Genomic DNA, 55678 nt, shown 5'->3' on the forward strand with positions numbered 1-55678 from the left:
ATGATCGGCTTCGGTCTGGTGATGGCGACGCGGGTTCACCGCTACGCCGAACTGCCCAAGGGCCACGGCCTGATCTAACGCTACGTAAGCCAAGTGATCGGCATTCAGGTTTCGCTTTCTAAGGCGGAGATTTCCTGGATAAGGTCATTCCCAACGATGTCTCGCATCGGTTTCGGCCGGTCAGCGACGCACGCCATGGGAGACGAGGAATGACCGATCTGGAGCAATTCCGCGCCGAGACGCGCGCCTGGCTGGAGGCGAACTGCCCGGCCGAATGTCGCGGGCCGATGGCCGACGACGAGATGATCTGGGGCGGGCGAAACCCCACCTTCAAGACCCCGGCGCACAAGCTGTGGCTGGAGCGGATGGGCGCGCGGGGCTGGACGGCGCCGGAATGGCCCAGGGAATACGGCGGAGGCGGCCTCAGCCGGGAGGAGGCCAAGGTGCTGGCCTCCGAACTGCGACGCATCAAGGCGCAGCCGGCCCTGGCCAGTTTTGGCGTCTGGATGCTGGGCCCGGCGCTGCTGGCCTTTGGGACCGAAGAGCAGAAGAAGCGCTTTCTGCCCGAGATCGTGCGCGGCGAGATCCGCTGGTGCCAGGGCTATTCCGAGCCGGGCGCTGGGTCCGATCTGGCGTCCATCCAGACGCGGGCCGAGGATCGGGGCGACCACTGGATCGTCAACGGCCAGAAGATCTGGACCTCCTACGCCGACAAGGCCGACTGGATCTTCTGCCTGGTGCGCACGGACCCCGAGGCGCCCAAACATCTGGGCATCAGCTTCGTGCTGTTCGACATGAAGACGCCCGGCGTGACGACGCGGCCGATCACCCTGATTTCAGGCAAGTCGCCCTTCTGCGAGACCTTCTTCGACGATGTGCGGGTGGAGAAGGAAGACCTGGTCGGGACGCTGAACCGGGGCTGGGACGTGGCCAAATATCTGTTGGCGCACGAGCGGACCATGATCGGCGCGATGGGCGAGGTCGGCGGCGGGCGGCCTGTAGGGCAGGTGGCGATAGACGCCATCGGCGCCGACGAGGCCGGACGACTGGATGAGCCGATGCTGCGCGCCCGGATCGCGGACCTGGAGATCGACGCCGCCGCCTTCCGCCTGGCGATGGAGCGGGTGGGCGATCAGGTGAAGGCCAAACAGGCGCATCCGGCCATCGCCTCCATGCTGAAATACTATGGCTCCGAGCTGAACAAGCGGCGCCATGAGCTGCTGATGGCGGCGGGCGGGGCCGATGCGCTGGAATGGGAGGGCGAGCGGTCGCACGACGGCAAGACGGCGCGCGACTGGCTGCGGACCAAGGCCAACTCCATCGAAGGCGGCACCAGCGAGGTTCAGCTGAACATCATCGCCAAACACCTGCTTCAACTGCCGGGAGCGTGAGACGATGCCGCTGATCCTGACCGAAGAACAGACAATGTTGCAGGACGCCGCCGACGGCTTCCTGAACGAACAGGCGCCGATCGCCCATCTGAGAAAGCTGCGGGACGAGCGGGACGCCGACGGGGTGTCGCGCGACCTGTGGCGGGCCTTTGGCGAGATGGGTTTCGCCGGCGTCATCATCCCCGAGGCGCTGGGCGGCATGGGGCTGGGCGCGGTCGAGGCCGGGGTGATCGCCGAGAGCCTGGGGCGCACCCTGACGCCGTCGCCCTATCTGGGATCGTCGATCCTGTCTGCCAAGGTGCTGATCGACGGCGGATCGCAGGCGCAGCAGGCCTGGTTGCCCAGGATCGCGGCAGGCGAGTCGATCCTGTCGCTGGCGGTGGACGAAGGCGCGAAACACGCGCCGTCGCGGATCACCACGCGGGCCGAGCGGGCGGGTAACGGTTTCAATCTGAACGGCGCCAAGGCCTTTGTGCTGGACGGCCATGTGGCGGACGCCCTGATCGTGGTCGCCACGGCGGACGAGGGGACGACGCTGTTCCTGGTCGATCCGGCGACGGCGGGCGTCGAAATCGAGCGCACAGTGATGGTGGACGCGCACAATGCGGCGCGGATCACGCTGAGCGATGTGGCGGTCGACGCCGATGCAGTGATCGGCACGGTCGGGGGCGGGGAGGCGCTGCTGGACGGCGCGCTGAACCTGGGGCGGGCCTGCGCGGCCTCCAGCCTGACCGGCGCCGGGGATCAGGCGTTCAAGACGACGATGGACTATCTGCGGACGCGCAAACAGTTCGGAAAGCTGATCGGCGAGTTCCAGGCGCTGCAACACCGCGCTGCGCATCTGTTCTCGGAGCTGGAGCTGGCGCGCGCAGCGACGATCGGCGCCCAGATCGCCCTCGACGAGGGGCGCGAGGACGCGCCTCTGGCGGCCTCCGTCGCCAAGGCCAAGGCGGGGCGGGTCGCCGAACTGGCGGTGCAGGAGGCGGTTCAGATGCACGGCGGCGTCGGCATGACCGACGAATTCGACGTCGGCCTGTTCATGAAGCGGGTGCGGGTCCTGAACGAACTGCTGGGCGATGCTGGCTTCCACGCCGAACGGGTGGCGCGGGCGCAAGGATTCTAGGGTCGGCGTCTAATCGAAGTCGCTGTCATTCCGGGGCTGAGCGTCGCGAAGAACCCGGAAGCCAGGAGTGCGCATCACGGCTCGTGCCGCGTCAGGCGGCGGCGGTGTCCCCCTGGGTTCCGGGTTCGTCCTGCGGACGCCCCGGAATGACGATGGAAGGGGGCTTCCGACCTAGACCGCCTTTTCGCTCCACAGGTCCAGATCCGCCTCGCGCCCGATCAGCGCCAGGCCGGCCGCGATGGATTCGAACTCGCCGCCCGTCTCGATCCGCTCTGCGCCGAAGCGGTTCTGGAAAAGCGCCCGCACGGCCGGCACGAAGGAGGTGCCTCCGGTCAGGAAGACGCGGTCGATGGCGTCGGGCACCAGGCCGCTGCGGGCCATCGCCTGATCCACCGCGCCCTCGATGGCGGCCAGTTCCGGCGCGATCCAGCGTTCGAAATCGGCGCGGGCGACCGGCTTTTCGATATGGACGCCGCCGGCCTGGAACAGGAAGGTGGCGGTTTCCTCGGCCGACAAGGCCATCTTCAGCGTTGAGACGGCGCGGTACAGGTCATGGCCATGGTTGTCGTCCAGCACCTCAATCAGGCGCTCGATCTTCTCGGGCTCCAGCGCGGTGCGGGCCAGGGCGCGGATGTCGCGCATGTCGCGCGAGGCGCGCAGCAGGGCCAGCTGATCCCAGCGGGCGAAGGCGGAATAATACCGCTGGGGAATAGGCAGTTGTTTGCCGACGGAGCTGTACAGACCGCCCTTGCCCAGTTCGGGCGAGACCAGCTGGTCGATGATCCGATAGTCGAAGGCGTCCCCCGCCACGCCCACGCCCGAGCGCGCCAGCGGCGTCGAACGCAGGCCGTCGGGCGTATGTTCGAACCGGATGATGGAGAAGTCGCTGGTGCCGCCGCCGAAGTCGGCGACCAGGACCGTGGCGTCCGCCTTCAGCTGGCGCGCGAAATAGAAGGCGGCGCCGACCGGCTCGTGCGCATAGCGGATGTCGGTGAAGCCCAGCCGCTGGAACGCCGTCTGATAGCGCGACAGGGCCAGGGTCTCGTCCGGATTGCCGCCCGCAAAGGTGACGGGACGGCCGACAATGACGGCGGGCGGGGCATCAATCAGTGCGTCGCCGGCGTGGTGGCGCAGGCGCAGCAGGAAGGCGGCCAGCAGATCCTCAAAGGCGTAGCGCTTGTTGTCGATCCGGGTTTCGGTGAAGGCGGCGCTGGCGGCGAAAGTCTTGAACGACTGGATGAAGCGGGTCTCCAGCGGATCCTCGACATAGGCGGCGATGGCCCAGGGCCCGGCCTCGACAACGCGCTCGGGCGGCTGGCCGTCCACGCCCGGATGGGTCTGGAAGCTGAGCGCCGAGCGGAAGGTCGTCGTCTGAGCCTCGACCGCGTCGAAGGTCACGAGATGGGCGAGGCCGTCCGCATCGGTCAGGGCCACGACAGTGTTGGTCGTGCCGAAATCGATCCCGATCGTCATCGGTTTCGTCGCCGTCATGGCAGGGCTCCAGGCAGGGGAGCCGGGTTCCTAGCGTCAGGCGGGGCAATAGCAAGGGCTAAAGCGGAAGTGCGCCGTTGTCAGGCAACGGCGTATATAAATTTGGACTATATCGTTACGTGGCCTTCTGGCCCACAGGACTGAGCATGACTTCAACAGCTTCAACGGCGCGGCCCGTTGCATCGACCTTCATTCCACCTCGATGCTCTGCGCTATAGGTGAACTCGCTCGTTCGTTTGTGACCATGAATGTCCAGATAGGAAGTCTGGACATTGATATAGACGATGGTTTGGCCGGCTCGAAACGACCTTGTCTCCATGTCGTCCAAGACGACCATTTTGGTGCTAAAGTCCTGATGGGGTGGCATCAGCCCGCCAAGTTCTTCGGGACGAACCGGAAAGGCTGGCGGTTTCATCCCCCTCTGGCGTATTTCAAAATGGCGGCTTGCTGACACCTCGAGAGCGGGTGAGCTACCAAAGTTCTTGAACTTCGGGACAAAAGCAAAGCCGTTACCGACAACCTTTTCGTCAAGCGTGCCGTTTTGAAAAGGTCCGTAATCTAAGCCTGTAGGTAAAATCCATGCTCTGTCCCCTTGAGCTGCAGATACAGCGGCCAAAGTGGATTTTCGCGCCTCCTGAGCCATATCGTCGCTGGAGTCTGCGGCTCGTTTAGCTTGGTAGGATGCATCTTTCGCGAACAGAGCAGCCGCGATAGCGGCAAACATGGTAATCGCGCCAACGATCAATCCGCCCAGCTGGATCCAGAAGCCATTTGCGGTCCAGTTTGCGCCGCGCTCAGCCGCGTCGGCCGCCTTCCATTGAGCGCAGAGATCAGAGCGTCGATCCTCTTCATCGCCGAGGCATGGCTTACCGAGTTGTCTGTCCAGAGTCTGTGGCGAATTCTCGCTTTCTGCCGTGGGCTTAGGTTCTTCAGCGTCCGTCTGGTTCGCGGCCTCCTTTCGTTCCTCTGGTGGTGCCGCTAGGGCCGCCGGAGAGAAAACGGCAAGAAAACCAACAACGATAACGGGTAGAATTTTCATTCCCCGGTTATTTCGCCGAAACGCAAAGCAAGCAATACGCTAGGTGGGTGCCCATCTCGGCAAAACTAAGCAAGCGGCTCAGTGGGGAACCGGGAGCGCGAAAAAGCCGGGGTTACAAAGTGGCTGGCGGAAGCGGTGGGATTCGAACCCACGGACGGCTTTCACCGTCGCTGGTTTTCAAGACCAGTGCCTTAAACCACTCGGCCACACTTCCTTGCCGCCGCGGCGGAGGCGGACGCCATAGCAGGCGAAAGGGTCATTAACCAAAGCGGAAATGTCTTCGGTCATCCTGTTTTCGTATTTTTTGCGAGGCGGGTCGATGACGTTTGGACAGGGAGTGCGCGGCGCGCTGATCCTGGGGCTGTTTTCGCTGCTGGCCGCCTGTTCCACCGTCGGCGGCGCGGGCGTGCGCGGGACGGTCGCCGGGCGCGGTGAGGACCGTCCGCCCATCGTTAAGGACCCTGCGCCGATCGTGTCGGGGACGATGCGGCCCTATCAGGTGCGCGGGCGCTGGTACACGCCCAAGGAACAGCCGGATTACGAAGAGGTCGGGATGGCGTCCTGGTACGGCGACGCATTCAACGGGCGGCCGACCTCCACCGGCGAGCGGTTCGACATGCATGCCCTGACGGCGGCGCACAAGACCCTGCCTTTGCCCGGTCTGGTCGAGGTGACGAACCTGGAGAACGGGCGGCGACTGGTGGTGCGGATCAATGACCGCGGGCCGTTCGTGGACAGCCGGATCATCGACCTGTCGCGCGAGGCGGCGAGCGAACTGGGAATGCTGTCGCAGGGCGTGGGGCGGGTGCGGGTGCGCTACCTCGGGCGGGCGCCGCAGCAGGGCGGGGGCACGCTGTTAAGGGCGTCGGCGCCCGCGCCGCGCGGCGCGGTTCCGGCCAGCCCGCCCGTCAGCCCGCCGGTTATCGCTCCCGCGCCGGTCGCGGTGGCGGAGGTGACGACCTTCTGGGTTCAGGCAGGCAGTTTCTCGGATCAGGTCGAGGCGGGACGAATCGCCGACAGCCTGAGCGGCTGGGTGCGCGCCGATCGGGGCGCGGGGCGGTTCAACGTGGTTGTAGGCCCCTGGGACAGCGCCAATGCGGCCGAGGCGGCGCGTCAGTCGGTCGTGGCGCGAGGTTATGCGGGCGCCCTGTTGATATCCGGCAGCTGATCGCGCGCGCGGGCTTGCGCCGGGCGGCGTCGGCGCGCCATGAAGGCGCGTGACCCGTGGACAATTCATAAGCTTCGAAGGCGGCGAGGGCGCCGGCAAATCGACCCAGGTCGGGCGGCTGGTCGCGCGGCTGCAGACGGTGCTGGGCGAGCGCAAGGTCGTGCGTACGCGTGAACCGGGCGGGTCCAAGGGCGCGGAGGTGATCCGCAATCTGGTGGTGGCCACGGACGCCGAGCCGTGGTCGGCCATGACCGAGACCCTGCTGATGTACGCCTCGCGCTCGGACCATCTGGAGCGGACCATCCGCCCGGCGCTGGCGGCCGGCGACTGGGTGGTGTGCGACCGGTTCGCCGATTCCAGCCGGGCCTATCAGGGGGCAGGCGGCGGCGTAGCGCAAAGCTTCATCGAACAGATCGACGCCGGCGTGGTCGGGGACGACCAGCCGGACCTGACCCTGGTGTTCGACCTGCCGGTCGAGGTCGGCCTGGAGCGGGCGTTCGGGCGCGGCCTGTTCGAGACGCGGTTCGAATCCAAGGGTCTGGAGTTCCATCAGCGGCTGCGCGAGGGCTTCCTGCGCATCGTCGAGGCCAATCCGCAGCGTTGCGTGCTGATCGACGCGGTCGGATCGCTGGACGAGGTCGAGGCGCGGGTCTGGCAGGCGGTTCAGGACCGGCTGCTGTGAGCGATCATCCGCGTGACCGGTTCGACCTGATTCCCGATGCCGCGGCGGAGACGGCGTTTCTGGATGCCTGGGAGCGGGGGCGGTTGCACCACGCCTGGCTGCTGTGCGGGGTCGAGGGGACGGGCAAGGCGACGTTCGCCTATCGCGCGGCGCGACGGCTGCTGGGCGCGGCGGCCGATCCGGCGTCCGGGCCGTTGGGCGCCCGGCGCGACGATCCGGTCAGCCGGTTGATCTCGGCCCAGTCGCACCCGGACCTGCTAGTGCTGGAACGCTTGGTCGAGGGGGGCAAGACCAAGAAGTCGATCTCGGTCGATCAGTCGCGCGAACTGCCGGAGTTCTTTTCCAAGAGCCCGTCGCAGGCCCAGCATCGGGTGGCGATCATCGACGCGGCCGATGACCTGAATCTCAACGCCGCCAACGCCTTGCTGAAGGTTCTTGAGGAGCCGCCCGAACGTGGCGTACTGTTTCTGGTGACCCATGCGCCGGGGAGGCTTCTGGCGACGATTCGGTCGCGCTGTCGGCGGCTGAGCTTTCCGATCTGGACGCCGGATCGGCTGGAGACTCTGGTGCGCAACCGGACAGGCGCGGAGCGTAAGGACGCCGAATACGCGGCGATCATGGCGGGCGGATCGCCGGGCGCTGCCCTGGCCCTGGCGTCCGGCGCGACGTTCGAGATGGACCAACTGGCGCGGCGCTGGGTCGAGGGCGATGTGGACCGGGCCGAAGCCCTGGCCATCGCCGACCGGTTCCGCGGCGCCGACGGACAGGAGCGTTTCGAGATCCTGATGGATCGGTTGATCGCGGCGGTGCGGATGCGCGCCTTGCAGAGCGCGCCGACCGCAGGCAATCGATGGGCCGAACTATGGGAGCGGCTGCAGCCGTTGCCGGAACGGGCGGCGGGACTGAACCTGGATAAGGCCGATGTGCTGGCCGGCGCGCTGGCGGACCTGAAGCGGGTTCAGGCCCAGCAGGAGCGGATGGGCTGATGCTGATCGACAGTCATGTGAATCTGCACGCGCCGCAGTTCGACGAGGACCGGGACGCCGTGATCGCGCGGGCGCGCGCGGCTGGCGTCGGCCTGATGGTCGAGATTTCGGACAGGCTAACGACCTTCGAGGCGACGCACGGCATCGCCATGGCCAATGACGACATCTGGTGCACGGTCGGGGTCCATCCGCACGAGGCCAAGGATGCGGCGGACCTGACGGCGGCGACCCTGATCAACTTGGCCCAGCGGCCCAAGGTGGTCGGGATCGGCGAATGCGGTCTGGATTTCCACTACGACTTCAGCCCGCGCGAGGTGCAGGCGGCGGTGTTCCGGCAGCATGTGGCGGCGGCCCGCGAAACCGGTCTGCCGCTGGTGATCCATACGCGTGAGGCGGACGACGTGATGGCGTCGATCCTGCGCGAGGAATATGCCGCCGGGCCTTTCAAGATGTTGATGCACTGCTATACAAGTGGCGCGGAACTGGCGAAAATCGCTGCCGAAATGGGTGCTTGGTTTTCCGTGTCCGGCATTGCGACCTTCAAGGCGGCTGAGGACGTGCGGGCCGTGATCCGCGATATGCCGGGCGACCGGATCATCGTCGAGACCGACTGCCCCTATCTGGCGCCCATTCCGCATCGTGGACGGCGCAATGAGCCGGCCTACATTGGCCATGTGCTGGGCAAGCTGGCCGAGATCAGGGGTTGGGACGCCGAGGAAGCGGATCGCATTACGACCGAGGCCTTCTTCGGCCTCTTTGACCGGATACCTAGGCCCGCATGAGTTTCGAAGTCGTCATTCTGGGCAGCGGGTCGTCGGGCGGGGTGCCGCGCGGGGACGGCGACTGGGGCGCCTGCGACCCGGCCGAGCCGAAGAACCGGCGCACGCGCTGTTCGATGCTGGCGAGGAAGACCGGGCCGGAGGGGGTGACCAATGTGCTGATCGACACCTCGCCGGACCTGCGCGAACAGATGCTGGCCAGCGGCACGAAGCATGTGGACGCGGTTCTCTACACCCACGATCATGCGGATCAGGCCCACGGCATCGACGATCTGCGCACCTTTGCCGCGCGGGCGAGAAAGCGCATTCCGGCGTGGATGGATGCGGCGACGCATGGCTCGCTGACGCATCGGTTCGACTACATCTTCGAGAGCAAGTTCGGTTATCCGCCTCTTCTGGACGGACGGATCATTCCGCCGCATGGCACGGCCTGGTCGGTCGAGGGCGCGGGTGGGGCGATCCCGGTCACGACCTTTGATCAGGCGCACGGGCCGATCCGCTCGGTCGGCTATCGATTGAGCGACGTCGCCTATTCCAGCGATGTGTCCGACCTGGACGAGGCGGCGTTGGCGGCGGTGGCCGGGTGCAAGCTCTGGATCGTCGATGCTCTGCGTTATGCGCCGCATCCGACCCATGCCCATCTGGACCAGGCCCTAGCGTGGATCGCCGCCGCAGACGTGGAGCATGCGGTGCTGACGAACCTGCACATCGACATGGATTACCAAGCGTTGTCCGCGCTTGTTCCCAAAAACGTCGAGGTCGGATTCGATGGCTGGAGCCGAGTGATCGGCTAGCTTGCGCCGGCCTTGTGGTTTTTCCAGTCGAATAGCTCTTCCAGCACCCGCACCGCCTGGCCGCGTTCCGATGTCAGATCTGGGTCGCGGTTCATGATCAGCCGGGCATCATCGGCGGCGGCCAGCATCAGGCTGCGGTGGCGGATCGGATCGGCAACGCGGTAGGCGGGAAAACCGCTCTGTTTCAGGCCCAGGGGATCGCCGCCGCCGCGCAGGCGGAAGTCTTCCTCTGCGATCTCGAATCCGTCCTCGGTGCGACGCAGGGTTTCGAGCCGCTCTTTCGCCGTCTCGCCCAAGGCGCCGTCCTGACCGCCGTACAGCAGGATGCAGGAACTGGCCTTGGCGCCGCGACCGACGCGGCCGCGCAACTGGTGCAACTGGGCCAGACCGAAGCGGTCGGCGTGTTCGATCACCATGATCGAGGCGTTGGGCACGTCCACGCCGACTTCGACCACCGTGGTGGCGACGAGGACCGGCAGGCGGCCGTCGGCGAAGTCGGCCATGACGGCCTCGCGCTCGGCGCCCGGCATCTGGCCGTGGGCCAGGCCGACCTCCACGCCCAGCAGGCGTCGCAGATCGTCGGCGCGATCGACGGCGGCCGCCAGGTCGATGGCCTCGGATTCCTCAACCAGAGGGCAGATCCAATAGGCCTGGGCGCCGCTTTCGACGGCGGTCTTCAGACGGGCGGCGACCTCGCCGATGCGGGCCAAGGGCAGGACGGCGGTCGTGACGGGGGTGCGGCCGGGCGGCTTTTCCAGCAGGCGACTGACCTCCAGCTCGCCATATTGCGTCAGCTCCAGCGTGCGTGGGATGGGGGTGGCCGACATGGTCAGCAGATGCACGGCGCCCAGGCGCGGGTCGCCCTTGGCTTGCAGCCGCTGACGTTCGTTCACGCCGAACCGGTGTTGTTCGTCTATGACCGCCAAGGCCAGGCGGTCGAAGCGGACGGCGTCCTGGAACAGGGCATGGGTGCCGATGGCGACCTGGGCCTGACCCGAGGCCAGGGCTGCCAGTTTCTCGCGCCGTTGCGCCGGGGTGTCGCGGCCGGTGAGCAGGATGGCGGCGACGCCGGCTGCGTCCAGCATGGGGCCGAGCTTCTCGTAATGCTGGCGCGCCAGGATTTCGGTCGGGGCCATGAGCGCGGACTGGAAACCGCTGGCAGCGGCGTCCGCTAGCGCCAGGGCGGCGACGGCGGTCTTGCCCGAGCCGACATCGCCTTGCAGCAATCGGCCCATCTGCTGGCCCGACGCCAGATCACGACGAATTTCGGTGACGGCCTGGGCCTGGGCGTTGGTCAGCTGGAAGGGCAGGGCCTGGAACAGGTGTTCGGACGCTGCGCCGGGAGCGATGACGGGGGCGGGCCGGATCTCGCGGGCGCGGCGACGACGGGCCAGAGCCAACTGGTGGGCCAGGAACTCGTCATAGGCCAGGCGCTGGCGGGCGGGGGCGTCGGGCGACAGGTCCATCTCGGCTGTAGGGGCGTGTAGAGCGTCCAGAGCGGCGCGCCAACCCAGCCAGTTCTGCTTCTTGAGCCAGGCGGGATCCTGCCATTCCGGCAGGTCGGGCGCGGCGGAGAGGGCGACCTGAACCAGTTTACGCAACTGGCGCGAACTGAGGCCCTGGGTCGCCGGATAGACGGGCTCGGACGCCGGAATGTCGGCCGCCTTGTCCAGTGTCACGATGTCCGGATGGACGATCTGGACCTCGCCGTTGAACCTTTCGACCTTGCCCGCGACCAACCGCGTTTCGCCGCGCGGCAACAGCCGGTCGATGTGCTGGGGCGAACCGCCGAACCAGACCAGATGCACGAAGCCGGTGGGATCGCTGGCCCAACCCTTCAGCGGCGCGCCAGGACGGCTGGGGGTGAAGAGGCGGTCGATGGTCACGGTGAAGACGCCCACCTCGCCATCGACGGCGGTGGCGGCCTCGGCAGGGCGGCGGACGATGACGCCGGACGGGCTGAGGAACAGCAGATCGCGGACAAGAGGGCCCGCCACCTTTTGCACTAGAGGCAGGACGCGAGGGCCCACGCCCTTCAGGGTCGAGACCTCGGCGAACAGGGGAAAGAGAATCTGCGGACGCATCGCCGTGAACATAGCGTGACCATGCCGGGTGGCGAAGTCCGTTCAGGAACGCTATCTGCGCTTCTCACATTCCTGATGCGCTATCGCTCTCCGCGCGGCGGATCGCTGCATGAGCGCATCGGCATTTCTAACGGGCAAGGATTCTTGTGGCCGAAATCGACGCGCGTCCCGACAGCGAAATGACCTCTGAGCAGATGACGCCTGAGCGCAGGCAGCGGCTGGGCCGCATTCAGTTCCGCGCCTGGCGGCGGGGCTTTCGCGAGGCTGATATGGTGCTGGGTCCGTTTTCCGATCAGGTCGCGCCGACCCTGACCGATGCGGAACTGGACCAGTTCGAACGGCTGATCGACGAGGAAGATCAGTGGCTTTACGGCTGGATCATCGAGCGTGACCCGACGCCGCCCGAGTTCGAGACCCCGGTGATGGCCAAGGTGCGCGCCTTCATGCGCGCCCACGTCGCGGCCGAAGTCGGCAAGGGGATCGGCTGATGGACGCCAAGGTCGAATACCGAACCGACGCCGATCTGGGCGGCGCGCCCGAGGGGTTGGACGCGCTGATCGTCGCCGAACGACTCAAGGCCGGCGGCGGTGTCGGCCTGTTCGTCGCACGCGACTTTCAGAGGTCCGGCAGCTTTGTTCAGGCGTTTCAGTTCTTCTCGAAAGATATTGAAGTCCTGGATTATCCGGCGTGGGACTGTCTGCCCTATGACCGTCTGAGCCCCACGGCGGGTATCGCGGCGCAGCGCATGGCGACGCTGACGCGGCTGGCGATGCGCAAGCCCGGCGATGCGCCGGTTCTGGTCGTGACGACGGTGTCGGCGGCCATGCAACGCACCCCGCCCAAGTCGGTCACGACACAGGCAGGGTTCGAGACGAAGGTCGGCCGCGATCTCGATATCCAGGCGCTGGAGCGGTATTTCGCCGCCAACGGCTATGTCCGTGCCTCGACCGTGTCGGAGCGCGGCGAGTTCGCGGTGCGCGGCGGGGTCGTCGATGTCTATCCGCCCGGCTTCGAGGAGCCGGTCCGGCTGGACATGTTCGGCTCCGAGCTGGAATCCATCCGCACTTTCGATCCCGAAACGCAGCGGTCGACCGGCCAGATGACGTCCGTGTCCCTCGCGCCGGTGTCGGAGGCGTTGCTGGATGCGGCGGCCATCTCGAGGTTTCGCACCGGCTATCTGAACCTTTTCGGCGCGCCGGGCGACGATCCGCTGTATGCGACGATCAGCGAGGGCGCGCGGCGTCAGGGCATGGAGCAGTGGCTGCCGCTGTTCTATGAGACGCTGGACAGCCTGTTTGACTATCTGCCGGACGACGCGGCGATCTTCCTCGATAACCAAGTCGAGACGGCCCGCGCCGAGCGATGGGATCTGGTCGCGGACGCCTATGATGCGCGCGCCGAGGCGGCCAAGGCCAAGGGTCAGGCCAGCGCCAATCGCGCCTTGCCGCCAAAGCGGCTCTATCTGGACGCCGGCGACTGGAATCAGGCGCTGGCGGGTCGCACCGTGCGGCGCTTCACGCCCTTTTCCACGGGTGGCGAGGATGCCGGCGGACGTCTGGGCCGGACCTTCGGGGCCGAGCGGGCGCAGGACAGCGTCAATCTGTTCGAGGCGGTGGCGGCCCACGCGGCGGGCCTGAAGGCCGAGGGCAAGCGGGTGCTGTTCGCCTCCTGGACCGAAGGGTCGTCGGAGCGGCTGGCGACCATGCTGGCCGACCACGGGCTGGATCACATCGTCGCCGTGCGCGACTGGGCCGACGTTCAGGCAGCGCCGAAAGACCTCTATCTGCGCGGCGTTCTGCCGGTCGAGCATGGCTTTGTCACCGACGAGGTGGCGGTCATTTCCGAGACCGACATCCTGGGTGACCGTTTGGCGCGCCCGCGCAAGAAGCGCCGCGCCTCGAACTTCCTGGCGGAGGCGTCGGCCCTGACGACGGGCGATCTGGTGGTTCACCTGGATCACGGGATCGGTCGCTATGAAGGGCTTAAAACGCTGGAGATCCAGCAGGCCCCGCACGACTGCCTGGAACTTTTCTACGCCGGCGAGAGCAAACTCTATCTGCCGGTTGAAAACATTGACCTTCTGACTCGATACGGGTCGGATTCCGAGGGCGTTCAGCTGGACAAGCTGGGCGGCGCAGGCTGGCAGGCCAGAAAGGCCAAGGCCAAGGAACGTCTGCGCGCCATGGCCGAGGGGCTGATCGCCCTGGCCGCCAAACGGGCGCTGCGCGAGACCGATGCGGTCACGCCGCCGCCGGGTCTGTTCGCCGAGTTCTGCGCGCGCTTCCCCTACGAGGAAACCGACGATCAGCTGAACGCCATCGGCGATGTGCTGGAGGATCTGGGCAAGGGCACGCCGATGGATCGTCTGATCTGCGGCGACGTCGGCTTCGGCAAGACCGAGGTGGCGCTGAGGGCCGCCTTCGTCGTCGCCATGACGGGGCAGCAGGTGGCGATCGTCGCGCCGACGACCCTGCTGGCGCGCCAGCACTTCAAGACCTTCAGCGAACGCTTTGCGGGCTGGCCGGTGAAGGTGCGTCAGTTGTCGCGGATGGTGGGCGCCAAGGAGGCGTCGGAGACGCGCGCCGGGCTGAAAGACGGCTCGGTCGAGATCGTTGTCGGCACCCACGCGGTGCTCAGCGAACAGGTCGGCTTCCGCGATCTTGGCCTGGTCATCGTCGATGAGGAGCAGCACTTCGGCGTCAAGCACAAGGAGAAGCTGAAGACGCTGCGGGCCGACGTGCACCTGCTGACCCTGACGGCCACGCCGATCCCGCGCACGCTGCAGATGGCCCTGTCGGGCATCCGCGAGATGTCGATCATCGCCACCCCGCCGGTCGATCGCCTGGCGGTGCGGACCTATGTCACGCCGTGGGATCCGGTCCTGGTGCGCGAGGCCTTGCTGCGTGAGAAGTATCGCGGCGGTCAGGCCTACTACGTCGCGCCGCGCCTGAAGGACCTGCCCGCCATCGAGAAATTCCTGCGCGAACAGGTGCCGGAGGTGAAGTTCGTGGTCGGCCACGGCCAGATGAGCGCGACTCAGCTGGAAGAGGTGATGAGCGCCTTCTACGACGGGGAATATGACGTTCTGGTCTCCACCACCATCGTCGAGAGCGGGCTGGATATCCCGACGGCGAATACGCTGATCGTGCACCGCGCCGACATGTTCGGCCTGGCGCAACTGTATCAGATCCGGGGTCGGGTCGGGCGGTCCAAGGCCCGCGCCTTCGCCTATCTGAGCACCGATGCGGTCAAGCCGATGACCCTGTCGGCCGAGCGGCGGTTGCAGGTTCTGCAATCGCTGGACAATCTGGGCGCCGGCTTCCAACTGGCCAGCCACGATCTGGACCAGCGCGGCGGCGGCAATCTGCTGGGCGACGAACAGTCGGGCCACATCCGCGAGGTCGGCGTCGAACTGTACCAGCAGATGCTGGAAGACGCCGTGGCGGAGTTGCGCGAAAAGGGCGAGGGACAGGCGGTGGATCGCGGTTGGTCGCCATCGATCAATGTCGGCGCTTCGGTCCTAATTCCAGAAGATTACGTGCCGGACCTGAACGTGCGTCTGAGCCTCTATCGTCGTCTTTCCGACGCCGAGCAGGCCGAGGATCGCAGAGCCCTGGCCGCCGAACTGATCGACCGTTTCGGCCCATTGCCGGATGAGGCGCAGCAGTTGCTGAAGATCGTTGGCATCAAGTCGAACTGCCGCAAGGCCTGCATCGAGAAGATCGACATCGGGCCGCGCGGCGCGGTGCTGACTTTACGCGACAGCAGCTTCCCCAATCCGGCGGGACTGGTCGGGCTGATCCAGAAGAACCACGCCTTCTGGAAGATTCGTCCGGATCAGAAGATCGTCGTTTCAGGCGATTGGCCGACGGCGGAAGAGCGCCTGAAGGTGGCCGAGCGGATCACCGCCGATCTGGCGCGGGTGGCGGGGGCGTAAAGCCCTCAGCGCGTCTTTTCGAATAGGTCGGCCGAGGCGCGTTCGAGCAGGGCGGCGGCGCTTTCGTCGGGGCGCATCTCGGCGGCGCCGACGTCGAACTCAGCGACGAATGGCGACCGGTCCGGACCGGCGTCGAAGGCGGTGCAGCCGATCACGGCGGCGATTCGCTCTGCGGCCAGCCGCGCCGGTTCAGCTTGGGTTGCGGGCAGGGCCAGAGCGAAGACCTCCTTGACCAGGCGGGCAGGGGTGTCCTCGACGCGGACCAGGCGTGAAACCATGGCCCCGATCTGCGGCATGGCGCGATCCAGCCAACCGCCCTGACGCGCCCAGGTCACGGACTCGGTTTCGCGCACTCTCAGGACGCAGACGGAAAGCGGGCGCTTGCGCGCGCGCGAGGCCTCGGCGACGCGGCCCAGGTGGCTGGCGAACAGTTCGGGCGTGAACAGGCCTGTTTCCGGATCCATCACGTCCAGGCTGCGCACCGAGTCCAGAGTCTTGCGAATGCCCAGATGGGTGCGGTGCGCGCCGGCCAGGGACAGGATCCGCTCGGCCGTTTCGCCCTCGGGCGTATCGGCGGAGGCGACATCGGCGAAGCCGCGATTGAACAGTTCAGCCAGGCTGATCTCGTTCCGGCCGCGCAGGTAAAGCATCAGCGGGATGTGATAGAGGCGGGTGTTGCGCTTCATGCCCGCCGCGATCGACAGGGCCGGCGCATGGTCTTCGGCGCCCCACAGAACGGCGGCGTCGAACAGGCTTTCGTGCAGGTAGTCGAAGGCGGTGTAGGGCGTCGGCGCCGCGACCACCTCGACCCCGGCGGCGGTCAGGGCGTTCGACAGGGCGAGAAAGCGCCGGTCGGCGACGCCGGCGGCCAGAACGCGCAAGGGCCCATCGTCGTCGGTCCTTTTGTCCAAGCCGACCCCGCGCGTGGCGAAGGTGGTGACGCGCAGCCGATATTCTTCCTCGGCGATGGCGGCCCGGCCCAGCTGCTCCAGACGCAAGGCGGCCTGGGCCGGATGCGGCGGCGTGGACATGGTCAGATCCGCGCCCTTCACCGAATCAGGGCGGGCGCCGATGACCACAATGGGCAGGCGGCGCGGCTCGGCGGCGGCGCGAAGGCGAGACGCCACGTCGGCGTCGAAGGTGTTGATGTCGATGACGGCGGCTTCGAGCGGAAAGTCCTGAAGCGTCATCTCGGCCGAGACGACGTCGCGGGCGGTCACCGTCGTCCAGCCCAGCGCATCCAGACCCGCAGCGAGCGGCCCGATCCGGCCATCGTCAGCCGCCAGGATCAATACGCGCGCGTCGAAAGCCAAGCCGATCGTCTCCAAAGGTCGCCGCGCCAATAGCCGGCCGGAAACGCGCGGACCATAGCGACGAGGGTGTTAAGGATGCAATGTCGTCGGGCCAAAGGGATGCGGCCGGATCGCGAATGATCGTCCTCACGCGGATGAGACTTTCGCCACAGACGAATTCCGCTAGGTTCCGCCGCTTGTGCAACGGTTGTGGGGACCGATTTGAGTGAGCAACTGACGCGGTCGGTCCTGAAAGCGCCCGGGTTCTGGGGTGGGCTGGCCGTGCGAGCGTTTACCCGCAGCTGGGGGCGCGACGTCATGCTCTATACGGGCGGCGTGTCCTTCTTCGCCCTGCTGGCCGTGTTTCCGGCGATCGCCATCCTGATCGGCTTCTACAAGTTGGGTCTGTCGATCAGCGAAGTCAGCGCCCAGGCGACCGCCTTGTCGGACCTGCTGCCCAAGGCGGCGCAGACCATTTTTCAGGGCGAAATCACGCGTTTGAGCAATGCATCGGCGCGGACGGTTTCCGCTCAGAGCGCCTTCGCCCTGTTCGTCGGCGCCTATGCCGCGCACCGGGGTTTCAAGGCCTTGTTGGCGGGATTGAACCTGATTCATGACGAGACCGAGCCGCACGGCTTCTTCAAGTTCAATCTGCTGGCCTTCTTCGTAGCCATCTTCGCCTTTGCGCTGTTCACTGTCGTGTCGGGCGCGGTCGTGACCGTGCGGATCATGGCGCATGCGTCGTCGTCGGCCGCCGGCCTGTCCGGGCGAAGCGGCATGGCGCCGCTGGATGCCTTCCTGCCCGCGATTGGCTTGGTGATCGGGCTGACGCTGCTTTACCGCTACGCCATGAGCCACAGGGCGCCGGTCGCCTGGCTGCCGGCGACGGCGGGGGGTTTGGTGGCGACCTTGATGTCGGTCGTCTCGTCGTGGCTGTGCGCCATCTATGTCGAGCAGATCGCGCCGCTGGGGGCCACCTATGGATCGGTCGGCGCCGTGGTGGTGCTGCTGATCTGGCTGTCGTGGAACGTCAACGCCATCTTCTACGGCGGAGCGTTCGCCACCGAAATGGAGCTGGCGGCCAAGGCGCGCGTGATCGCCGATGCGCCTCCAGCCGATGTCGTCAATCTGTCGGAGCGTCGAGCCGGGCGCCGGTCTCGATCGTAACGCGAAGAAGGCCCTCGGCGTTCTCGATCTCGAGCACGCGCCCGCCTTTCTGAGACATCAGAAACGGCACGTCGATCCGGGCCATCGGATCGGTGGCCAGCAGAACGATCCGCGCGCCGGGCGGAGCGGTTTCCATCGCCTTCATCAGCTTCAGGCTTGGAACGGGGCAGCGGTGACCCCTGGCGTCGATGACGACGGGGGCGCTCACGCAAGCCGATCCGCCAGCATTTCCAACGCCACGCGAACGCTGGCTTGGCGGATCCCATCGCGGCCGAGGTCGCCGAACCGCTCGACGCGGTGAATGACACCCTTTGGCCCGGACGCCGCGAAGTGCACCAGACCCACGGGTTTATCCACCGACCCGCCGCCCGGTCCCGCCACGCCCGTTACGGATACCGACAGAGAAGCGCGCGAGTGCGCCACGGCGCCCTCGGCCATGGCCACGGCGACGGCTTGCGACACGGCCCCTTGGATGGACAGGCTTTCCAGCGACACGCCCAGCATCTCGGCCTTGGCCTCGTTGCTGTAGGTGACGAAGCCGCGATCCAGAACCGCTGACGAACCGGGGATGGCTGTGATCGCAGCGGACACCAAACCGCCGGTGCAGCTTTCGGCCGTCGCCAGCATCAGGCCGCGTTCGCTGGCCGTTGCGACAATCTGTTGCGCCAGCTGCGCGATATCTTGGGAAAACATGGTCTTTTCATAGGCCGCGAACCCCGCTCTAACCAGAGGCATGACCGAGGCTATCGATCCGTTACGCCCCGCAGCCCCGACGTCGGATCGCATCGCGCCGATTTTGTTCGCCGTCGCCATCTTCACATCGGCCTGTCTGGTCTTCGTCGTTCAACCGATGGCGGCCAAGCTGCTGCTGCCGACGCTGGGCGGATCGCCTTCGGTGTGGAACGCGTCGATGGTGTTCTTCCAGACCGCGCTGCTCGCCGGATATGGCTACGCGCACCTGCTGCAACGTCTGGCGACGATGCGCGCGCAGGTCGGGGTTCACCTGGGCCTGCTGATCGTGGCGGCGTTTTTCCTGCCCTTGCAGATCAGCGGCCTGTTGGGGGATCCCGATCCATCTCAACCGGCGATTTGGCTGCTGGCGACGCTGGCGGTGTCGATCGGCGCGCCGTTTGCGGTTCTGTCGGCGACCGCGCCGCTGCTTCAGGCCTGGTATGCGCGTGTGCGGGCCGAGCACGCAGACGGCCAGAACCCCTATGTTCTCTATGCCGCCTCGAACCTGGGCAGCTTCCTAGCCCTGCTGGCCTATCCGGTCGTGATCGAGCCGCTGGCCAGCCTGTCGGATCAGCGCCTGGGTTGGAGCGTCGGCTATGGGCTGTTCGTGGTGATGGTTGTGGGGTTGAGCGTTCAGGTCTGGCGACGACGCGAGATCGGGACGGCGGAGCCCGCTACGCTTGAAACCAGCCCGCCGATCGCCTGGCGCGAAGAGGGGATGTTGGTTCTGCTGGCCGCCGCGCCGTCCAGTCTGATGCTGGGCGTGACGGCGCACCTGACGACGGATGTGGCCTCAGCGCCCTTTTTGTGGGTCATACCGCTTGCGCTTTATCTGCTGACGTTTGTCATCGCGTTCCAGACCCGGCCGGCTGTTTCGCCAGCCATCGGCCTTGGTTTGCAGGCGGCGGCGGCAGCGGCCTGCGCCGCCCTGATTGCGTTCCGGACAGGCGAATGGCTGCTGGTGTTCACCGTCAATCTGGCGGCCTTCTTCTTTACCGCGCTGATGTGTCACCAGCGGTTGGCGGCGCGGCGGCCGGCGCCGGATCGGCTGACCGAATTCTATCTTTTGCTGTCGCTGGGCGGCGTGGTCGGCGGGCTTTTCAACGGCCTGATCGCGCCGGCCGTTTTCGACATGGTGTGGGAATATCCGCTGGTGCTGGTGGCGGCCGGATTGCTGCGGCCGTGGAGCCGTCGCGAGATCAGGCCGTGGGAAATCATCTGCTGCGTCGCCGGCGTGGTCATCGCCCTTATGGGGCCGCTGTCGATGGAGGCGGTCCGTTATGCGCCGGACATTCGCGCGGCCATACCCGACGCCGAACTGGTGCGTATCGCGCAAGCCATCCTGGGGATCGCGACTCTGTTCGCCTTCCTGGTGCGCGATCGGGCGGTGATGTTCACGATCATTTTAACCGCCATCGTCTGGTCCGGCTATCATCTGGCGCGCGGATATGACTGGGCCCTGTCGGAACGCAGCTTCTTTGGCGTGATGCGGGTGGCCAAGATCGACGATCCGCTGATGGGCGGGCCGGTCCACGTACTGATGCACGGCACGACCCTGCATGGCGCCCAGGCCCTGGCGCAGTCAGACCGCTGTCAGCCGACGCTCTATTATGCGACCTCGACGCCGCTGGGGCAGGCGATGCTGCAGATGCAGGCCCGTCGGCTGGACGGCGCCCGCGTCGGCGTGGTGGGACAGGGCTCGGGCGCCATGGCCGCCTACAAGCGAGCCCAGGACCAACTGACCTTCTTCGAGATCGATCCGATGGTGGATCGGCTGTCGCGCGACCCGCAATGGTTCAGCTTCATCAGCGGCTGCGCCGATGGGGCGGTGCGGACGGTTCTGGGGGACGCGCGCCTGACGATGGATCGCGAGCCGGCGGGATCCTACGACCTGCTGGTCATCGACGCCTTCTCGTCCGACGCCGTGCCGACGCATCTGCTGACGGTGGAGGCGATCCGCGGCTATCTGCGGCTGTTGGCGCCCGACGGCGTCGTCGTGCTGCATCTGTCGAACCGGAACCTGGAGATCACCCTGCCGGCCGAGGCGGCGGCGCAGGCGCTGAAGGTTCCGCATCTGCACCAAGTCTATATCGAGCAGTCGGGCCAAGGCGACATGGCCGAGGCCTCGACCGAGGCCCTGCTGATCGGCAAGAGCCCGGCGGCGATGGAAGGGTTCAGGGACGATGCGCGTTGGCGCAAGCTGTCGCCGACGACGGTGCGTCCGTGGACGGACGACTACGTCAACTTGTTCGGATCGCTGGTGCGTCAGATGAAGATGGCGGCGCGCTAGGCCGCCGGCGTTTCAACGGTCGCCACGGCCTGGGCGGCCAGACCTTCGCCGCGTCCGGTGAAGCCAAGACCTTCGGTCGTGGTGGCCTTGACGCTGACGGCGTCGAGCGGAAGGCCCAGCAGCCCGGCGATCCTGTCGCGCATGGCCTGGCGATGCGGCTTCACCTTGGGGCGTTCGCAGATCAGGGTGACGTCGACATTGACGATGCGGCCGCCGCGCGCCGCGACCAGTTCGGCGGCATGGATCAGGAACTGGTCCGAGGAAGCGCCTTTCCATTTCGGATCCGTCGGCGGGAAATGGTCGCCGATGTCGCCCGCCGCGATGGCGCCCAGGATGGCGTCGGTCAGGGCGTGGAGACCGGCGTCGGCGTCGGAGTGGCCGATCAGCGTCTGGTCGTGCGGCACCTCGATCCCGCAAAGCCAGACGGACCCGCCGGGCCCCCAGCGATGCACGTCATAGCCGGAGCCGATGCGGGTCTGATAACGCTGCGCTTGAGGCAGCAGAGCTTCGGCCATGGCGAAATCCTCGGGATAGGTCAGTTTCATCAGACGCGCATCGCCCTGAACCAGGGCCACCGCACCGCCGCTGCGCTGCACGACCACGGCTTCGTCGGTCGGGACCTCGGCGTCCGACCAGGCGGCATAGGCGGTCTCGATCACGCCCCGGCGAAAGGCTTGAGGCGTCTGGGCACGCCACAGACCGTCGCGATCAACCACGTCGGTCATGATGTCCGCCTCTCCACGTCGCAGGCTGTCGGCGACGGGCAGGACGGGCAGGGCGCCGTGCAAAGTTTCAAGGGCCGACAGCAGACGATCGACGACCGCGCGATTCAGCAGCGGGCGGGCGGCGTCATGGATCAGCACCGGCTGATCCGCTGGACAGGCCAGTGCCGCGAGACCAGCGCGGACCGAATCGGCACGGGCGGCGCCACCGACGACGGCTCTCCAACGCGGCAAACCGGACAGCGCCTCCGCCACACGCTCAACGGCGTCGGGCGCGATCACGACGATCAGTTCGTCGGCCCCGGCGTTCAGCAGGGCCTCGGCCGACCAGCGCAGCACGGGCTTTCCACCCAGGTGTCGCCACTGTTTGTCGCCGCCGGCGCGCGAGCCTGAACCGGCTGCGACGATGATGCCCGAGAATGTCATGGCGGTCTTGATAGTGCGCGCGGCGACGGGGCGAAACCATCAAAGCGCCGCGGTCGTGCTTGACGAGGGCGGCTGCTATGCGGCGAAAGACGGAAATGCCCAAGACCTTGCAAATCGGCGATGTGACCGTGCCCGGTCAAGTGCTGATGGCGCCGATGACCGGCGTGACCGACCTGCCGTTCCGCGTGCTGGCCTCCAAACTGGGCGCCGTCTATGTCGCGACAGAGATGGTGGCGGCCAAGGAACTGGCGCGGGCGCGGCCGGACGTCGTGCGGCGCGCCGCCGTGGGAGCCGGTCTGCCGCTGACTGTCATCCAGCTAGTCGGGCGCGATCCCGAACAGATTGGCGAGGGGGCGCGCATGGCGCAAAAGGCCGGGGCGGACATCGTCGATCTGAACTTCGGCTGTCCGGCCAAGGAGGTCACGGGCTCGGCCGCCGGTTCGGCCCTGATGCGAACGCCCGATCTGGCGTGTCGGATCATGGAGGCGGCGGTCAAGGCGACCGATCGGCCGGTCACGGTCAAGATGCGGCTGGGCTGGGACGACGAGAGCCGCAACGCCGCCGAACTGGCCCGCCGTGCGGAAGCGATCGGCGTCAAGGCCGTCACGGTGCATGGCCGGACACGAAAGCAGTTCTACACCGGGCAGGCGGATTGGGACGCGGTCGGGACGGTGAAGGCGGCGGTCGACATCCCCGTCATCGTCAATGGCGACATCGTCACCGCCGAGGAAGCGCGCCAGGCCTTGGCGCAGTCCGGCGCGGACGGATTGATGCTGGGACGCGGCGTTTACGGCCGGCCATGGCTAGCGGCGCACCTTGAACGGGCGCTGATCGACGGTGTGGCGCTGGAGGAGCCTGGACCGGAAGAGCGTCTGGCGATCGTGATCGAGCACCTGCGGGCGTCGGCAGAGTTCTACGGCCTGCCGCTGGGTTTGAAGATGTTCCGCAAACATCTGGGCTGGTACATCGAACAGGCACCATGGCCGGCCGATCCGCAACACCGTCGCGAGGCCAAGGCAAGAATTTGCCGCCTGGACGATCCGATGGCCGTCGAAGACGCCATGCGCGAACTGTGGCGGCCGGATTTGCCTCAGTTAGGTAAGTCTGCTGTTGAAAATGGGCCACAGGTGTTGGAGACTGCTGTGGCATGACGGATACGCCTTCAGTACGCACCGCTTCGCCCGACCTTGCGTCGGACGACGGGTCGTTCTGGGGGTGGGTCGATAGCGAACGCGCGCGGACCGGCTTCGGACTGGCCTTCTTTCTGGCTGTCGCGATCACGGCGGCGGCCATCTGGCTGGTGGCGGTCGCGCCGGGCGCCACATCGGGGTCGGCGCGCGGATCGAGCAGCCAGATCGCCCTGATCGTGCTGGCCGCCAATCTGCTTTTGATTTCCGGCCTGGCCATCATCGTCGGTCGGCGCGTGATGACCCTGGTGCGTAGCACCGATGAAGCGGGATCGCGCCTTCATCTGAAGTTTGTCGCCTTGTTCTCGATGGTGGCCCTGGTCCCGTCGGTGCTGATCGCGCTGGTGTTCGGCGTTCTGGTCAATCGGGGCGTGGATCAGTGGTTCAGCCAAAACGTCCAGGCCTCGGTCGAGAACGGGGCGATCGTGGGACGCGCCTATATCCAGGACGTGTCGGCTGCGATGGATGCTGACTTGGTTACGATTTCGGATCAGTTGGGAAGTGCGCGAAGCCTGTTTGCTGATCGCATTCAGTTCAACGAAGCCCTAGGCCAAGTTGGAGACATCTTCGGCTACCCCGCCATCTACATTCTGGATGGCAAGGGCGAGGTGCTGGCTCGTGCTGAAAAGACAGGCGCGCCTCCCTATCTTGCGCCGCCCCGCGATGAACTCGCGGCCGCAGCTGAAGGCGGGCAGCCTCCGCAAACCGTCACGCAGCATCCAGACGCCGTCAGGTCGATCATCGCCCTGCCAGCCTATGGCGACGCCTATCTTTATCTGGTGCGCCCGCTGCAGGACGGCCTTGTGGCGCGAATGAACACGTCGGTTCAGTCGATCCAGGCTTACCGAGAGGCTCAGGAGAGCCGCGCTCGGATCCAGTCGGCCTTTGTTCTCAGCTATCTGGAGACGGCGCTGCTGGTGCTGGTGGGGGCGGTGTGGCTCGGGATGTCGGCGGCCAGCAGCATCTCCGCGCCCATTGGTCGTCTGGTGAAGGCGGCGGGACAGGTCGCGGGCGGCGACTTCACCGCACGCGTCGACAGCGACGGCGCCCCGGCCGAGATCGCCACCCTGTCGGACGCCTTCAACCGCATGACCGGCGACTTGCAGGCTCAGCAGGCCGCGCTGAAGGCCGCGAGCGACGAGGCGCACGATCGCAGCCGTTTCATCGAGACCGTGCTGTCGGGCGTCAGCGCCGGGGTCATCGGTCTGGACAGGCGTGGGCGGGTTTCGGCGATCAACGACAGCGCCCTGCAACTGCTTCACATCGACGACGCCGAGGTTCTGGGTCATGAACTCGCGGCCCTGTCGCCGGAGTTGAGTGATCTGGTGCGGCGCGCCGAGGCCCATATCGAGGAAGACATCGACGTCAGCCGGGGCGGGGACACGCGACGTCTCCGCGTTCGGATCGAGGGTGGTCTGGGCGGCGAGATGGTCCTGACCTTCGACGATATCACCCGCCTGGTGACAGCCCAGCGGAACGCCGCTTGGCGCGACGTGGCCCGTCGCATCGCCCATGAGATCAAGAATCCGCTGACGCCGATCCAGCTGTCGGCCGAGCGGTTGAAGCGGAAATATCGCGCGCGGATCGGCGAGGATGTCGAGATCTTCGACCGGTGCACCGACACCATCATCCGCCAGGTCGGAGACATCGGCCGCATGGTCGATGAGTTCTCGTCCTTCGCCCGCATGCCGGCGCCGCGTTTCGCGCCCGAGAACCCGGCCGAGATGCTGCGCGAGGCGGTGTTCGCTCAGCGGGTCGCCGCGCCGGACATCGTCGTCGACATCATCGAGCCCCTGCCCAAGGCGACGATGCAGGCCGACGGCCGCATGGTGGGGCAGGCGCTGATCAACATCCTCAAGAACGCGGGCGAGTCGGTTGCGGCGCAACGGCTTGCGGCGGGTGAGGCGGCGGCGTCGGATCGTGCGGGCGTGATCGCGTCGCTGACAGTCGAAGATGGCGTCGCGACCTTCGTGATAGAGGACGACGGCGTGGGTCTGCCGGCGCGCGACCGCGATCGCCTGACCGAACCCTATGTAACCACGCGCGAGAAGGGCACGGGCCTGGGCTTGGCGATCGTCAAACGTATTTGCGAGGACCACGGCGGCGAGCTGAAGCTGGCCGACGCCCAGACCCTGCGCGGCGCACGCGTGTGCATGGTCTTCCCACTGAAACCCCACGGTAAAGGCGGCGAGGGCGTGGAGCGCAAGCTCCAGACCCTGGCCGCCGAATAGCGAGGCAAGATGCGACCAACCGGTTCCGACATTCTCGTCGTCGACGACGAGGCCGACATCCGCGACCTGGTGTCCGGCCTGCTGGAGGACGAAGGCCATGCCGTGCGCGTCGCCGCCAATTCCGACGAGGCCTTGGCCGCGATCCGGGCCAGGAAACCCTCGCTGGCGATCTTGGATATCTGGATGCAGGGCGGGGGACTGGACGGGCTGGAGCTGCTGGAGGTCGTCAAGGAACTGGACCCTGACCTGCCGGTCGTGATGATCTCCGGTCACGGCAATATCGAGACGGCGGTGACGGCGCTGAAGCGCGGCGCCTATGACTTCATCGAAAAGCCGTTCAAGTCGGATCGGCTGGTCGTCGTGGTCGAACGCGCCATCGAGGCGGCGACGCTGAAGCGCGAGAACCGCCGGCTGCGCGCGGCCACCATGACGCCGTCGGGTCTGATTGGCCGATCACAGGCCGCGCAGGCCTTGCGCAGCACCATCGCCAAGGTGGCCCAGGCCAACAGCCGGGTCCTGATCGCCGGACCGGCCGGCTCGGGCAAGGAGCTGGTGGCGCGCCAGATCCACGAAGCCAGCCCGCGCGCCCGCGCCGAGTTCGTCGCGATTTCGGCCGCAGGCATGACGCCCGAGCGTCTGGACGTCGAACTGTTCGGCGAAGAGGGTCAGGACGGCCGACCGCGCAAGATCGGCGTGTTCGAACGCGCCCACAACGGCACACTATATCTGGACGAAATCAGCGACATGCCGCGCGAGAGCCAGAGCCGTCTTCTGCGCGTCTTGGTCGATCAGCGTTTCCGTCGGGTCGGTGGAGAGCAGGATGTTCAGGTCGATGTGCGTGTCGTGACCTCGACATCGCGCGATCTGAAGGCCGAGATCGCAGAGGGACGTTTCCGCGAAGACCTGTTCCACCGTCTGAACGTGGTGCCGATCCGTGTCCCGCCGCTGTCGGAACGGCGCGAGGACATCGCCGAACTGGTCGAATATTTCGTCGACACGATCAGCGCCTCTCAAGGTCTGCCCAAACGCATCGTCGGCGACGACGCGGTGGCGGTGCTGCAGGTTCATCCGTGGCCCGGAAACATCCGCCAGCTGCGAAACAATATCGAGCGGTTGCTGATCCTGGCGACCGGCGATCCGGCCGAGACGATCACCGCCGACATGCTGCCGCAGGAGGTGGCGACATCTAACGGCGGGACGGCGAACCTGGGCGGCGAGCGCACCATCGCCCTCCCGCTGCGCGAGGCGCGCGAGGTCTTCGAGCGGGAGTATCTGGCGGCGCAGATCATGCGGTTCGGCGGCAATATCTCGCGCACCGCCGCCTTCATCGGCATGGAGCGATCGGCCCTGCACAGGAAGCTGAAGTCGCTGGGCGTGTCGCCCGCGCGCGGCGGCGACGAGGACGAGCCGGCCTGATGTCGCGCGTCGCCTATGTGAATGGCGCCTACAGCGCGCATGGCGAGGCCGTGGTCCATATTGAGGATCGCGGTTTCCAGTTCGCAGACGGCGTCTATGAGGTCTGGTCCGTCTTCGACGGGCGGCTGGCCGATTTCGAAGGTCACATGAGCCGCCTTCACCGCAGTTTGAGCGAACTGAAGATCGACATTCCGATGAGCGCCGGCGCCTTGGGCGTCGTTCTGCGCGAGACCGTGCGGCGAAATCGCGTACGTCACGGCATGGTCTATCTGCAGGTCACACGCGGCACGGCGCCGCGCGATCATGGCTTTCCCGTCGATGTCGCGCCCAGCGTGGTCGTGACCGCCAAGTCGATCGATCCGGCGCGAAACCAGCGTCTGGCGCAAAAAGGAGCCGCCGGCGTCACCCAGCCCGATATTCGCTGGGGACGTTGCGACATCAAGACCGTCGGCCTTCTGCCGAATGTGCTGGCCAAACAGGCGGCGCGCGAGCGCGGCGCCTATGAGTGCCTGATGTACGACGACATGGGGCTGATCACCGAAGGCGCATCGACCAATGCGTGGATCGTGGATGAGTACGGCAAGCTGAGAACACGGGACATCCAGGCCAATATCCTGCGGGGCGTGACCCGCGCCGCGATCCTCGACCTCGCCGCCGCCGAGGGTGTCGAACTGGAAGAACGCGCCTTCTCGGTCGATGAAGCGAAACGGGCGCGGGAGGTGTTCGTCACCGCCGCCAGCGCCTTCGTGATGCCGCTGGTTTCGCTGGACGGCGTGAAGATCGGCGACGGCCAGCCCGGCCCCGTCGCGACCCGCCTGCGGGAACTCTATCTTGAACAGGCGCGTCAAGGGGCCATTTAGGGCGTTGCCCGAGCGGCCGGGCGGCGGTTAAGGTCACCCTTGGCTGCATCGGCCCCGCCGCTCCCACGGCGACAAACAACGAAGAACAGGAACAACCTGCCATGTCGCAAGACAAACGTCAGAACCTTCAGGACACCTTCCTCAACTCGGTTCGCAAGACCAAGACGCCGCTGACCATCTTCCTAGTCAACGGAGTCAAGTTGCAGGGCATCGTGACCTGGTTCGACAACTTCTGTGTCCTGCTGCGCCGCGATGGCCAGTCCCAGCTGGTGTACAAACACGCCATCTCAACCATCATGCCGTCCGCGCCCGTGCAGCTGTACGAGCCCGACGCCGAAGAAGACTGATTGACCCAAAAACTGATCGACCACACCGTCCCGCTGATCCGGGCGGTCGTCATTCACCCCGACCGACGCTCGGACAGTCCCCGGCTGGCGAGCGAACGGCTTGAGGAGGCGGCGGGCCTAGCCCGCGCGCTGGACCTCGACGTGCGCGCCGAAGAGATTGTGCGGCTGCGCAGCACCACGCCTGCGACCCTGTTCGGCACGGGCAAGGTCGAGGAACTGGCCGCGCTTGTGCGCGCCGCGGACGCCGAAGCCGTCATCATCGACGACGCCCTGACGCCGGTGCAGCAGCGCAATCTGGAAAAGGCGTGGGAGGTTAAGGTCATCGACCGCACCGGCCTGATCCTGGAAATCTTCGGGCGTCGCGCGCGGACCAAGGAGGGGCGGCTTCAGGTCGAGCTGGCGCGGCTGGATTATGAGCGGTCGCGTCTGGTGCGCACCTGGACTCACCTTGAGCGGCAACGTGGCGGCACCGGCTCGACCGGCGGGCCCGGCGAAACCCAGATCGAGCTGGACCGGCGTCTGATCGCCGACCGGATCGTGAGGCTGAAGTCCGAGTTGGAAGAGGTGCGACGCACGCGCGGCCTGCACCGCAAGCAGCGTCAGAAGGCGCCGTTCCCGACCATCGCCCTGGTGGGCTACACCAACGCCGGCAAGTCGACGCTGTTCAACCGGCTGACGGGGTCGGAGGTCTTCGCCAAAGACCTGCTGTTCGCCACCCTGGACACCACCCAACGCACAATCCGGCTGCCGCAAGGGCGACCGGCCATCGTAGCGGACACCGTCGGCTTCATCTCTGACCTGCCTCACGAACTGGTCGAGAGCTTCCGCGCCACGCTGGAGGAGGTCGGCGAGGCCGATCTGATCCTGCACGTCCGCGACATCGCCTCGCCCGACAGCGCCGCCCAGGCCAAGGACGTCGAGGCCGTGCTGAAACAGATCGAGACGCCAGAGGGCAAGACGCGGCGGGTGCTGGAAGTCTGGAACAAGATCGACCTGCTAGACGACGAAGCGCGCGAGACCGTGCTGGGTCAGGCCGAACGTCTGGCGAAGGACGGTGAGGCGGTCGCCGTCTCAGCCTGGACGGGCGAGGGGATCGAGCCTCTGCGCCAGATCATCGCCGGCCTGATCGACGATGATCCCGAGACCCAGCTGACGCTGGAGCCGCATCAGGGCGACGCCCTGGCGTGGCTGTACGAGCATGGGCGGGTCACGGCGCGCGATGCGGACGAGCTTGGCCGTACTCACGTCACGGTGCGGCTGCATCCTGCGGCGCTCGGGCGATTCGAGCGCCTGTATCCCGACCTGACCGACTGAGTTTTCATGCATCTGATCGAAACCGTCCTGCTTCTGCTGTTGGCCGTGGTGGTGTCGGGTTCGATCGCGCGGATCACGCGCATCGCCTTGCCTCTGGTTCAGATCGGGCTGGGCGCGGCCATCGTGCTGATCACGGGCAAGACGGTCGATCTTGAGCCGGACATCTTCTTTCTGCTGTTCCTGCCGCCGCTGCTGTTTCTGGACGGCTGGCGAATTCCCAAGGAAGACCTGTTTCGCGACCGCGCGGTCATCCTCGAGCTGGCGCTGGGGTTGGTGCTGTTCACCGTCGTCGGTCTGGGTTTCCTGATCTGGTGGATGATCCCGGAGATGCCGCTGCCGGTGGCCTTCGCCCTGGCCGCCATCCTGTCGCCGACCGATCCCATCGCGGTTCAGGCGATTGCGGCGCGGGCGCCCATCCCAAAGCGCCTGATGCACATTCTGGAAGGCGAGTCGCTATTGAACGATGCGACGGGCCTGACCTGCATGCGGATCGCGGTCGCCGCCGCGACGACGGGAGCGTTTTCGATCGGCCATGCGGTTGGGACGTTCGCCTGGCTGGCCCTGGTCGGGGTCGCCGTCGGCGTTCTGGTCACCATGGCCATCAGCTACGCCAAGAGCTTCGTCAGCCGACGCTGGGGCGAGGACGTGGGCGCGCAGATTCTTATCAGCCTGCTGATCCCGTTTGCGGCCTATCTGGTGGCGGAAGAACTGCATGCGTCCGGCATCCTGGCGGCAGTGGCGGCCGGGGTGACGATCAGTTTCACCGAACGCGGCGGCATCGCCGGCCAGTCGATGGCGATGACGCGAGTCCGGCGCAGCGTCGTGTGGGACACGGTTCAGTTCGTGGCCAACGGCATCATCTTCGTGATCCTGGGCGAACAGATGCCCTCGATCATGTCGCGGGCGGCCGAGGTGGTGGCGGGCACCAGCCGGCCCGAGGTCTGGTGGCTGGCGGTCTATGTGTTCGGCATCGTCGCCACGCTGGCGGCGCTGCGGTTCGTCTGGGTGTGGACATCGCTGAAGCTGACCCTGTTTCGCCGCCGCCATCGCGGGCCGCCGGCCAAGGTCGGTTTGCGGCTGACCATGGTAATGTCTCTGGCAGGTGTCCGCGGCGCGATCACTCTGGCGGGTATCCTGACCCTGCCGTTCGCTTTGGGAGACGGGTCGCCGATGCCGTCGCGGAACCTGGCGATCTTCTTGGCGGCGGGCGTGATCGTGGTGTCGCTGGTGCTGGCGACCTTCGCCTTGCCCCGGTTGCTGAAGAACGTCGAACTGCCGCCGGAGCCGTCGCATGAGCAGGAAGAGGATCGCGGCCGGGTCGCCGCCGCCTCGGCCGCCATCCGCGCCATCGAGGACGCCTCGCACGCCATGGCGGAGGGCAAGTCCAACCCCGACCTCTATTCCGACATCGCCGGGCGGATCATGGAAACTTATCGCCAGCGGATCGAGACCCACACCCGCACCGACGAGGAAGACGCCGCCCTGACACGCAAGATGGACGACATCGAGCGTCGTCTCTGGCTTGCCGGGCTGGCCGCAGAACGCGAGGAACTGCGCCGATTGATGAGGGCGCGTCAGCTGGACGAGGTGACGGCCAAGAAGCTGTTCCGTGACGTCGATCTACAGGAACTGCGCTACCTCTGATGCTCAGCGATCCATGAAGGCGGAGACGGCCGCATAGCTGTCGGCGATAAAGTGGGCGCCGCGCGCCGTCAGGCGTTCGGCATGGCCGTCGCGAACATGGCCGCCCGCCGTCAGCCCCACGACCGTCATCCCGGCCGCGACGCCTGCGGTGACGCCCGCCTCGCTGTCTTCGATCACCAGGACGCGCGCCGGATCGACGCCCATCGTCTGGGCGGCGTGCAGGAAGATGTCCGGGTGGGGCTTGCCGCGCTCGACCACCAGGCCGGTGAAGACTGCGCCGTCGAAATGATCCGTCAGGCCGAACAGGTTCAGGCCGACGCCGATCCAGTCGGGGCCGCTGGACGAGGCGATGCAGCGGGGCTCGCGGCGGGCGGCGACGAAGTCCAGCAGACCGGGCACGGGTTCAAGTTGCTGCGGCGCGCGCTGGCGACAGGTCGCAAACCATGTCGTGTGGAAGTCGTCAGGGCAGGCACGACCTAAGGCTGCCTCGACGACCGGCCGATTGTCGCGCCAGCGCTTGCCGGTATAGGCGGCCAAGACGTCGTCGAGCGAGGTCGGCAGGCCGATGGCGGTCAGTTGCTCGGCCATGACAGTGCTGTTCAGCACCTCGCTGTCGGCGACCACGCCGTCGTAGTCGAATATGATCAGGTCGTAGGTCACGCGGGATCGCTCAGGCTTGAGGCGCGGCCTTTTCCGCGACCTTTGCGGCGTCCCAGAGGCGATCCATCTCGGCCAGGTCCGATTGGTCGGGTGTGCGGCCGTCCTTGGCCAGCGCCGCCTCGATGAAGCCGAAGCGACGCACGAACTTGGCGTTGGCGGCGCGCAGGGCGTCTTCGGGCTCGACGTCCAGCTTGCGCGCCAGGTTGGCGACGACGAACAGGAGGTCGCCCAGCTCTTCGCGCGCCTTGGCCTTGTCGCCGGCGGCGATCTCGACGCGCAATTCCTCGACCTCTTCGGCCAGCTTGTCGAAGACCTCGTCGGTGGAGGGCCAGTCGAAGCCCACGCGGCCGGCCCGCTTGGTCAGTTTGGCGGCGCGGGTCAGGGCGGGCAGGCCGACCGGCACATCATCCAGGACGCCGGGCTTTTTGCGGTCCTTGCGCTCGGCGGCCTTTATGGCTTCCCAGGCGATGGTCTGTTCCTTCGAGGAGCGCTGGGCCTCGTCACCGAAGACGTGGGGGTGGCGGCGCTCCAGCTTGTCGGCGATGGCCGTGACCACGTCGTCGAAGGCGAACAGCCCTTGTTCCTCGGCCATGCGGGCATGGAAGACCACCTGAAACAGCAGGTCGCCCAGTTCGCCCTTCAGCTCGACCAGATCGTTGCGCTCGATGGCGTCGGCGACCTCGTAGGCCTCCTCGATCGTGTAGGGGGCGATGGTGGCGAAGGTCTGCTCCACGTCCCAGGGGCAGCCGCCGTCGGGATCGCGCAACCGCTCCATAACGCCGAGCAAGCGGTCGATCGGTCTCAACGGCGGGCTCCGTCGCGAGCTTCCAGGGCGAGGCGGATTTCATCGTGCCGCTTCGGCGTCAGGGGATAGCCCTTCAGCACCCAGGCGGCGGCGGCCAGCAACAGGCCGGGGACCAGAATGAACAGGATCTGGAGCGTCAGCAGGGAAAAATCGCTGTTGCCCGTCGGTCCTGGCACCGCCTTGAAGCCCACGCCCTGCAGGATCAGATAGGGGATCAGCGCGACCACATGGCCGATCTTGGTCGTCGCGGACAGGATGGAGAACATCAGTCCGGTGCGATCCACGCCCGTCTCCAGCCGCACCTCGTCACCGGCGTCCGCCATCATGGCGCGCAGCAGGAACAGGCCGGCCGCATAGGGCAGGCCGGCGATGAACATGGCGCCCGCCGTCAGCATGAAGTTGCCGCCGGGAACCAGGGTGGCGGCGATATACAGGGCCGCGAAGATCAGGCTGGCGACGGCCAGGGCCTTGTCCTTGCCGATTCGTGTGGCCAGCCAGGCCCAGATCGGCGCGCCGCACAGACCGGCGACGAAATAGAACAGCATGAACAGGCCGGCCTGGCTGTGGTCGTAGCCCTTGATCTGTCCGAAGAAGAAGAACAGCAGCGAACCCGTGATGCCCGGCGCGACGCCCAGCAGCAGGTCGGCGATCAAGAGCTTCCGGACCGTCGGCATCTTCAGCAGGGCCAGATAGGCGCCGGCGCCGCCGTGCGGCTGGTCGCCCGCGTTCACGGGCTCCGGCACGGCGACCATGGCCAGGCCGATGGTGACGGGCAGGGCGATCAGAATGGCCCAGCCCATGATGCGCACGCCGTCGGCATAGTTCCCGATGCCGGTCTGAACCACCACGGTCGGCAGCACCAGGATCAGGATCACGCCGATGATGTTGAACACCTGCCACCAGCCATAGACGCGGCTGCGCTGGTCATACTGCGGGGCAAGCACGGCGGCCCAGCCGAGTTGGCCCAGGGTGCCGATCGAAAAGCCGAGATAGAGGACCAGCAGCCAGCCAAACAGATAGGCCGGTCCCGCGCCCGGCTGGACCACGACGAACATCATGAAGGCTGACAGCATCAGAATCGGCGTCGAAATGGCCATCCACGGACGGTAGCGACCGAACCGCGTCTTGGTCTTGTCCATGCCCCAGCCGATGAAGGGGTCGAAGACGATGTCGATCAGGCGCACGGCCATGAAGACGGCCGCCACGACTCCCAGCTCCAAACCCACATGGGTGGCGTAGAATTCCGGCAGGGTGACGGGCAGGGCGACGCCGAAGGCCGCCAGAGGCAGGCACGGCCCGGAAAAGGCCGCAAGCACGGCGTTGGAACGGCGGGGCGCGGTCGGCGCGGCGGTGGACATGCGTCGGTCCGGAAGGCGCGGCGCGAGTCGGCCGCGCGTCACCATGCCAGCGATCGGTGACGCATGCACTTGTGAGATCGACCGGCTTGGGGCTTCCTGTGGGACATGTGGCGAAGCCTTTTTGCGTTCCTGTCCGTTTGCTGCGTTCTGACGTTCGCCGGCGGCGCGCGGGCGGCCGGGCCCTGCCACACCAACGCCGACGGTTGGCGGGCGCAGGGACTGGCGAACGCTGAATCGGCCTACGGCATGGAATGGGCGCCGTTCGGAGCGGCGGAGTGGGGGTGGCAGGCCTATCTGCCGCTGATCCAGCACGAACTGCATACGACGTGCGGACCCGGCACGCCGATCTTCGCGTCGCAACTGGCGGGTTTCCAGCAGACGCACGGCCTGGCGCCGACCGGCCTGTTCGATGCGGCGACATTCCAGGTGTTTCGCGGCCTTTGGCAGGAGCGGCGGCCGTTCGTGATGGCGCGCGTCGGCGGAGCCTGTCCCGAGCCGCCGCCGATCAATCAGCTCGGCTATCTGGTCGCGTCCGAGGAACATGCCGACCGTCTGACACGCTTGCTGCGCCGGGACGTGCTGGACGCCTATCGCCGGCTGGTCGCGGCCGCGCGGGCCGAGGTTCCTGAGGTAAGCGCCGATCCTGAACTGCTGCAGATCTTCTCCGGCTTCCGCGATCCCGAGGCGGACGCGGCGCGCTGTGCGCAGCAGGGCAACTGCGACGGCCTGCGCCGCGCCGTCTGTTCGCCGCATCGGACGGGCACGGCGGTCGATCTGTATGTCGGCCAGGCGCCCGGTCTGGGCGTCGATTCCACCACTCCGGCCAGCCGCGAATATATGGCGCGGTCGGCGACGTATCGATGGCTGGTGACGAACGCTGGGCGTTTCGGCTTTGTGCCCTATGTCTATGAGCCTTGGCACTGGGAGTATGTGAAGCCTTGGGATCCTTCGTTCGCGCCCTGACCGAAGTTGAGAAATCGCTCGCGCGAGAGGCGTTCGGCGCAGCGATCAATCTGGCGTCTGTCCGACTGATCGGCTGGCCGTTCCGCCGCGCCTTTGTCGGCGGGCGCTGGTTCGGGCGAGACTGGATCGTGTGGCCGCAAGCGCAGCTCGTCGCAGACTTCACTTTGGCGTCCGAGCGAATGCAGGGCGTGCTGATTCACGAACTGACGCACGTCTGGCAGGCCCAGCAGGGCGTCAATCTGCTGTTCGCAAAGCTGAAGGCTGGCGACACCCCCGCATCCTATGCCTATCGTGTGGAACCGACCTGCCGGTGGGCCGCGTTGAACATCGAACAGCAGGCGATGGTGATGGAGCATCGTTTCCACTGTCGTCGCGGTCGCCCCACGCCGGGCGACAAGACATTTTACGACACCGTCTGCCCGTTTGAGACGTGATTTGATGTCTGGGACTTGCGAAAGCGCCACCTGCGCGCCAAGTTAGCAACGGTCGTTGTTGCGAATGACGACCTTTGTCATTCAATGGAGCCTCCCCGATGCCGAAAGTCCTTGTCCTCTATCATTCGACCTACGGTCACCTGGAAACCATGGCCGAGGCGGTCGCTGAAGGCGCGCGCGAGGTCGAAGGCGCCGTTGTGGACATCAAGCGCGTGCCGGAAACCGTGCCGGAAGAGCTGGCCAAGGCCTCGCACTACAAGCTGGATCAGAAGGCGCCGATCGCCAAGATCGACGATCTGAAGGACTACGACGCCATCATCATCGGCGCCGGCACACGCTTCGGTTCGGCCGCGTCGCAGATGCGTGCCTTCCTGGATCAGGCCGGCGGCCTGTGGTTCTCGGGCGCCCTGATCGGCAAGGTGGGCGGGGCCTTTACCGCGACGGCGACACAGCACGGCGGTCAGGAGACGACCTTCCAGGGCCTGCACAACTTCTTCATGCACCACGGCATGCCGGTCGTGGGTCTGCCCTATTCCTTCCAGGGACAGATGACGCTGGACGCCATCCACGGCGGTTCGCCCTATGGCGCATCGACGATCACGGGCGGCGACGGCTCGCGTCAGCCCAGCGATGTCGAGCTGGACGGCGCCCGGTTCCAGGGCAAGCATATCGCCGAGCTGGCCAAGAAGCTGCACGGCTGATCCGATGCGCCAGCCCGCCGTCTTCTTCGGCCACGGTTCGCCCATGAATGCGCTTGGCGGTCCCTATGGGGCCGCTTGGCGTGCGCTGGGCGAAGCGATCGGCAAGCCCAAGGGGGTGGTGATGATCTCCGCCCACTGGGAGACGCGCGGGCTGGGCGTCACCGCGCAGGAGAAGCCCGAGACCATCCATGACTTCGGCAACTTCCCGCGCGAACTTCACCAGATGCAGTATCCGGCGCCCGGGTCACCCGCCTTGGCGGCGCGGGTGTCGGCGCTGACCGGGGCCATCCAGACGCAAGCGTGGGGCCTGGATCACGGGACCTGGTCGGTGCTGTGCCATGTGTGGCCCGAGGCGGACGTGCCGGTGGTGCAGCTGTCGCTGAACCGCGAGCTGACGGCGCGCCAGCATTACGACCTGGCCAAGGCGCTGAAGCCGCTGCGCGACGAGGGGATCGTCATCGCCGGCTCGGGCGATTTCGTCCACAATCTGCGGACCTGGAAGCGTGAGGACGGCGCCGAACCCTACGCTTGGGCGACCGGCTTCAACGAGGCGGTCAAGACGGCGTTCGAACGGGGCGACCATGAGGCGCTGATCGACTGGGTGGGTCTGGACGAGGACGCGCAACTGAGCGTGCCGACCGACGAACATTTCCTGCCGGTGCTTTATATCGCCGCCCAGCAGGAGCCGGGCGAGGCGGTCAGCTTCTTCAACGACCGCATCGACGGCGGCTCGATCTCTATGACGGGCGTCCGGATCGGCTGATCAGGCCGCCTTCTCGGCCTCGACCATCTTCTGGATCGACACATAGTCCGTCTTGCCGGTGCCCAGGACGGGGACCTCGGCGACCTTGACGATCTTTTTCGGCACGATCAGTTCGGGCGCACCGTTGGTTCGCGCCCATTCAGCCAGGGGAGCGACCTCAGCCCCTACGTGATCAGTGACGAGCACCAGTTTCTCGCCCTTGCGGCTGTCCGGGATCGACACCACGGCGTGGCGCCGGTCCGGCCAGACGGCGCCGGCGATCCCTTCGACGGCGGTCAGGGACACCATCTCGCCGCCGATCTTGGCGAAGCGCTTGGCGCGGCCGCGGATGGTGACATAGCCGTCGTCGGTCACATCGACGATGTCGCCCGTGTCCAGCCAGTCGTCGCCGATCGGATCCCACGTCAGAGGCTCGGCCGAGGTGACATAGCCGCTCATGACATTGGGACCGCGCAGCATCAGTCGCCCGCCCGCGTCGATGCCCTCGACCGGTTCCAGCTTCCAGTCGATGCCAGGCAGCACCTGGCCGACCGTTCCGGGCGTGTTGCGGTCGGGATGGTTGACGGCGATGACAGGCGAGGCCTCGGTCGCGCCATAGCCTTCCAGAAGTTCGACGCCGCCGAACTTGGTGTTGAACAGGGTGCGGGTTTCCTCGCGCACCTTCTCGGCGCCGGCGACGACGAACTTCAGCGTCGAGAAGTCGTTCGGTTCCGCGACGCGGCCGTACTGGTTCAGGAAGGTGTCGGTCGCGAACAGGATCGAGGCGTTCACCTGGGGCAGCAGGTCGGTGATCTGTTTGGCGTGCAGCGGCGAAGGATACTGGAAGGCCTTCAACCCTTGGAGCAGCGGCAGGATGACCCCGCCCGTAAGGCCGAAACAGTGGAACGTCGGCAGGGGATTGAACATCACCCATTCGGGCAGCAGGTCGATGTGAGCCGCCACCTGACGCGCATTGGCGACGAGGTTCTTCTGGCTCAGCACCACGCCCTTGGGCGTTCCGAAGCTGCCGGAGGTGAACAGGACGACGCCTGGCGCGTCGGGGTCCGTCTTCACGCGGAAGCGCTTGGGCGCCGCGCCGGCGGCGAGGCCATAGAGCTTGTCGGCCAGGCCGATGGTCTTGCGCACGTCGTCCAGCCAGACGACCTCGGCCACCGTCTTCAGTTCGACGATCAGGTCGTCCAGCTTGGCCTGGTCGATGAAGCGTTTGGCGGTCAGCACCTTCTTGACGCCCGAAGCCTTGATGGCCGCCTTCAGATTGGCTTCGCCGGCGGTGAAGTTCAGCATCACCGGCACACGACCGTGGGCGTGCAGACCAAAGAAGGTGACGACGACGCCCATGGACGACGGCAGCAGGATGGCGACACGCTCGCCTTTGTCGGTCATGTTGGCGATCTTGCGCCCCAGCACGAAGGCGGCGCGGATCAGGCCGGTGTAGGTCAGCGGATGCCGGTCTTGATCCTCCAGGATTTCCTTGTCGCCGAACCGCGACCGCGCATCGATCAGGGCGTCGATCAGGGTCGAGTCGTAAAGCGAGGGATCCAGGGTCTGGCGCAAGCGCGTCTCCTACGGAGGACGCGGGCGGCCCTCTCTGTTGTTCGGGCGACTGTCATTAATGACGCCGCCCCATCTTGAAAAGATGCGTAACGTCGCGTGAGTTCCGACGTGCGATCACGCCTGCGGCAAGTCTGTTACCCGGTGTGCCTTGCCTAAACGGCCTCAAAGTCCGAAATACCGGCCATGGTCACCCTGATCGACACCCTTCAGCGCAAGCCGTCCGAGCTGCGTCACCCCGAAAAGCAGAACCGGCCCGAGTCGGTTGTTCTGAAAAAGCCCGACTGGCTGCGGGTCAAGGCGCCGGGTTCTGGTCAGTATAATGCCACCAAGGAGATCGTTCGCTCCAAGGGACTGGTGACGGTCTGTGAAGAGGCGGCCTGCCCGAACATCGGCGAGTGCTGGAGTCAGAAGCACGCCACCCTGATGATCATGGGCGACACCTGCACGCGGGCCTGCGCCTTCTGCAACGTCAAGACGGGCTTGCCCCAGCCGCTGGATCCGGAAGAGCCGGGCAAGGTGGGCCTGGCCGTCCAGCAGATGGGCCTGAACCACGTCGTCATCACCTCGGTCGACCGCGACGATGTGGCCGACGGCGGCGCGGCCCACTTCGCCGAGGTGGTGCGCCAGATCCGCATCCAGGCGCCGGACACCACCATCGAGATCCTGACCCCCGATTTCCTGCGAAAGGACGGGGCGGCGGCCGTGATGATCGACGCCAAGCCCGACGTCTTCAATCACAACCTCGAGACAGTGCCGCGCCTGTATCTGAAGATCCGGCCGGGCGCGCGCTACTTCCACAGCCTGCGCCTGTTGCAGATGGTCAAGGAGCGCGACCCGAACCAGTTCACCAAGTCCGGCATCATGGTTGGCCTGGGCGAGACCAAGGAAGAGGTCATGCAGGTGATGGACGACATGCGGTCCGCCGGCGTCGATTTCATCACCATCGGCCAGTACCTGCAGCCGACGCGCAAACATGCCGCGATCGACCGCTTCGTCACGCCGGAAGAGTTCAAGGCCTATGAGGCGATCGCCAGGGCCAAGGGCTTCCTGATGGTGTCGTCCAGCCCGCTGACGCGTTCGTCCCACCACGCCGGCGACGACTTCGCCCGGCTGAAGGCGGCGCGCGAGGCGCAGCTGCGCCGCTAAGTCCCGCATGGCCGTCCACCGCGTCACGCGCATTCTTCCCTATGCGCCCGAACAGCTTGCCGATCTGGTCGCCGACGTGCGCGCCTATCCCGACTTCGTGCCGTGGGTGACGTCGATGCGCGTCTGGAACGGGCGCGAGGAAGGCGACGGCGTCGGCCTGCAGGACGCGGAGGCCAGCGTCGGGTTTTCCTTCCTGAAGGAGCGGTTCTCCACCTGGGTCCGGCATGATCGCAATGCGCCCAAGGTCGAGGTCGGTTTGCTGCGCGGACCCTTCAAACACCTGAAGAACCGTTGGGAGTTCTTTCCCCATCAGGACGGCACGCGGCTGGAGTTCATGATCGACTTCGCCTTCAAGTCCCGGATGCTGGACATGATGCTGTCGGCGAACTTCGACCGGGCCGTGGAAAAGCTGATATTGTGCTTTGAAAGTGAAGCCGCCAGGCGCTTTCGCTGAGGGCGTATGATGTCGGAACAACAGCCTATACTGTACAAGCGTCGCAGTTGGATTTTGCTCACGGCTCTCATTCTATCGACGTGCGCATTCGTCTTGGCTTCTCCGATGCTGTTGTTGTTTGCGGCAATGTCGGGAATGGCGGGCGACTCGTGCGCTGGTTGGCCAGCCCATCTCTTCATCATGAGCGCATTCACCTTGCCGATCGCCATCATCGGCGTGCTTATAAACGGCTGGCGAGCGTTCATCGTTCGCGATGAGCCACGCGCTTGGTGGGGCTTTGCGGTCCTGCCCCTATGGCCGCTGTCGCTGTTCGTGAGTACAAAGATGGCTGTGTTTTGCTGAAGGCCTTCGATTTCGAGGCGACGGTCGTGGGCGCCGGGGCTGTGGGCCTGGCCTGCGGACGGGCGCTGTCGAAACGGGGGCTGACGGTGCTGGTGCTGGAGAAGGAAGGCCATATTGGCCAGGGCGTCTCCTCACGTAATTCCGAGGTCATTCACGGCGGGCTCTATTATCCGACCGGATCGCTGAAGGCCCGATTCTGCGTCGAGGGGCGGCGAGCGCTCTACGACTTCCTGACCAGCCGCAAGATCGACCATTGGAAATGCGGCAAGCTGGTCGTGGCGACGCAAGAGGCCGAGGTCGAGCGGATCGAGGCCATCTTCGAACAGGCGACGGCGAACGGCGTCGAGGGGCTGGCGCATCTGACCGGCTCCCAGGCGCGGGCGCTGGAGCCGGAGCTGAACGCCCACGCCGCCATCCTGTCGCCCGAGAGCGGCCTGTTCGACAGCCACGGCTATATGCTGGCCCTGCAGGGCGAGATCGAGGATGCGGGCGGATCGGTCGTCGTCTCGGCGCCGTTCGAGGGCGCAGAGGCGCTGACGGGCGGCGGCTTCACGATCCGTGTCGGCGGGGAGGGGACGATGCAGGTCACCAGCCGCCTTTTGGTCACCGCACCCGGACTGTCGGCCCAGGCGGTGGCGGCGTTGATCGAAGGCTATCCGCCCGGCGACGTTCCCGCCGGACATTTCGGCAAGGGCGTCTATTTCCGGCTGACGGGCAAGGCGCCGTTCGACCGCCTGATCTATCCGCCGCCCATCCCCGGCGCGCTGGGCACCCACTATCGCAAGGATCTGGGCGGACAGGCCGTGTTCGGCCCCGATCTGGCCTATGTCGACACCGAGGACTATTCGGTCGATTCCGCCAAGGCCGAAGAGTTCGCCACTTACATCCGTCGTTTCTGGCCGGGATTGCCCGACGGCGCCCTGACGCCGGACTATGCCGGCATTCGGCCCAAACTGCATGGGCCGGGCGAGCCGCAACCGGACTTCCAACTTCATGGCCGCGAGCATCACGGCATCGATGGTCTGATGGCCCTGTTCGGCATCGAAAGCCCGGGCCTGACCAGTTCGCTGGCCATCGGCGAAGCCGTTGCTGACGCCCTGACGGAGGCCGCATGACCGAGCGAGAGAAGATGCTGGCGGGCTTGCCTTACGATCCGGGCGATCCCGATCTGCGCGATGGCCGCGCCCGCGCCGTGGCCCTGACCGTCGCCATAAACGCCGAGCCCGATCGAGACCGGCGCGGCGCCCTGGTCAACGAACTGGTCAATGCTGCCGATGGTAAGGCGATCATCATGCCGGGCTTCTTCTGCGACTACGGCGTCAACATCCATTTGGGCGCGCGGGCCTTTGCGAACGCCAACTGCGTGTTCCTGGACTGCGTCGAAATCCGTATCGGCGACAACTTCCAGGCCGGGCCAGGCGTCCAGCTTCTGACGCCGGAACATCCGCTGGACGCGGTCGCCCGCCGGGGCGAGGAGACGGCGCGGCCGATCGTTATCGGGGACGACGTCTGGATCGGCGGCGGCGCCATCGTTCTGGCGGGCGTCACCATCGGCGATCGTTCGGTGATCGGCGCGGGATCGGTCGTGACGAAGGACGTGCCGTCCGACGTGGTGGTGGTCGGCAATCCAGCAAAGATCGTCCGGCGTTTGACACCTGCTTAAACGCCTTGAAATCGTCGCGCGGTTCATGCATAAGCCGCGCCTCGCGTGGCGGCTCTTTCGGGCCGCCGCTATTGTTTTCGCGCTAGACGGAGCTCGGCTCTGGGCGGCGCCCGACTTAGAAGATTGAGACGGACATGGCCGTTCCGAAGCGCAAAGTATCTCCCTCGCGTCGCAACATGCGCCGCGCTCACGACGCCCTCACCTCGAACGTCTACGTCGAGGACAAGGACACCGGCGAGCTGAAGCGCCCGCACCACATCGACCTGAAGACCGGCACCTATCGCGGTCGCCAGGTCATCACGCCCAAGGAAGACTAGTCCTTCAGGCGACCCCGACTTCGGTCGGATGACGATTTCGACGGCGCGCGGTGACCCGCGCGCCGTTTTCGTGCGTTCAGTCCGGTGAAGCTTCCACTGGAGACGCCGTATGATGATTCGTTTCACCGCCGTCAGCGCCTGCGCGCTGCTGACCCTCGCCGCCTGCAATCGCGCGGAGGAGCGCGTCTCGGAGCCCGCCGCAACGTCCGTCGCTTCGGCGAACGAGACGCCCGCTACGCCCGCCGCCGATCCCAATGCTTTGACGGCCGAAGGTCTGGGGCCGGTGCGAATCGGCATGACGCGCGCCGAGCTGGTGAAGGTCTGGGGCGAGGACTCCCAACCGAACGCCCCCGGCGGCGCCGAGCCCGAAGTCTGTGACCAGTTCCATCCAACCAAGGCGCCCGCAGATGTGCAGGTGATGGTCCAGAACGGCGTACTGACGCGAATCACCCTGGCGCGCGGTGCGACGACGAAGACCGATCGCGGATTCGGGGTGGGCGATACGGCCATGGCGATCAAGCAAGCCTATGGCGGCGCGGTCTTCGCCCAACCGCACAAATACCAGGAAGCACCGGCCGAGGATCTGTTCGTCTGGTCGAAAGGCGGATCGACGACCTATGTCACCGATCCGTCGGCGCGCGGCGTTCGATATGAGATCGGCAGCGACGGCAAGGTGATGATGGTCCACGCTGGCGATCCCTCGATCCAACTGGTTGAAGGCTGTTCCTGACGCCCGGCGATGACGTCGGCATTGGCGTTTGGCGGGGAGGCGGCTAAACCGTCTGACCTCCCTTGCCCCTTGAGCCAAAGAGCCGAGCCATGACCGACATCGCCGACATCGTCGCCCGCCAGATCCTCGACAGCCGGGGCAATCCGACGGTCGAGGTCGATGTCACGCTGGAAGACGGTTCGTTCGGCCGCGCCGCCGTACCGTCCGGCGCGTCTACGGGCGCGCACGAAGCGGTCGAGCTGCGTGATGGCGACAAGGACATGTGGGGCGGCAAGGGCGTCCAGAAGGCGGTCGACGCCGTCAACGGCGAGATCTTCGACGCCCTGTCCGGCATGGACGCCGAGCAGCAGCGCCGGATCGACGAGGCGATGATCGAACTGGACGGCACGCCCAACAAGGGCCGTCTGGGCGCCAATGCGATCCTGGGCGTGTCTCTGGCGGTCGCCAAGGCCAGCGCCCTGTCGGCCAATCAGGAACTGTATCGCTATCTGGGCGGCGTCTCGGCCCGCGTCCTGCCGACCCCGATGATGAACATCATCAACGGCGGCGCCCACGCCGACAATCCGATCGACATCCAAGAGTTCATGATCCTGCCCACCGGCGCCGAGACGTTTTCAGACGCCGTGCGTATGGGAGCCGAAATCTTCCACGCCCTGAAGAAGCAACTGAAGGACGCCGGGCACAACACCAACGTCGGCGACGAGGGCGGCTTTGCACCCAATCTGGCCTCGGCCGATGAGGCGCTGAGCTTCATCACCAAGGCGGGCCAGGCGGCGGGCTACCTCGCAGGCGAGGATTTCCACCTGGGCCTCGACGTCGCCTCGACCGAGTTCTTTAAGGACGGCAAATACGTCATGGCCGGCGAGGGCAAGACCGTCGATTCCGAAGGCATGGCCGCCTACCTGGTTGATCTGTGCGAACGCTTCCCGATCGTGTCGATTGAGGACGGCATGGCCGAGGATGACTTCGACGGCTGGCGCCTGCTGACCGAGCGCCTGGGCGACCGGGTCCAACTGGTCGGCGACGATTTGTTTGTGACCAATCCGGCGCGTCTAGCTGCGGGTATCGGCGAAGGCCTAGCCAACTCGATCCTGATCAAGGTCAACCAGATCGGCACCCTGTCCGAGACGCTGGACGCCGTCGATATGGCCCACCGCGCAGGCTATACCGCCGTGATGAGCCACCGGTCGGGCGAGACCGAGGACTACACCATCGCCGACCTGGCCGTGGCGACCAACTGCGGGCAGATCAAGACCGGCTCGTTGGCCCGCTCTGACCGGGTGGCGAAGTACAACCAGTTGCTCCGCATCGAGGAAATGCTTGGCGACCAGGGCGTTTATTTCGGCGACGGCATGCTGCTGAAATAGGAAACGGAATTGTCGGCGGAGAATCAGCGTTTTCCGCCGACAATCTTACGGTCAAGCTACATTTCGTTAGGCATTTCCGGGCACGGTTTCTGAACTGTGTTTTCGCGCTCAGAAGGAGCGTCTCAAGTGCCCGAACGGATGAAACCTTACCGCCTGTCCCTCGCCCTGTTGCTGCTTCTGGCCTATCTCGGGGTTCAGGCGCTGACGGGCGAGCGCGGACTGCTGAGCGGATCGTCTCGCGACGCCCTTCTGGGGCAACGCGAGGACCAGTTGGCGCATCTGACCGAACAGCGCCGCGATCTTGAGACACGAGTTCGCTATCTGCGCACCGACAGTCTGTCTCGCGACCTTCTGGAAGAGCGTGCTCGCGCCGTCCTGGGTTTCTCCGACCCGCGTGACTATGTGATCCGCGTCTCGGCCCCGGCCGCCCAAGGCTGATCGACCTTCACCACTTGAACTATTGTTACAGGGCGACCCGCACCCCTTTGCGTTACCGGAAGGAAGGCTGCTAAAGCCCCTTTCCGTAACGATAAGAAGGCGTCGGTTCTCGGCGCCTAGCCGGGAGATACCGGATGGCGAAAGCCCCAGCCAAATCCGCTCAGACGACCACGCCTGACAAACTGCCCAACACGCCGACGGCGTCCAAGGAAGACCTTCTGCGCTTCTATCGCGAGATGGTTCTGATCCGCCGCTTCGAAGAGCGTGCGGGCCAGCTCTACGGCATGGGTCTGATCGGCGGCTTCTGCCACCTGTACATCGGACAGGAAGCCGTGGCTGTCGGCGTTCAGGAGAGCGTCAAACAGGGCCATGACAAGATCATCACCGGATACCGCGACCACGGCCACATGCTGGCCGCCGGCATGGATCCCAAGGAAGTCATGGCCGAACTGACCGGCCGCAGCGGCGGTTCGTCCAAGGGCAAGGGCGGCTCGATGCACATGTTCGACGTGCCGACCGGCTTCTACGGCGGTCACGGCATCGTCGGCGCCCAGGTGGCGCTGGGCACCGGCCTGGCCTTCGCCGGCAAGTATCGCGGCGACGATTCGGTGGCCTTCGTCTATTTCGGCGACGGCGCCTCGAACCAGGGGCAGGTGTACGAAAGCTTCAACATGGCGCAGCTGTGGAAGCTGCCGGCCATCTACATCATCGAGAACAACCAGTACGCCATGGGCACGAGCATCGAACGCTCGTCCTCCACGACCGAGCTGTATCAGCGTGGCGCCAGCTTCGGCATTCCGGGCGAACAGGTCGACGGCATGGATGTGCTGGCCGTGCGCGACGCAACGGCCCGTGCGGTCAAGCGCGCCCGCGAAGGCGGCGGTCCCTTCATCCTTGAAGTGAAGACCTATCGCTATCGCGGTCACTCCATGTCCGACCCGGCCAAATACCGGACCAAGGAAGAGGTCGATGAGGTCAAGAAGACCCGCGACCCGATCGATCACCTGAAGACGCTGCTGTCGGCCGCCAATGCGACCGAGGACGAGCTCAAGGCCATCGACAACGAGATCAAGGCGATCGTCGCCGAAGCTGTTCAATTCGCCCAAGAGAGCCCGGAACCCGATCCGTCCGAGCTCTATACCGACGTCTACGTGGAGGCCTGATCCGTGACCGACATTCTGATGCCGGCGCTGTCCCCCACGATGGAAGAGGGCACGCTGACCAAGTGGCACATCAAGGCGGGCGACACCGTGTCGGCCGGCCAGGTGATCGCCGAGATCGAAACCGACAAGGCCACGATGGAAGTCGAGGCCGTGGATGAAGGCGAAGTGCTGGAAATCCTGGTCGCCGAAGGCTCCGAGAACGTCAAGGTGAACACGCCGATCGCGCGTCTGGCCGGCGAAGACGGCGCAGCGGCCCCTGCGCCCAAGGCTGAACCCGCCAAGGGCGACGCTGAGGCGCCCAAGGCTGCGGCCGAAGGCAAGACCGGCGATCCCGAAAAGGCCCCGGCCCAGACCGCGACGCCCAAGGTCGAACTGCGCGACCCGGAAATTCCGGCTGACGCCAAACTGGTCAAGACGACCGTGCGCGACGCCCTGCGCGACGCCATGGCCGAAGAGATGCGTCGCGACGACCGCGTCTTCCTGATCGGCGAGGAAGTCGCCCAGTATCAGGGCGCCTACAAGGTCAGCCGCGACCTGCTGCAGGAATTCGGCGACCAGCGCGTCGTCGATACCCCGATCACCGAGCACGGCTTTGCCGGCTTGGGCGTCGGCGCCGCGATGTCGGGCCTGAAGCCGATCGTCGAGTTTATGACGTTCAACTTCGCCATGCAGGCGATCGACCACATCATCAACTCGGCCGCCAAGACGCTCTACATGTCTGGCGGTCAGATCCGCGCGCCAATCGTCTTCCGCGGTCCGAACGGCGCTGCTTCGCGCGTCGGCGCCCAGCACAGCCAGGACTATTCGGCCTGGTATGCTCAGGTGCCTGGTCTGAAGGTCATCGCACCCTATGACGCGGCCGACGCCAAGGGCCTGCTGAAGGCCGCCATCCGCGACCCGAACCCGGTCGTTTTCCTCGAACACGAGATGATGTACGGCCTGGAGTTCGACGTGCCGGAGGTCGAGGATTATGTCCTGCCGATCGGCAAGGCCAAGGTCCGCCGCGAAGGCAAGGACGTCACCATCACCGCCCACAGCCGCATGGTCGGCTTCGCCCTGCAGGCCGCCGAGAAGCTGGCCGAGGAGGGTGTCGAAGCCGAGGTGATCGACCTGCGCACTCTGCGTCCCCTTGATCACGAGACTATCGTCGAGAGCGTCAAGAAGACGAACCGCCTGGTCTCGGCCGAAGAGGGTTGGGGTCCGATGGGCGTTGGCGCCGAGGTCGTGGCCCGCGTCATCGAACACGCCTTCGATTATCTGGATGCCCCGCCGCTGCGCGTGCACCAGGAAGACGTGCCGCTGCCCTACGCCGCCAATCTGGAAGTGTTGTCGCTGCCAGGCGTGGATAAGATCATCGCGGCCGTGAAGCAGGTGATGGCATGACCGAGGCATCGGAGTTCATGCTGACGACGCCAGACAGCGTCGCTGCTGACCCGAAGGCCATCGAAGTCCTTCGGATGTGGTGGTCGAAGGACGAGCCGGTGATGTCCGTCAAGCCGGCCTTCAACGATCCCATACAGTTTGGCCGGCTGCTGGCCTATGCAGCTCGACATATGGCGCATGGGTATGCCGTGCGGCACCAACACGATGAAACTGCGGCCTACCACCGCATCCTCGAAGGTCTCAGCGAAGTGGTGAAGGCGAATGACGTCCGCACTGTCGCCGAACCGATTACGCCAACCGGGGGGAACGCCTGATGACCGACATCCTGATGCCGGCCCTGTCTCCGACGATGGAGGAGGGCGTTCTGGCCAAGTGGCACGTCAAGGTCGGAGACATCGTCTCCGCCGGCGACGTGATCGCCGAGATCGAAACCGACAAGGCGACGATGGAAGTCGAGGCCGTGGACGAGGGCGAAGTCACCGACATCCTGGTCGCTGAAGGCACGGAAGGCGTGAAGGTCAATACGCCCATCGCCCGCCTGAAGGACGAGGGCGGCGCGGCCTCACCCAAGCCGGCTGAAAAACCCGCGGCCAAGGCAGAAGAGGCGCCGAAGGCCGAGGCCGCTCCGGCGGCTGCCGAGGCGCCCAAAACAGCTACCACCGCCGCTCCGGCGCCCGCCGCGACGAAGTCGGACAGCGGAGATCGCATCTTCTCGTCGCCGCTCGCTCGACGTATCGCCGCGCAGAACGGCGTCGATCTGAAGTCGATCAAGGGCACCGGTCCCCACGGCCGCATCGTCAAGCGCGACGTCGAGGCCGCCGGCAAGACGTCGGCCCGACCTGCGACCGCATCCGCGTCGCCCGCCGCGACCGCAGCGGAGCCGCGCAAGGCGCAGTCGCTGGCGCAGATGGGCATTCCGGACGGCAGCTACGACCTGATCCCGCTGGACGGCATGAAGAAGGCGGTGGCGCGTCGCATGGTCGACAGCGTCCAGAACGTCCCGCACTTCCCGCTGTTCATCGATTGCGAGATCGACCAGCTGATGGCCGTGCGCGCCAAGGTCAACAAGATGCTGGAGCCGCAAGGGATCAAGGTCTCGGTCAACGACTTCGTCATCAAGGCCGCCGCCCTGGCCCTGAAGATGGTGCCGGAGGCCAACGCCTCCTACACGCCCGAAGGCATCGCCATGCACCACAACGCCGATGTCTCCATGGCGGTGGCGATCGACGGCGGCCTGATCACCCCGATCATCAAGAAGGCCGAAACCAAGGGTCTGGCGCAGATCGCGACCGAGTCTAAGGACCTGGCCAAGCGCGCCCGCGACCGTAAGCTGAAGCCCGAAGAGTTCCAGGGCGGCACCTTCTCGGTGTCCAATCTGGGCATGTTCGGCATCAAGCAGTTCACCTCGATCATCAATGAGCCGCAGGGCTGCATTATGAGCGTAGGTGCGGGCGAGCAACGCGCGGTCGTCAAGAACGGCCAGGTCGTGCCCGCCACGGTCATGACCGTGACCCTGACCTGCGATCACCGCGTGGTGGACGGCGCGACCGGCGCCCGCTTCCTGCAGGCGTTCAAGCCGCTGATCGAAGATCCCGTCGCGATGCTGGCCTAAGGGGAGAGTGAGGTCATGACCTCGGTCTATGACTTCTCCGCCCGCGCCATCGACGGCACGGACGTTTCGCTCGATCGCTTTCGCGGTCAGGCGCTGCTAATCGTCAATACGGCGTCCAAGTGCGGCTTCACCGGCCAGTACGACGGTCTGGAAAAGCTGCACCGGACGTTTGTTGATCAGCCGTTCGAGGTGTTGGGCTTTCCCTGCAATCAGTTTGGCGAGCAGGAGCCGGGCAAGGCGGCGGAAATCGCCGCCTTCTGCGCCACAAGTTTCGATGTGACCTTCCCCTTGTTCGACAAGGTGGAGGTCAACGGACCGAATCGACATCCGCTTTACGCCTGGTTGACCGAACAGAAGCGCGGCTTCCTGGGGTCCAAAGCCATCAAGTGGAACTTCACCAAGTTCCTGACCGACCGCGAGGGCAGGGTTGTCGCCCGCTATGCTCCGCAGACTGAACCCGAGGCCATCAAGGCCGACATCGAGAAGTTGATCTAATGGCTGCTGAATTCGATCTCGTCGTCATCGGCTCGGGCCCCGGCGGTTACGTCGCGGCCATTCGCGCCAGCCAGTTGGGCCTGAAGGTCGCCATCGTCGAGCGCGAGAACCTGGGCGGCATCTGCCTGAACTGGGGCTGCATCCCGACCAAGGCTCTGCTGAAGTCGGGCGAGAAGTTCGAGAGCCTGAGCCACCTGAAGGAGTACGGCCTGTCGGCGTCCGGCGCGTCGTTCGATTTCGACGCCATCATCCAGCGCTCGCGCGGCGTGGCCAAACAGCTGAATCAGGGCGTCGGCTTCCTGATGAAGAAAAACAAGATCGAGGTGATCGAGGGTTCGGCCAAGCTGGAGAAGGGCGCCGCCGCCCCCAGGGTCGTGGTCGCTCTAAAAGCGGGCGGTTCGCGCGCTTTGGAGGCCAAGTCGGTCATGCTGGCCGTCGGCGCCCGTGCGCGCGCCCTGCCGCAGATCGGGCTTGAAGCCGACGGCGATCGCATCTGGGCCTATCGCGAGGCCATGGCGCCGAAATTCATGCCCAAGTCGATTGTCGTGATCGGTTCGGGCGCCATCGGGATCGAGTTCGGCAGCTTCTATCGCGCCCTAGGCTGTGACGTGACCGTGGTCGAGGCGGTGGATCGCATCATGCCGGTCGAGGACGAAGAGGTCTCCAAGGCGGCCCAGAAGTCGTTTGAAAAGCGCGGCATGAAGTTCAAGCTGGGCGCCAAGGTCACCAAGGTGAGCAAGGACGCCAAGGGCGTGAAGGTCTCCGTGGAGATCGGCGGCAAGGCCGAGACGCTGGAGGCCGAGGTCTGCATCTCGGCCGTCGGCATCACCGCCAACACCGACGGCATCGGCTTGGAAGAACTGGGTCTGGAAATGGACCGCGGCCACGTCAAGATCGACGCCCACTGCCAGACCAACGTCACGGGTCTGTACGCCATCGGCGACTGCGCCGGCGCGCCCTGGCTGGCGCACAAGGCGTCGCACGAAGGCATCCACGCCGCTGAACATATCGCCGGCCACAAGACACCCAACGTCCATTCGCCCATCGCCGGCTGCACCTATGCCCAGCCGCAAGTGGCCTCGGTCGGCGTCACCGAACAGGCTGCGCGCGCCGAAAAGCGCGACGTGAAAATCGGCCGCTTCCCGTTCCGCGTGAACGGCAAGGCGATCGCCTCAGGCGACACCGACGGGTTCGTCAAGGTAATCTTCGACGCCAAGACCGGCGCCCTGATCGGCGCGCACATGATCGGTCATGAAGTGACCGAGATGATCCAGGGCTATGTCACCGCCATCACCATGGAGGCGACGGAGGAAGATATCCACGGGATCGTCTATCCGCACCCGACCATGTCGGAGGCCATGCACGAGGCGGCGCTGGACGCCTATGGGCGTGTGATCCACATCTAGGCCCGAAACCGAAACGGCCCCGGAGTGCTCCGAGGCCGTTTTTCGTTTCAGGCAGGCGGCGTCAGCGCTTCTTGCCCAATTCCGCCGCGATATCCTTGGTCATGCGACCGACTTTGCGGTGGGCGGCGGTGATCTGGTCCTTGGTCACACCCCAGCGCTTCATCCAGTATTCGACCGACTGACGCTCGGTCAGGTCGATGCGGTCCTTGTCGATGAAGCCGCGCTTGTCCTTTAGGCCCGCCATGGTCGGCTCCGTTCGTTGCGTTAGGACGCCGGGTTAGGCCTTCTCGACAAAGCTGTCGATGACGCGCTTTTCACCGGCCTTTTCGAATTCGACCAGCAGTTTGTTGCCTTCGATGACGCGCACGTTCCCGTAGCCGAACTTCTGGTGGAAGACGCGTTCGCCCTTCTTCCATCCCGAGCTGGACTTGGGGTCGGCGGTGGCGATCAGCCGGCCGTCGCCTTCGATGACGGCCTTGCGCGCCGGGATCTTGGCTGGGGTCTGGGCGGCGGTGAAGGATTGGGCGCGTTTCCAGCCCGGGGAGGAATAGCCGCTGCCGAACGATGGCGCATCGTCCCAGCGGCTCTTGGCCTCCTTCATGCCGGTCGATGCGCCGTAGTAGCCGGTGTCGGATTGGGGATCGACGTGGGCGATGGGCAGTTCGTCGACGAAGCGGCTGGGCAGTTGGGAGGTCCAGCGTCCATAGACCAGCCGATTGGCGGCGAAGGAGATGCGGGCGTCCTGCTTGGCGCGGGTGACGCCGACGTAGGCCAGGCGACGTTCCTCCTCGAGGCCTTTTTCGCCCTTCTCATCGATGCTGCGCTGGCTGGGGAAGACGCCTTCCTCCCAGCCCGGAAGGAAGACCAGCGGGAACTCCAGCCCCTTGGCGCCGTGCAGGGTCATGATCTGCACCGCGCCGTCGCCGTTGGGATCGTCGCTGGTCGCGCGCTCCAGATCCATAACCAGAGAGACGTGCTCCAGATAGGCTTGAAGCGTCTCGAACTGCTGCATCGACTGGGTCAGTTCCTTCAGGTTCTCCAGGCGGGTCTGGCCGCTGGTGCGGTCGGCCTTCTGCATGTCGGTGTAGCCGCTCTCCTCCAGCACCGTCTCCATGACCTGCCAATGGGGCGTGGTCTCGGACAGTTGACGCCAGCGGTCGATGTCGCGCACGAAGTTGGACAGGGCGGTGCGGGTGCGGGCCTGAAGCTCGTCGGTGTTGATCAGCCCTCGCACGGCCGTCAGGGCTGACAGGTCGTGTTGGCGGGCCAGTTGCAGGATTTTCTGCACGCTGGTGTCGCCGATGCCGCGTTTGGGCACATTGACGATCCGCTCGAAGGCGAGGTCGTCGTCTTCCGACAGGATCAGGCGCAGATAGGCGTGGGCGTCGCGAATCTCGGCGCGCTCGAAGAAGCGCGGCCCGCCGATGACGGTGTAGGGGATGGCCAGCATGACCAGCCGTTCCTCGAAGGCGCGCATCTGGAACGAGGCGCGGACCAGAATGGCCATGTCCTTGTATTTCAGGCCCGGTTCGCCGGCGTGGGGACGCCGCGCGGTCTCGATCTCGTCGGCGATCAGCCTCGCTTCGGCCTCGCCGTCCCAGACGCCGCGCACGCGCACCTTGTCGCCGCTGTCGTCCTCGGTCCACAGGGTCTTGCCCAGCCGGTCGCGGTTGGCGGCGATCAGGCCGGACGCCGCGCCCAAAATATGACTGGTCGAGCGATAGTTCCGCTCCAGCTTGACGATCTTGGCGCCGGGGAAGTCCCGCTCGAAGCGCAGGATGTTGTCCACCTCGGCCCCGCGCCAGCCGTAGATCGATTGATCGTCGTCGCCGACGCAGCAGACATTGCCGGTCGAGGCCGTCAGCAGCCGCAGCCACAGATACTGGGCGACGTTGGTGTCCTGATATTCGTCCACCAGGATGTAGCGGAAGCGGCGGCGATATTCCTCAGCCAGGTCCGCATGCTGCGACAGGATGGTGATGTTGTGCAGCAGCAGATCGCCGAAGTCGCAGGCGTTCAGGCTGCGCAAGCGCGCCTGATAGGCGGCGTACAGGCCCTGACCTTTGCCGTTGGCGAAGTCCTCGCCCGGCGGCAGCTTGTCCGGCGTCCAGCCGCGGTTCTTCCAGTGATCGATCAGGCTGGAGAGCGACTTGGGCGTCCAGCGTTTGGTGTCGATGTTGGCCGCTTCCAGCAGCTGCTTCAGCACCCGTTCCTGGTCGTCGGTGTCCAGGATGGTGAAGCTGGATTTCAGACCGACCAGTTCGGCGTGGCGACGCAGGATCTGGGCGGCGATGGAGTGGAAGGTGCCGAGCCAGCGCAGGCCTTCGGCCGAGGGGCCGATCAGATGGGTGATGCGCTCGCGCATTTCGCGCGCGGCCTTGTTGGTGAAGGTGACAGCCAGCAGCTCCCACGGCTTGGCCCGGCCTGTCGCCAGAATGTGCGCCAGTCGTGTCGTCAGGACGCGCGTTTTTCCCGTGCCTGCGCCCGCCAACACAAGCACGGGGCCCTCGGTCGTCTCGACCGCCTCGCGCTGCTCTGGGTTCAGCCCTTTCAGATAATCGCGCGGCGCCTCGTCCTCGGCCGCACGAGCGCGCGCGAGGTCGGAAATGCGGGGGGCGGGAAGATCAGTCACAGGCGCAAAACTATCCGTCAGTCAGAATCGAACCGGAACATAAGGTGACCGCGCGACAAAGTCAGGGCCGCCCATGACGAAAGCTCGGAACCGTGCGGGCGAGGGTCGGTTCCTAGCTGCAATGCAGCACGACGATCACCAGCAAGGGCCGACGCGCCGCAAGCCGAACGGGCGGGCGGGCTGGATCGCCTTTGCCTTGGGCATGACCGCGATGTTCGCCATCATGGCGATCTGGGTGGCGGTCGTCGAAACGGGCGACGCCTCTTCAGATGAGGTGCAGTTGATCAGCCGATCGGAAGCTATAGACGACCAGGGCAGGCGCGGCCGCGACGACTAGCCGATCTTCGAGGCGCCGCTCACGTTTGACGTCCATGATCCGCCACCCAGTCCAGCGCCAATAGGCGACAGGCGGAGGCGAGGGGACGTCGGCCGCGACCGGCGTCAATTTCAGCCAGAAGCTGAGCCTTGCTGAGGCTGCGGGCAGCCGCGATCCGGTCCAGCACGGCCCAGAATTCCGGCTCCAGCGCCACCGAGGTGGCATGGCCGGCGAGCGCAACCGAGCGTTTGGTAAGGCTGCTCAACGCGCGGACTTCAGCACGATCTCGGCCGAGGCCGGCGCGCCGCTCGTCAGGATCGCGTGGCGCGTGTCTGTGACAAAGACCAGGGCGCCGGCCGCGTCGCGAATCTCGGCGCGCGCGGCATAGGTGTGGCGCGGATCGATCTGAGACGTGGGAAAGCCCAGGGTGACGCGATAGGGCGGGGCGCCGGTCAGCGACTCGCTGGTCTCGGCGATGATCTTGGCGGGCGCGTCGGCCAGACTGACATCCTCAACCCTGACAGTCAGAACATGGCCGGGCGGCAGCATGATCCGTTCACGATAGGTGGCCGTCACGTTTACGACCGTCGTTCCGGTCGTCATGTCCGGCGTGGCGGCGCAGGCCGCCAAGACCAGGGCTGCGGGCAGGATCAGGGGGGCGTTTCGCATGGCGATCTCCTTCGCGGCGCCCAGTGTGTCACAGTCAGGCGCAAGACGTGAGGGCGCGTGGCGCCAGAGCGTGTTATGCGGGCCGTCCACCGCCGGAGGTCAACCCTTGAGCCGCCCCTTTGCGATCGTCGCGATCGCCATCTGCGCCCTGATCTGGGGCACGACCTGGTACGCGATCACCCTGCAGCTGGGGCCGGTTGATTTCATCGTCTCCATCGTCTGGCGATTTGGTCTGGCGTCGGCGGTCCTGTTCGCCTTCTGCGCCGTGACGCGCCGGCCGCTGCGTCTGACGCGCAGCCAGCATCTGGCCGCCATCGGACAGGGCGCCTTTGTCTTCGCGGTCAGCTATGGCTTCGTCTATGCGGCTGAAGGGCAGGTGGCGTCGGCTGTGGTCGCGGTGATCTTCGCCGCCCTGGCCTTTGTGAACCTGATCCTGTTTCGGTTGCTGGGCGGACAGAAGGCGGCGCCGGCGGCGTGGATCGGTGCAGTTCTGGGCGTCATGGGCGTCGGGGTCTTGTCCTACGGCCAGATCACAGCGGCGGGCGCCGGCCTCAATCCGGGGCTGGGCGTCATCTTCGCCCTGACCGCTGTACTGGCTTCGGCGCTCGGCAACTGGTTCGCCTGGAGGGGACAGCAGGCGGGCGCGCCCGTCATGGCCGCCACCTCCTGGGCGATGGCCTATGGCACAGCGATGTTGGCGCTATATGGCATGGCGACCGGCGCGACGTGGCGGATCGAGCCGACGCCGGACTATGTTCTGTCGCTGCTCTATCTGTCGCTTTTCGGGTCGGTGATCGCGTTCGGGCTATATTTCACAATCGCGCGTCAACGCGGCTATGCCCTGGCCAGCTACATCTCGGCTTTGACGCCGCCCATCGCCATGCTGGTGTCGGTGCTGTTCGAGGGCGCGCGGTTCGGCTGGAGCGCCCTGATCGGACTGGCGCTTGTGCTGGCGGGGCAGGTCATGCTGATCCGCGCGCCTAAGGCCTGAGCCACGTCAGTCGTCGGATTTCGGCTCCAGCTTCTGACCGTCCAACTGCTTTTCGGCGCGATGACGCTCAAGAGCAGACAGGGTCTTCTCGGCCTTGGAGCGTCCGTGCGCCACGCGGTTGGCGGCGGCGAGCGCCTTGTCTTCGGCCTTGGCGCGGACCTTTCGCGCCCGGTTCAGATTGATGATCTCGCCCATGACTACGCCTTGGGCTCTT

At 66.0% G+C, this 55678-nt stretch carries 57 protein-coding genes and 1 tRNA gene (2 of these 58 cut by a window edge); 40 read left to right on the top strand and 18 right to left on the bottom strand.

The window, feature by feature from the left end; genetic code table 11:
• The 3 genes from rodA to ABIB58_RS00885 form a co-directional block, all read left to right on the top strand.
• Positions 1–78: the 3' portion of a rod shape-determining protein RodA gene (rodA, locus tag ABIB58_RS00875; RefSeq protein ID WP_039243638.1), read on the top strand. Its footprint begins 1077 nt before the window's first position; only the last 78 of its 1155 coding nucleotides appear in the window; its start codon lies off the left edge, out of view; the stop codon is at positions 76–78.
• A gap of 131 nt (positions 79–209) precedes the next feature.
• Positions 210–1391, top strand: a complete 1182-nt coding sequence (locus tag ABIB58_RS00880; RefSeq protein ID WP_354038624.1) for an acyl-CoA dehydrogenase family protein — start codon at positions 210–212, stop codon at positions 1389–1391.
• Between the two features lie 4 nt (positions 1392–1395).
• Positions 1396–2514: an acyl-CoA dehydrogenase family protein gene (locus ABIB58_RS00885; RefSeq protein ID WP_354038626.1), complete on the top strand. Its 1119-nt coding sequence runs from the start codon at positions 1396–1398 to the stop codon at positions 2512–2514.
• 171 nt (positions 2515–2685) lie between these two features.
• Here the strand turns inward: ABIB58_RS00885 and ABIB58_RS00890 are convergent, their stop codons facing one another.
• The 3 genes from ABIB58_RS00890 to ABIB58_RS00900 all read right to left on the bottom strand — a co-directional run bounded on the left by ABIB58_RS00890 (position 2686) and on the right by ABIB58_RS00900 (position 5258).
• Positions 2686–4005, bottom strand: coding sequence for an Hsp70 family protein (locus ABIB58_RS00890; RefSeq protein WP_354038628.1), 1320 nt, complete (start codon positions 4003–4005; stop codon positions 2686–2688).
• A 115-nt stretch (positions 4006–4120) separates the two neighbouring features.
• Positions 4121–5044 (bottom strand): hypothetical protein, encoded by a 924-nt coding sequence (locus ABIB58_RS00895; protein ID WP_354038630.1) that lies wholly within the window; start codon positions 5042–5044, stop codon positions 4121–4123.
• A gap of 124 nt (positions 5045–5168) precedes the next feature.
• A tRNA-Ser gene (locus ABIB58_RS00900) sits at positions 5169–5258 on the bottom strand.
• 105 nt (positions 5259–5363) lie between these two features.
• On the opposite strand from ABIB58_RS00900, the gene ABIB58_RS00905 reads away from it, so the two are divergent.
• From ABIB58_RS00905 to ABIB58_RS00925, 5 genes are read left to right on the top strand one after another with little or no spacing between them, the layout of a single operon-like run.
• Positions 5364–6212 carry a septal ring lytic transglycosylase RlpA family protein gene (locus ABIB58_RS00905; protein ID WP_354038632.1) on the top strand — a complete coding sequence of 283 codons (849 nt, stop codon included), beginning with the start codon at positions 5364–5366 and terminating at the stop codon, positions 6210–6212.
• 49 nt (positions 6213–6261) lie between these two features.
• A complete protein-coding gene (gene tmk / locus ABIB58_RS00910) occupies positions 6262–6894 on the top strand; it encodes a dTMP kinase (protein WP_112861909.1) in 633 nt (210 codons plus the stop codon).
• Entirely contained in the window at positions 6891–7880 is a 990-nt protein-coding gene (locus ABIB58_RS00915) for a DNA polymerase III subunit delta' (RefSeq protein ID WP_354038634.1), read from the top strand. Before tmk ends, ABIB58_RS00915 begins: the two co-directional genes overlap by 4 nt.
• Positions 7880–8662 (top strand): TatD family hydrolase, encoded by a 783-nt coding sequence (locus ABIB58_RS00920; protein WP_354038636.1) that lies wholly within the window; start codon positions 7880–7882, stop codon positions 8660–8662. Before ABIB58_RS00915 ends, ABIB58_RS00920 begins: the two co-directional genes overlap by 1 nt.
• On the top strand, positions 8659–9453 hold the full coding sequence (locus ABIB58_RS00925; protein WP_354038638.1) for an MBL fold metallo-hydrolase: 795 nt from the start codon (positions 8659–8661) through the stop codon (positions 9451–9453). Before ABIB58_RS00920 ends, ABIB58_RS00925 begins: the two co-directional genes overlap by 4 nt.
• Here the strand turns inward: ABIB58_RS00925 and recG are convergent.
• A complete protein-coding gene (gene recG, locus ABIB58_RS00930) occupies positions 9450–11537 on the bottom strand; it encodes an ATP-dependent DNA helicase RecG (protein WP_354038640.1) in 2088 nt (695 codons plus the stop codon). The genes ABIB58_RS00925 and recG overlap by 4 nt on opposite strands.
• A 179-nt stretch (positions 11538–11716) precedes the next feature.
• On the opposite strand from recG, the gene ABIB58_RS00935 reads away from it, so the two are divergent.
• Both ABIB58_RS00935 and mfd read left to right on the top strand, forming a co-directional pair.
• Positions 11717–12025, top strand: a complete 309-nt coding sequence (locus ABIB58_RS00935; protein ID WP_197071032.1) for an FAD assembly factor SdhE — start codon at positions 11717–11719, stop codon at positions 12023–12025.
• Positions 12025–15474 (top strand): transcription-repair coupling factor, encoded by a 3450-nt coding sequence (gene mfd, locus ABIB58_RS00940; protein WP_354038643.1) that lies wholly within the window; start codon positions 12025–12027, stop codon positions 15472–15474. The genes ABIB58_RS00935 and mfd overlap by 1 nt, the downstream gene beginning before the upstream one ends.
• 5 nt (positions 15475–15479) lie before the next feature.
• Here the strand turns inward: mfd and ABIB58_RS00945 are convergent, their stop codons facing one another.
• Positions 15480–16787: a diguanylate cyclase domain-containing protein gene (locus ABIB58_RS00945; protein WP_354038645.1), complete on the bottom strand. Its 1308-nt coding sequence runs from the start codon at positions 16785–16787 to the stop codon at positions 15480–15482.
• Between the two features lie 201 nt (positions 16788–16988).
• Between ABIB58_RS00945 and ABIB58_RS00950 the strand changes: the two genes are divergently transcribed.
• Positions 16989–17933: a YihY/virulence factor BrkB family protein gene (locus ABIB58_RS00950; RefSeq protein WP_231576615.1), complete on the top strand. Its 945-nt coding sequence runs from the start codon at positions 16989–16991 to the stop codon at positions 17931–17933.
• On the opposite strand, the gene ABIB58_RS00955 is transcribed toward ABIB58_RS00950, so the two are convergent.
• The gene (locus ABIB58_RS00955) at positions 17890–18078 is read right to left on the bottom strand and encodes a sulfurtransferase TusA family protein (RefSeq protein WP_235968857.1); all 189 of its coding nucleotides are present in this window, start codon (positions 18076–18078) and stop codon (positions 17890–17892) included. The two genes, ABIB58_RS00950 and ABIB58_RS00955, sit on opposite strands and share 44 nt — an antisense overlap.
• A 59-nt stretch (positions 18079–18137) precedes the next feature.
• The gene (locus ABIB58_RS00960) at positions 18138–18626 is read right to left on the bottom strand and encodes a CinA family protein (RefSeq protein ID WP_045810867.1); all 489 of its coding nucleotides are present in this window, start codon (positions 18624–18626) and stop codon (positions 18138–18140) included.
• Between the two features lie 40 nt (positions 18627–18666).
• On the opposite strand from ABIB58_RS00960, the gene ABIB58_RS00965 reads away from it, so the two are divergent.
• Positions 18667–20955: a spermidine synthase gene (locus ABIB58_RS00965; RefSeq protein WP_354038649.1), complete on the top strand. Its 2289-nt coding sequence runs from the start codon at positions 18667–18669 to the stop codon at positions 20953–20955.
• Here ABIB58_RS00965 and ABIB58_RS00970 read toward each other — a convergent pair.
• The gene (locus tag ABIB58_RS00970; protein WP_045810772.1) at positions 20952–22103 is read right to left on the bottom strand and encodes a bifunctional 2-C-methyl-D-erythritol 4-phosphate cytidylyltransferase/2-C-methyl-D-erythritol 2,4-cyclodiphosphate synthase; all 1152 of its coding nucleotides are present in this window, start codon (positions 22101–22103) and stop codon (positions 20952–20954) included. The two genes, ABIB58_RS00965 and ABIB58_RS00970, sit on opposite strands and share 4 nt — an antisense overlap.
• A 95-nt stretch (positions 22104–22198) precedes the next feature.
• Here ABIB58_RS00970 and dusB point away from each other — a divergent pair, with 95 nt between their 5' ends.
• The 7 genes from dusB to ABIB58_RS01005 all read left to right on the top strand — a co-directional run bounded on the left by dusB (position 22199) and on the right by ABIB58_RS01005 (position 31102).
• A complete protein-coding gene (gene dusB / locus ABIB58_RS00975) occupies positions 22199–23254 on the top strand; it encodes a tRNA dihydrouridine synthase DusB (RefSeq protein WP_045810773.1) in 1056 nt (351 codons plus the stop codon).
• Positions 23251–25521: a sensor histidine kinase NtrY-like gene (locus ABIB58_RS00980; protein ID WP_354038652.1), complete on the top strand. Its 2271-nt coding sequence runs from the start codon at positions 23251–23253 to the stop codon at positions 25519–25521. The genes dusB and ABIB58_RS00980 overlap by 4 nt, the downstream gene beginning before the upstream one ends.
• Positions 25522–25530: 9 nt before the next feature.
• A complete protein-coding gene (gene ntrX, locus ABIB58_RS00985) occupies positions 25531–26937 on the top strand; it encodes a nitrogen assimilation response regulator NtrX (protein WP_354038654.1) in 1407 nt (468 codons plus the stop codon).
• Entirely contained in the window at positions 26937–27797 is an 861-nt protein-coding gene (locus tag ABIB58_RS00990) for a D-amino-acid transaminase (protein ID WP_354038656.1), read from the top strand. Before ntrX ends, ABIB58_RS00990 begins: the two co-directional genes overlap by 1 nt.
• 101 nt (positions 27798–27898) lie before the next feature.
• A complete protein-coding gene (gene hfq, locus ABIB58_RS00995; RefSeq protein WP_003164861.1) occupies positions 27899–28144 on the top strand; it encodes an RNA chaperone Hfq in 246 nt (81 codons plus the stop codon).
• Complete coding sequence (gene hflX / locus ABIB58_RS01000) at positions 28145–29458, top strand: GTPase HflX (protein ID WP_039243657.1); 1314 nt, start codon at positions 28145–28147, stop codon at positions 29456–29458.
• A gap of 6 nt (positions 29459–29464) precedes the next feature.
• On the top strand, positions 29465–31102 hold the full coding sequence (locus tag ABIB58_RS01005) for a Na+/H+ antiporter (protein WP_045810778.1): 1638 nt from the start codon (positions 29465–29467) through the stop codon (positions 31100–31102).
• A 3-nt stretch (positions 31103–31105) separates the two neighbouring features.
• On the opposite strand, the gene ABIB58_RS01010 is transcribed toward ABIB58_RS01005, so the two are convergent.
• The 3 genes from ABIB58_RS01010 to ABIB58_RS01020 are packed head-to-tail and all read right to left on the bottom strand — an operon-like array spanning position 31106 to position 33925.
• Positions 31106–31762 (bottom strand): HAD family hydrolase, encoded by a 657-nt coding sequence (locus ABIB58_RS01010; RefSeq protein ID WP_045810779.1) that lies wholly within the window; start codon positions 31760–31762, stop codon positions 31106–31108.
• A gap of 10 nt (positions 31763–31772) precedes the next feature.
• On the bottom strand, positions 31773–32567 hold the full coding sequence (mazG, locus tag ABIB58_RS01015) for a nucleoside triphosphate pyrophosphohydrolase (protein ID WP_354038662.1): 795 nt from the start codon (positions 32565–32567) through the stop codon (positions 31773–31775).
• Positions 32564–33925 carry an MFS transporter gene (locus ABIB58_RS01020; RefSeq protein WP_354038664.1) on the bottom strand — a complete coding sequence of 454 codons (1362 nt, stop codon included), beginning with the start codon at positions 33923–33925 and terminating at the stop codon, positions 32564–32566. The genes mazG and ABIB58_RS01020 overlap by 4 nt, the downstream gene beginning before the upstream one ends.
• A gap of 105 nt (positions 33926–34030) precedes the next feature.
• On the opposite strand from ABIB58_RS01020, the gene ABIB58_RS01025 reads away from it, so the two are divergent.
• The 4 genes from ABIB58_RS01025 (at position 34031) to ygiD (ending at position 36786) form a co-directional block, all read left to right on the top strand.
• Positions 34031–34888, top strand: coding sequence for a D-alanyl-D-alanine carboxypeptidase family protein (locus ABIB58_RS01025; protein ID WP_354038666.1), 858 nt, complete (start codon positions 34031–34033; stop codon positions 34886–34888).
• Positions 34864–35322, top strand: a complete 459-nt coding sequence (locus tag ABIB58_RS01030) for a hypothetical protein (protein WP_354038668.1) — start codon at positions 34864–34866, stop codon at positions 35320–35322. The genes ABIB58_RS01025 and ABIB58_RS01030 overlap by 25 nt, the downstream gene beginning before the upstream one ends.
• A 98-nt stretch (positions 35323–35420) precedes the next feature.
• Positions 35421–36023 (top strand): NAD(P)H:quinone oxidoreductase, encoded by a 603-nt coding sequence (gene wrbA, locus ABIB58_RS01035; protein WP_055805062.1) that lies wholly within the window; start codon positions 35421–35423, stop codon positions 36021–36023.
• Between the two features lie 4 nt (positions 36024–36027).
• Positions 36028–36786, top strand: a complete 759-nt coding sequence (ygiD, locus tag ABIB58_RS01040) for a 4,5-DOPA-extradiol-dioxygenase (RefSeq protein ID WP_354038671.1) — start codon at positions 36028–36030, stop codon at positions 36784–36786.
• Here the strand turns inward: ygiD and ABIB58_RS01045 are convergent, their stop codons facing one another.
• A complete protein-coding gene (locus tag ABIB58_RS01045; RefSeq protein ID WP_354038673.1) occupies positions 36787–38340 on the bottom strand; it encodes an AMP-binding protein in 1554 nt (517 codons plus the stop codon).
• A gap of 183 nt (positions 38341–38523) precedes the next feature.
• Between ABIB58_RS01045 and lipA the strand changes: the two genes are divergently transcribed.
• From lipA to lpdA, 15 genes are all read left to right on the top strand, one after another.
• Entirely contained in the window at positions 38524–39486 is a 963-nt protein-coding gene (lipA, locus tag ABIB58_RS01050) for a lipoyl synthase (RefSeq protein WP_017504838.1), read from the top strand.
• 7 nt (positions 39487–39493) lie between these two features.
• Positions 39494–39940: a type II toxin-antitoxin system RatA family toxin gene (locus tag ABIB58_RS01055; RefSeq protein ID WP_354038675.1), complete on the top strand. Its 447-nt coding sequence runs from the start codon at positions 39494–39496 to the stop codon at positions 39938–39940.
• Between the two features lie 105 nt (positions 39941–40045).
• Entirely contained in the window at positions 40046–40282 is a 237-nt protein-coding gene (locus ABIB58_RS01060) for a hypothetical protein (RefSeq protein ID WP_354038677.1), read from the top strand.
• The gene (locus tag ABIB58_RS01065) at positions 40279–41397 is read left to right on the top strand and encodes an NAD(P)/FAD-dependent oxidoreductase (RefSeq protein WP_502909725.1); all 1119 of its coding nucleotides are present in this window, start codon (positions 40279–40281) and stop codon (positions 41395–41397) included. The genes ABIB58_RS01060 and ABIB58_RS01065 overlap by 4 nt, the downstream gene beginning before the upstream one ends.
• Positions 41394–41945: a sugar O-acetyltransferase gene (locus ABIB58_RS01070; RefSeq protein WP_354038681.1), complete on the top strand. Its 552-nt coding sequence runs from the start codon at positions 41394–41396 to the stop codon at positions 41943–41945. Before ABIB58_RS01065 ends, ABIB58_RS01070 begins: the two co-directional genes overlap by 4 nt.
• Positions 41946–42079: 134 nt before the next feature.
• Positions 42080–42262 carry a 50S ribosomal protein L32 gene (gene rpmF, locus ABIB58_RS01075; protein ID WP_026108365.1) on the top strand — a complete coding sequence of 61 codons (183 nt, stop codon included), beginning with the start codon at positions 42080–42082 and terminating at the stop codon, positions 42260–42262.
• A 109-nt stretch (positions 42263–42371) separates the two neighbouring features.
• Positions 42372–42992: a hypothetical protein gene (locus tag ABIB58_RS01080; protein WP_045810786.1), complete on the top strand. Its 621-nt coding sequence runs from the start codon at positions 42372–42374 to the stop codon at positions 42990–42992.
• An 89-nt stretch (positions 42993–43081) separates the two neighbouring features.
• A complete protein-coding gene (gene eno, locus ABIB58_RS01085) occupies positions 43082–44359 on the top strand; it encodes a phosphopyruvate hydratase (RefSeq protein WP_039243670.1) in 1278 nt (425 codons plus the stop codon).
• 138 nt (positions 44360–44497) lie between these two features.
• Positions 44498–44797 (top strand): FtsB family cell division protein, encoded by a 300-nt coding sequence (locus ABIB58_RS01090; RefSeq protein ID WP_017504845.1) that lies wholly within the window; start codon positions 44498–44500, stop codon positions 44795–44797.
• Between the two features lie 134 nt (positions 44798–44931).
• Positions 44932–45960: a pyruvate dehydrogenase (acetyl-transferring) E1 component subunit alpha gene (pdhA, locus tag ABIB58_RS01095; protein WP_039243674.1), complete on the top strand. Its 1029-nt coding sequence runs from the start codon at positions 44932–44934 to the stop codon at positions 45958–45960.
• Between the two features lie 3 nt (positions 45961–45963).
• Positions 45964–47343: a pyruvate dehydrogenase complex E1 component subunit beta gene (locus ABIB58_RS01100; protein WP_045810787.1), complete on the top strand. Its 1380-nt coding sequence runs from the start codon at positions 45964–45966 to the stop codon at positions 47341–47343.
• Positions 47340–47657, top strand: a complete 318-nt coding sequence (locus ABIB58_RS01105; RefSeq protein ID WP_045810788.1) for a DUF5076 domain-containing protein — start codon at positions 47340–47342, stop codon at positions 47655–47657. Before ABIB58_RS01100 ends, ABIB58_RS01105 begins: the two co-directional genes overlap by 4 nt.
• The gene (locus tag ABIB58_RS01110) at positions 47657–48955 is read left to right on the top strand and encodes a pyruvate dehydrogenase complex dihydrolipoamide acetyltransferase (protein ID WP_045810789.1); all 1299 of its coding nucleotides are present in this window, start codon (positions 47657–47659) and stop codon (positions 48953–48955) included. Before ABIB58_RS01105 ends, ABIB58_RS01110 begins: the two co-directional genes overlap by 1 nt.
• Positions 48956–48970: 15 nt before the next feature.
• On the top strand, positions 48971–49450 hold the full coding sequence (locus tag ABIB58_RS01115) for a glutathione peroxidase (protein WP_045810790.1): 480 nt from the start codon (positions 48971–48973) through the stop codon (positions 49448–49450).
• Positions 49450–50856: a dihydrolipoyl dehydrogenase gene (lpdA, locus tag ABIB58_RS01120; protein ID WP_045810791.1), complete on the top strand. Its 1407-nt coding sequence runs from the start codon at positions 49450–49452 to the stop codon at positions 50854–50856. Before ABIB58_RS01115 ends, lpdA begins: the two co-directional genes overlap by 1 nt.
• A gap of 61 nt (positions 50857–50917) precedes the next feature.
• Here the strand turns inward: lpdA and ABIB58_RS01125 are convergent, their stop codons facing one another.
• A complete protein-coding gene (locus ABIB58_RS01125; protein ID WP_026108366.1) occupies positions 50918–51100 on the bottom strand; it encodes a DUF3606 domain-containing protein in 183 nt (60 codons plus the stop codon).
• A gap of 33 nt (positions 51101–51133) precedes the next feature.
• The gene (locus ABIB58_RS01130) at positions 51134–53488 is read right to left on the bottom strand and encodes an ATP-dependent helicase (protein WP_354038688.1); all 2355 of its coding nucleotides are present in this window, start codon (positions 53486–53488) and stop codon (positions 51134–51136) included.
• A gap of 73 nt (positions 53489–53561) precedes the next feature.
• On the opposite strand from ABIB58_RS01130, the gene ABIB58_RS01135 reads away from it, so the two are divergent.
• On the top strand, positions 53562–53825 hold the full coding sequence (locus ABIB58_RS01135) for a hypothetical protein (RefSeq protein WP_156146784.1): 264 nt from the start codon (positions 53562–53564) through the stop codon (positions 53823–53825).
• Between the two features lie 19 nt (positions 53826–53844).
• On the opposite strand, the gene ABIB58_RS01140 is transcribed toward ABIB58_RS01135, so the two are convergent.
• On the bottom strand, positions 53845–54069 hold the full coding sequence (locus tag ABIB58_RS01140) for a ribbon-helix-helix domain-containing protein (RefSeq protein ID WP_039243685.1): 225 nt from the start codon (positions 54067–54069) through the stop codon (positions 53845–53847).
• Positions 54066–54473 (bottom strand): YbaY family lipoprotein, encoded by a 408-nt coding sequence (locus ABIB58_RS01145; protein WP_052689528.1) that lies wholly within the window; start codon positions 54471–54473, stop codon positions 54066–54068. The genes ABIB58_RS01140 and ABIB58_RS01145 overlap by 4 nt, the downstream gene beginning before the upstream one ends.
• A 106-nt stretch (positions 54474–54579) precedes the next feature.
• Here ABIB58_RS01145 and ABIB58_RS01150 point away from each other — a divergent pair, with 106 nt between their 5' ends.
• Positions 54580–55464 carry a DMT family transporter gene (locus ABIB58_RS01150; RefSeq protein ID WP_045810794.1) on the top strand — a complete coding sequence of 295 codons (885 nt, stop codon included), beginning with the start codon at positions 54580–54582 and terminating at the stop codon, positions 55462–55464.
• A 6-nt stretch (positions 55465–55470) separates the two neighbouring features.
• On the opposite strand, the gene ABIB58_RS01155 is transcribed toward ABIB58_RS01150, so the two are convergent.
• Both ABIB58_RS01155 and ABIB58_RS01160 read right to left on the bottom strand, forming a co-directional pair.
• Positions 55471–55659 (bottom strand): DUF4169 family protein, encoded by a 189-nt coding sequence (locus ABIB58_RS01155; RefSeq protein ID WP_045810795.1) that lies wholly within the window; start codon positions 55657–55659, stop codon positions 55471–55473.
• A 2-nt stretch (positions 55660–55661) separates the two neighbouring features.
• A protein-coding gene (locus tag ABIB58_RS01160) for a patatin-like phospholipase family protein (RefSeq protein ID WP_045810796.1) crosses the window boundary here: on the bottom strand, positions 55662–55678 show its final stretch. It continues 1243 nt past the right edge of the window; 17 of the gene's 1260 nt are visible here — the last part of the coding sequence; its start codon lies off the right edge, out of view — the gene reads right to left on this strand; it ends in the stop codon at positions 55662–55664.

This window comes from Brevundimonas sp. UYEF29 (assembly GCF_040546195.1).
GTDB lineage: Bacteria > Pseudomonadota > Alphaproteobacteria > Caulobacterales > Caulobacteraceae > Brevundimonas > Brevundimonas huaxiensis.

Excerpts from the sequence above, each read along its gene's own strand:
- ABIB58_RS00880 (WP_354038624.1), top strand. The coding sequence starts at position 210 with ATGACCGATCTGGAGCAATTCCGCGCCGAGACGCGCGCCTGGCTGGAG.
- ABIB58_RS00885 (WP_354038626.1), top strand. The coding sequence starts at position 1,396 with ATGCCGCTGATCCTGACCGAAGAACAGACAATGTTGCAGGACGCCGCC.
- ABIB58_RS00890 (WP_354038628.1), bottom strand. The coding sequence starts at position 4,005 with ATGACGGCGACGAAACCGATGACGATCGGGATCGATTTCGGCACGACC.
- ABIB58_RS00895 (WP_354038630.1), bottom strand. The coding sequence starts at position 5,044 with ATGAAAATTCTACCCGTTATCGTTGTTGGTTTTCTTGCCGTTTTCTCT.
- ABIB58_RS00905 (WP_354038632.1), top strand. The coding sequence starts at position 5,364 with ATGACGTTTGGACAGGGAGTGCGCGGCGCGCTGATCCTGGGGCTGTTT.
- ABIB58_RS00920 (WP_354038636.1), top strand. The coding sequence starts at position 7,880 with ATGCTGATCGACAGTCATGTGAATCTGCACGCGCCGCAGTTCGACGAG.
- ABIB58_RS00925 (WP_354038638.1), top strand. The coding sequence starts at position 8,659 with ATGAGTTTCGAAGTCGTCATTCTGGGCAGCGGGTCGTCGGGCGGGGTG.
- recG (WP_354038640.1), bottom strand. The coding sequence starts at position 11,537 with ATGCGTCCGCAGATTCTCTTTCCCCTGTTCGCCGAGGTCTCGACCCTG.
- ABIB58_RS00935 (WP_197071032.1), top strand. The coding sequence starts at position 11,717 with ATGACCTCTGAGCAGATGACGCCTGAGCGCAGGCAGCGGCTGGGCCGC.
- mfd (WP_354038643.1), top strand. The coding sequence starts at position 12,025 with ATGGACGCCAAGGTCGAATACCGAACCGACGCCGATCTGGGCGGCGCG.
- ABIB58_RS00955 (WP_235968857.1), bottom strand. The coding sequence starts at position 18,078 with ATGAAGGCGATGGAAACCGCTCCGCCCGGCGCGCGGATCGTTCTGCTG.
- ABIB58_RS00960 (WP_045810867.1), bottom strand. The coding sequence starts at position 18,626 with ATGTTTTCCCAAGATATCGCGCAGCTGGCGCAACAGATTGTCGCAACG.
- ABIB58_RS00965 (WP_354038649.1), top strand. The coding sequence starts at position 18,667 with ATGACCGAGGCTATCGATCCGTTACGCCCCGCAGCCCCGACGTCGGAT.
- ABIB58_RS00970 (WP_045810772.1), bottom strand. The coding sequence starts at position 22,103 with ATGACATTCTCGGGCATCATCGTCGCAGCCGGTTCAGGCTCGCGCGCC.
- dusB (WP_045810773.1), top strand. The coding sequence starts at position 22,199 with ATGCCCAAGACCTTGCAAATCGGCGATGTGACCGTGCCCGGTCAAGTG.
- ABIB58_RS00980 (WP_354038652.1), top strand. The coding sequence starts at position 23,251 with ATGACGGATACGCCTTCAGTACGCACCGCTTCGCCCGACCTTGCGTCG.
- ntrX (WP_354038654.1), top strand. The coding sequence starts at position 25,531 with ATGCGACCAACCGGTTCCGACATTCTCGTCGTCGACGACGAGGCCGAC.
- ABIB58_RS00990 (WP_354038656.1), top strand. The coding sequence starts at position 26,937 with ATGTCGCGCGTCGCCTATGTGAATGGCGCCTACAGCGCGCATGGCGAG.
- hfq (WP_003164861.1), top strand. The coding sequence starts at position 27,899 with ATGTCGCAAGACAAACGTCAGAACCTTCAGGACACCTTCCTCAACTCG.
- ABIB58_RS01005 (WP_045810778.1), top strand. The coding sequence starts at position 29,465 with ATGCATCTGATCGAAACCGTCCTGCTTCTGCTGTTGGCCGTGGTGGTG.
- ABIB58_RS01020 (WP_354038664.1), bottom strand. The coding sequence starts at position 33,925 with ATGTCCACCGCCGCGCCGACCGCGCCCCGCCGTTCCAACGCCGTGCTT.
- ABIB58_RS01025 (WP_354038666.1), top strand. The coding sequence starts at position 34,031 with ATGTGGCGAAGCCTTTTTGCGTTCCTGTCCGTTTGCTGCGTTCTGACG.
- wrbA (WP_055805062.1), top strand. The coding sequence starts at position 35,421 with ATGCCGAAAGTCCTTGTCCTCTATCATTCGACCTACGGTCACCTGGAA.
- ygiD (WP_354038671.1), top strand. The coding sequence starts at position 36,028 with ATGCGCCAGCCCGCCGTCTTCTTCGGCCACGGTTCGCCCATGAATGCG.
- lipA (WP_017504838.1), top strand. The coding sequence starts at position 38,524 with ATGGTCACCCTGATCGACACCCTTCAGCGCAAGCCGTCCGAGCTGCGT.
- ABIB58_RS01055 (WP_354038675.1), top strand. The coding sequence starts at position 39,494 with ATGGCCGTCCACCGCGTCACGCGCATTCTTCCCTATGCGCCCGAACAG.
- ABIB58_RS01060 (WP_354038677.1), top strand. The coding sequence starts at position 40,046 with ATGCTGTTGTTGTTTGCGGCAATGTCGGGAATGGCGGGCGACTCGTGC.
- ABIB58_RS01070 (WP_354038681.1), top strand. The coding sequence starts at position 41,394 with ATGACCGAGCGAGAGAAGATGCTGGCGGGCTTGCCTTACGATCCGGGC.
- rpmF (WP_026108365.1), top strand. The coding sequence starts at position 42,080 with ATGGCCGTTCCGAAGCGCAAAGTATCTCCCTCGCGTCGCAACATGCGC.
- ABIB58_RS01080 (WP_045810786.1), top strand. The coding sequence starts at position 42,372 with ATGATGATTCGTTTCACCGCCGTCAGCGCCTGCGCGCTGCTGACCCTC.
- eno (WP_039243670.1), top strand. The coding sequence starts at position 43,082 with ATGACCGACATCGCCGACATCGTCGCCCGCCAGATCCTCGACAGCCGG.
- ABIB58_RS01090 (WP_017504845.1), top strand. The coding sequence starts at position 44,498 with ATGAAACCTTACCGCCTGTCCCTCGCCCTGTTGCTGCTTCTGGCCTAT.
- pdhA (WP_039243674.1), top strand. The coding sequence starts at position 44,932 with ATGGCGAAAGCCCCAGCCAAATCCGCTCAGACGACCACGCCTGACAAA.
- ABIB58_RS01105 (WP_045810788.1), top strand. The coding sequence starts at position 47,340 with ATGACCGAGGCATCGGAGTTCATGCTGACGACGCCAGACAGCGTCGCT.
- ABIB58_RS01110 (WP_045810789.1), top strand. The coding sequence starts at position 47,657 with ATGACCGACATCCTGATGCCGGCCCTGTCTCCGACGATGGAGGAGGGC.
- ABIB58_RS01115 (WP_045810790.1), top strand. The coding sequence starts at position 48,971 with ATGACCTCGGTCTATGACTTCTCCGCCCGCGCCATCGACGGCACGGAC.
- lpdA (WP_045810791.1), top strand. The coding sequence starts at position 49,450 with ATGGCTGCTGAATTCGATCTCGTCGTCATCGGCTCGGGCCCCGGCGGT.
- ABIB58_RS01125 (WP_026108366.1), bottom strand. The coding sequence starts at position 51,100 with ATGGCGGGCCTAAAGGACAAGCGCGGCTTCATCGACAAGGACCGCATC.
- ABIB58_RS01135 (WP_156146784.1), top strand. The coding sequence starts at position 53,562 with ATGACGAAAGCTCGGAACCGTGCGGGCGAGGGTCGGTTCCTAGCTGCA.
- ABIB58_RS01145 (WP_052689528.1), bottom strand. The coding sequence starts at position 54,473 with ATGCGAAACGCCCCCCTGATCCTGCCCGCAGCCCTGGTCTTGGCGGCC.
- ABIB58_RS01155 (WP_045810795.1), bottom strand. The coding sequence starts at position 55,659 with ATGGGCGAGATCATCAATCTGAACCGGGCGCGAAAGGTCCGCGCCAAG.